Raw genomic sequence first — 57,671 nt, 5'->3', positions numbered from 1 at the left:
AGTACATCACAAAAGCTCACTATTCTACATGAGAGCGCAAGAATAGCGGCATTCCAGTTTGCCCTAATCCCGATAAATCAATGACTTAGCTTGAATGCCTTTAACATCTCAATGCTATTTAGGTTCCAAGCCCTAAAACTTATTGGCCCTATAGTGAATCATCTGTTGGGCTTTATGATGTCAAAATAGCGTTTTTCCAATATTTGAGCTTAAAGGTCACCCTATGAAAATGATTCAAGAATTCCGCGCTTTTGCTGTTCGAGGCAATGTGATTGACTTGGCGGTTGGCGTGATTATCGGTGGCGCTTTCGGAAAAATCGTTGATTCTGTGGTTGGCGATGTCTTTATGCCTATTGTGGCTTGGCTAATTGGTGGCAAATTAGACTTTTCAAACCTTTTTGTGGTTTTGGGCACGGTTCCTGAGAATGTGCCCCGCACGCTCGATGCTCTCAAAAAAGCAGGCGTCCCTCTTTTTGCTTATGGCAACTTTTTGACCATCACTTTGAACTTTGTGATTTTGGCTTTCATTATTTTTCAAATGGTCAAAATCATTAATCGCATTAAACTTCAGGATGAAGCTGACGCCGCTACTGAAATTCCTCCGGTGCCAGAAGATATTCAGTTACTCAGAGAAATTCGAGATAGTCTTAAAAAATAAGGAATCAAAATGATTACGACCCCATCAGGTTTGCAGTACGAAGATACAGTTGTTGGTTCTGGCGAAGAAGCTAAAAAAGGCAATTACGTTACAGTTCACTACACTGGCTGGCTCTATGAGAATGGTCAAGCTGGTCAAAAGTTTGATTCCAGTAAAGATCGCAATGATCCATTTGAGTTCCCATTAGGTGGCGGCATGGTCATTCGTGGTTGGGATGAAGGTGTTCAGGGTATGAAAATCGGCGGCACACGTCGTTTAGTAATCCCTGCTGAATTAGGCTACGGCGCATCAGGTGCTGGTGGCGTGATTCCACCAAATGCAACGCTTCTATTTGAAGTAGAACTTTTAGCGGTTTAATTGCTAATCAGTTAATGGCTTAGTAAGCTAAGTCAAAAAAAGCGCTCTAATTTAGAGCGCTTTTTTATTTGGTCCTTGGATCTAACTCTGATAGAGCATCACGATGGCTTGCACCGCAATACCCTCACCTCGTCCCAGGTGGCCTAAGCCCTCATTGGTTTTTGCTTTAACGTTCACTTGATGGGAGTCAATACCCAGATCTGCGGCGATGTGATTAATCATTGCTGGGATATGAGGTGCCATCTTGGGTGCCTGACAAATGATTGTGGCATCCACATTACCCACTTGATAACCGGCAGACTGAACCAGTTTCACCGTTGCTTGAAGTAAAACACGGCTATCAGCGCCTTTGTACTTTGGATCCGTATCCGGGAAATGACGACCAATATCACCCAAGGCAGCTGCACCCAATAGAGCGTCCGTGATGGCATGCAATAACGCATCAGCATCCGAGTGCCCCAACAAACCGTGAGTATGAGGGATTTTTACGCCACCAAGAATTAAGTCGCGGTTCTCGACTAAAGCATGAAGGTCGTAGCCTTGGCCAACGCGAAATGGAAATGAAGAAACGCTCATGATGTTTTTTTTAAACGAAGTAGATCGTTCATTAAAGACCAATCTTGGGGATATGTCACTTTTAAATTGCGCCACTCACCGGGAACCAATAAAGGCTCACAACCGGCTCGCTCCATGGCACTGGCCTCATCGGTCACTTCCGTTTTGCTAGTTAACGCTTCTTGCAATGCTTCGCTTAACGCTTGTAGTCGGAACATTTGCGGAGTTTGAGCCAACCACAACCCATCACGTGGCAAAGTTTTGCCAATGCATTGAGGATTAGCTTGAGAAATCATTTTTAGCGTATCAGCCATTGGCATGGCCAAGATGCCACCGGATACATAAACCTGCTCGGTGACTGCTTGGATCAATCGTCTTGCGGCTTCAATGCTCAGACCGGGCCTAGCAGCGTCATGCACCAAAACCCAGTCATCAGCAGAAATCCCTGCACCCAACATTGCCTGCAAGGTTTGCAGCACGGTCTGATGACGGCTCTCACCACCTGTTGGGCTAATTGTTAAACGTGAGTCATTGGATGTGATGAATTCGTGAGGGGCCTGCAGTTCAGAAGATACGCCAACCCAAATACTGGTTATTTCTGGCATATCGAGGAATGTTTGCACCGAATGCATCACCATCGGTTGACCAGCTAGCAATTGAAATTGCTTGGGGAGTGGCTGAGATGGCTGACCCATGCGACTGCCAGTTCCTGCACACGGAATGAGCACGTGCAAAGAATGGGGCTTGTCCGAAGATGTTTGAGCAGGATTCATCCCTCAATTCTATAATGCTTCGCTTATGCAGAAGTTATCGGCTGAATTAACAGCCTCCATGAATCAGGTGACATGGTCACCCCCCCTCCCGGGACCCCGGGGTGGGCAGCGCTTAACCGTTTCAAAGTTGATTGGTTCTGCAGATGCCGCTGTGATTGCCCAGCAAGCCCTTGCACATCGCTCCGCTTTCTCTGTCATGGTAGTTATTTGTGCGAATGCCTTGGATGCGGCGCGCCTTCAAGAGGAGATTCCGGTATTCGCTCCTAGCTTGGCGGTTCGTTTGCTGCCTGATTGGGAAATCTTGCCTTACGACGCATTTTCCCCCCACCAAGATTTGGTCTCGGAGCGTTTGGCAACCTTGCATGAACTTTTAGTTGGCGCCTGCGATATTGTTTTAATGCCGGTGACCACCGCCCTTCAGAAACTAGGCCCTCCTAGCTTTTTAGCGGCACATACCTTTTTCTTTAAAAAAGGTGACAAACTCGATGAAAAAGCTTTGCGCTTGCAGTTGCAGCAAGCTGGCTATGACCCTGTCAGCGCAGTAGTTCGCCCTGGTGAATACAGTCTTCGTGGTGGCTTGATTGATTTGTTTCCAATGGGATCAGCACTACCGTATCGCATCGATCTATTTGGTGATGAGATTGATCAAATCCGCTCCTTTGATCCCGATACGCAACGCAGCTTATTCCCCGTACAAGAAGTCCGACTCCTACCCGGTCATGAGTTTCCGATGGATGAAGAATCCAGAACAGCTTTTAGAGGTCGCTGGCGCGAAGTGTTTGATGGCGACCCATCACGATGCAGTATTTACAAAGATATTGGTCTAGGCATCCCTAGTGCAGGTATCGAGTCTTACTTGCCACTCTTCTTTGAAGGTGGCGCCACGGTCTTTGATTATTTACCTTTAGGCAAGGGTCCAGTTTGGCTAGGTATCCATGGTGATCTAGAAACCAATGTCCGAGGTTTTTGGCAAGACACACAGCAACGCTACAACTTCTTAAAACATGATTCAGCACGACCTGTTTTAGATCCTAAGCAACTGTATTTGCAAAACGATGAGTTATTTAGTTTATTAAAGCCGTTTGCAAGACTGCAATTACAAAACAATGCTTCAGAGAAAACGGCTGATGCAGCTTCGGAGTCTACATCCGATGAATTAGTTACGGATATCGCCTTCTTACCACTGCCAAATATCGCAGTGAATCGCAAAGAGGCTGATCCGATCGCCAAACTCAAGCATTTGGCCTCGACGACCACATCCAGAATATTGATCAGTACAGACAGTGCTGGCCGTCGGGAGACCGTGCGTCAACTCCTCGAAGAAAACGGCTTACGAGCACAACAAACGGATAGCTTGGCAGAGTTCCTCTTATCCGACAACCCTATCGGCATCACTCACAGCACCATCCACGATGGTTTTGTTTCAACTGCAGCTCAACTCATCATCGTTACCGAAACTGAATTGTTTGCTGCAAGTGCTAGAACCAGACGTAAAGGCAAAGATAAAGAAGCCAGTAACGTCGACACCCTTGTCCGCGATCTATCTGAACTCAAAGTGGGCGACCCCGTCGTTCACGCAGAGCATGGCATTGGTCGTTACCAAGGTTTGATTTTGTTAGACGTCGGTCATGGTGAAGAAGAATATTTACATCTGCTCTATGCGCATGCTGCCGCTCTGTATGTTCCCGTTCAGCAACTCCAATTAATTTCTAGATATGCCGGATCGGATCCTGATACAGCCCCTTTGCATCAATTGGGCTCCGGTCAATGGGAAAAAGCCAAGCGCAAAGCCGCTCAACAAATTCGAGATACCGCTGCCGAATTACTCAACCTCTATGCCGCGCGTGCATTGCGCAAGGGGCATGCTTTTGAGTTTTCAGCACATGACTACGAAGCCTTCGCCGACGGCTTTGGTTTTGAAGAAACCGCCGACCAAACTGCAGCGATTGCGGCAGTGATTCAAGATATGACCAGTGATAAACCCATGGATCGATTAGTCTGTGGTGACGTTGGCTTTGGTAAAACGGAAGTGGCTTTAAGGGCCAGTTTCTTGGCAGTGATGGGCGGCAAGCAAGTCGCAATCTTAGCTCCCACCACCCTGCTTGCTGAACAGCATGCTGAGACATGGAAAGATCGCTTTGCAGACTGGCCCGTGAAAATTGTGGAGCTATCCCGCTTTAAAACTACCAAAGAAGTGAACGCCGCACTGGATGCGATGGCCAGAGGTGAAGCCGATATCGTGATTGGCACACATAAGTTGTTTTCAGCAGACGTGAAGTTCCCAAGATTAGGCTTGGTCATCATTGATGAAGAGCACCGTTTTGGTGTGCGTCAAAAAGAAGCGCTAAAAACATTGCGGGCTGAAGTCGATATCTTGATGCTCACTGCCACACCGATTCCACGAACTTTGGGCATGGCTTTGGAAGGTTTGAGAGATTTCTCTGTGATTGCGACAGCACCTCAAAAACGTTTGGCGATTAAGACCTTTGTGCGTCGGGAGAGCGATGGCATCATTCGTGAAGCAGTCCTTCGAGAAATCAAGCGTGGTGGTCAGGTCTATTTCTTACATAATGAAGTCGATACGATTGAGAACCGCAAACAGTCCCTAGAAAAGCTTTTACCGGAGGCTCGCATTGTGGTGGCTCATGGCCAGATGCACGAGCGAGATCTTGAGCGTGTGATGCGAGACTTCGTGACGCAGCGCGCCAACATTTTGTTATGCACCACGATTATTGAAACCGGTATTGACGTTCCAACGGCCAACACCATCATCATGCACCGAGCCGATAAGTTTGGTTTGGCTCAGTTGCATCAGTTGCGTGGTCGCGTGGGACGATCGCACCACCAAGCCTATGCCTACTTAACGGTTCCAGATCCCGAAGCATTGACCAAGCAGGCCAAGTTGCGCTTGGATGCCATCCAAGCCATGGAAGAATTAGGTTCTGGTTTCTATTTGGCGATGCATGACTTAGAGATTCGTGGCGCAGGTGAAGTTTTGGGAGATAAACAATCCGGTGATATTTCGGAGATTGGTTTCCAGTTGTATACCGAGATGCTCAACAAAGCTGTGAAATCCCTAAAGAGTGGCAAAGAACCTGACTTGATGGCGCCTATGGAAATCATTACGGATATTTCATTGGGCGTGCCGGCACTTCTCACCAATGATTACTGTCCAGACGTTCATGAGCGCTTATCTTTGTATAAACGATTAGCCAGTGTGGAGACTCAAGAAAAGTTGATAGATATCCGTGAAGAATTGGTTGATCGTTTTGGAGAGTTACCAGAGCAAGCCTTGTCTTTATTTGAGACGCATCGCTTGCGCCTCAATATGGCGCGCTTGGGTATCAAGAAGATTGACGCTAACCCCGTTCAAATCTCCATCCAATTTATTCCCAATCCACCCATTGATCCGATCAAGATCATTCAATTGGTTCAAACGAATAAACGTGTACAGTTGAACGGACAAGATAAACTCAAGATTATTCCTGCTGATAAAGAAGCTTTTATTACCTTTGCTCAGCGATTAGAAGCCATTCGCCAACTCATGAAGCACTTAGGCGATACTGTTGTTAAAGATCCAAAATAAGAGTTCCTTATGCAAATAGCCCTATTCCACATGACCGCGATTGATCCAAAATTGATCCGCGAGATAGAGTCCGCTCACCAGGTTCAATCGGTAATTCCTAAAACAACTAAAACAACGGTTCTGCAATTAACAGACGTTCTAAGTCTTGAGCAAAGAACACACTTACGAAATCTGTGTACTTTGCATGCAACGGATATTGGATTTTTACCGAAGCATTTCGATCCAAGCCAAATCAAATTATTGGCCATGGACATGGATTCCACACTCATCAATATTGAATGCATTGATGAGATTGCCGATGCCGTGGGTAAAAAGAAAGAAGTATCAGATATTACTGAAGCTGCTATGCGTGGCGAGATCAAAGATTTCAGTGAAAGCTTGCGTCGTCGCGTGGCTCTTCTCAAAGGCGTACCAGCAGCAGCCCTGGAAGGTGTTTTTAACGAACGTTTACGTTTAAATCTTGGTGCAAGAGAGCTGATTGCTGGTGCTCACGCCAGAGGTATCCATACCTTATTGGTTTCTGGTGGCTTTACATTCTTTACGCAAAAGCTACAAGCTGAGTTACATCTTTCTGAAACCCATGCCAATCAACTAGAGATTATTGACGGTTTATTGACTGGTCAAGTTCTTGGCAACATCGTGGATGGTGCAGCTAAGGCTGCTTATGTGGAAGCGCGTTGTCTGAGTCTTGGATCAAATAAACATGCTGCGGTGACGATGGGTGATGGCTCCAATGATTTACCGATGATGCACGGTGCAGGCCTATCAATTGGTTATCGTGCGAAACCTATCGTTAAAGAAAAAGTAGATATGGCTTTTGATCATGTTGGATTGGATGCTTGGTTAGATCTTTTGTAAAAAATATTCTTGATGTAAACCTTTTAAACAATTAAACGTTAATTATCCAAAGCCCTCACTTCTATGAAGTGGGGGCTTTGTGCATTCAAGACTTAATAAATTAACAAAATTGATAAAAGGTGAATATTTGAAGCGTCTTAATATGCTTGACTATGGTAGTTCATTGAACTACCATAAACATTACGAATGGGATGAAGTTAAAAGCATTGAATGTCATAAGTTACGCGGGTTCGGATTTGAGGAAATAACTAACGTTTTTCTAGATCCACAAAAAATAGTTAAAACGGATAAAAAACATGATTACGGCGAAGACAGATATGAGATGTTAGCCATGTTTACGGAAACATTATTTGTTGTAGTCTTCACAATTAGAAGTGAAGCAATTAGGATAATTTCTGCGAGGAAAGCAAATGAAAGAGAAAAAAAGAGATATAAAAATAAAAAAAATAACAGTTAATCCGAATGACCCAACTTCATTTCCGAAATGGAACGTCAATCAGAAATTACTAGATGCAACTAATGAGAAAGAAATTGAAAAACAGAAGGCTGAAGATGATCTCGAAGCGAAAATGGATGCTGCTAGGTATGCAAAAAGCATAAGGGAAAAGCTAGGATTTACTCAAAAGCAATTATCCGAAAGAATTTTGGTCCCACTCGACACCATCAGAAATTGGGAGCAAGGAAAAAGATATCCAACCGGTCCAGCTAGACTATTACTAAAAATATTAGATAAGTCACCAAAATTAGTTTTAAGAGTAATTTAACTCAATAAAAAAGCCGCTCATGAGAGCGGCTTTTTTCTTTGCTGAAACCCTGATCAGAGACGTTCGAAGATCACTGCAATACCTTGACCACCACCAATACACATTGTTACTAGTGCGTATTTACCGCCTGTGCGATGGAGCTCGTAAATAGCCTTGGTTGCAATGAAAGCGCCTGAACAACCTACTGGGTGACCTAATGCAATGGCGCCACCGTTAGGATTGGTTTTAGCCATATCAAGACCCAAACCTTTTGAAACTGCAATGGCTTGTGCCGCAAATGCTTCATTGGATTCAACAACATCAATTTTGTCGATGGTTAAACCGGCACGTTGCAAGGCAATCTTAGACGCTGGAATTGGACCTTCACCCATGATGTCATTCGGCACACCTGCTAGCGCATAAGACACTAGACGCGCCATGGGTTTTTGACCAGCTTTTGCTGCTGCATCAGCCGATGCCAAAACAAAGAATGCCGCACCGTCATTAATACCAGACGCATTACCAGCCGTTACAGAACCATCCTTTTTGAAAGCTGGCTTCATCTTACCCAGGCTTTCCATGGTTGTAGAAGCTTTAACGTGCTCATCAGTATCAAACACCACATCACCCTTACGCGTTTGCATGGTGATCGGTGTGATTTGTGATTTGAAACGACCTTCAGCAATTGCTGCAGCAGCACGGCGATGAGACTCTACCGCGAGAGCATCTTGCTCTTCACGAGTGATGTTCCACTTCGTGGCTAAGTTTTCTGCTGTGATACCCATGTGACCAGCACCAAATGGATCGGTCAAAGTCGACACCATTAAGTCGATCATTTTGGTATCGCCCATACGAGCACCGGTTCGCATTGAAGGAGCACCGTAAATACCGCGTGACATCACCTCAACACCACCACCCACACCATACTCACAATCACCCAACATGATGGCTTGAGATGTTGTGACAATACCTTGTAAACCAGAACTACATAGGCGATTAACAGCCATAGCTACCGATTCCATCGGTAAACCCGCTTGAATAGCAGCAACACGAGCCACATATGGAAAGCGTGATTCTGTTGGAATACAGTTACCAACAGTCACATAATTAATTTGTTGAGGGTCAACACCAGAACGGCTAACAGCTTCTTTCATGACTGTACCTGCCAATTCAGCTGGCTCCATACTGCTTAATGAACCACCAAAACCACCAATAGCAGAACGAACTGCACTTAGAACAACCACTTCTCGAGCCATCTGAAACTCCCTTTAAAAACTTTTTATTAGAAAAAACTAGTCTGTAGGGCTAATCTTACGACTAACTGTCTAAAACAAGCAATTGGACAAAACTAGGGGTAATCACCCATGGGTTTATGAAAGCCTTAAATTAGAGCTGCGCAATCAGATCGTGGCCTTGAGTGCCAACCACAGTTGCTTTAACAAATTCGCCAGCTCTGTATTTTTTAGAGATCTTATCAGTTGGTAACAAATGCACCAAACCGTCAATTTCTGGGGCATCCGATTGGCTTCGGCCAACACCACGAGGACCATCCACAGCATCCACAATCACTCGAATACGTTTACCAACCTTCGCTTGCAAAAGCTTGGCTGAGACCTCTTCGGCAACGGCCATGAACTGGGCTTGACGCTCATTTCTGATGGCATCAGGAAGAGCACCTTCCAATTCATTGGCTTTAGCACCTTCTACAGGAGAGTAGGCAAAACAACCCGCACGATCAATCTTAGCTTCACGCATGAAATCCAATAAGTAATTGAACTCTTCTTCTGTTTCACCAGGGAATCCTGCGATAAAGGTACTACGAATTGTCAAATCAGGGCAAGCTGCACGCCATGCCTGAATACGATCAAGATTTTTTTCACCACTGGCTGGGCGCTTCATTCGCTTAAGAACATCGGGGTGAGCATGCTGCATTGGAATATCTAGATACGGTAAGACACCACTACCTTCATCAGCAAACTGTGCCATCAAGGGCAAGATCTCATCCACGTGAGGGTAAGGATAAACATAGTGCAAGCGCACCCATGCATCATGCTGTCGCGCTAATTTACCGAGGGCTTCGACCATGTCAAAGAGTTTTGCCTTGACGGGACGACCATCCCAAAAACCTGTTCTGTATTGGACGTCCACACCATAAGCACTGGTGTCTTGAGAAACTACCAATAACTCTTTAACTCCCGCTTCAAATAAATGTTGCGCTTCAAGCAAGACATCGCCAATCGGGCGAGAAACCAAATCACCGCGCAAACTAGGAATAATGCAAAAAGTACAACGATGGTTGCACCCTTCAGAAATCTTTAAATACGCATAGTGCTTCGGGGTTAACTTGATACCTGCTTTAGGCACCAAATCAGAAAATGGATCATGTTCTTTAGGGAGGTGCTGATGCACCACAGCCAGGACTTCATCGGCTGCATGAGGGCCGGTTACCGCCAGAACTTTGGGGTGAACCGATGTCACCACATCGGAACCATCAGCATTCTTTTTAGCACCCAAACAACCAGTCACAATTACTTTACCGTTCTCGGCTAATGCTTCACCAATGGCATCTAAACTCTCTTGCACCGCTGAATCGATGAAACCACAGGTATTGACCACCACTAGATCTGATCCAGCGTAGTCCTTAGCGATCTCATAACCCTCAGAGCGTAATTGCGTCACGATACGTTCAGCATCAACCAAAGCCTTAGGGCAACCTAAGGAAACAAAACCAATCTTGCCGCTCACTTATTTATCGCTCTTCGTCGGGGTCGTAAAAGGAAAGCCTGTAAACGCTTTGCTCGGGTCTTTCATGCTCTCTTGCATTTGGCCAAACAAGGCTTTGCTTTGCTCAATGTAATTACCCATCATGTCGGGCATCATGGGATTTTGAACGTTCATGAACTGAGCCCATGCCTCGGGTGTTGCTTTAGCACCGCCCTGCTGAGATTGTTCTGCAAACTTACTTTGCATATCGATGAACGATTGCATATTTTTCTCTAGCAAACCACCGACCATGCCTTGCATGGAATGACCGTAGAAGCGAATCATTTGAGACAACATCGGGGTTGTGAACAATGGCACACCACCCGCCTCTTCTTCCAAAATAATTTGAAGCAAGATCGCGCGCGTTAGATCTTCTTCCGTCTTCGCATCAACGACTTTAAATTCTTCATGACCTAAGACCAACACTTTAACGTCAGCTAATGTGACATAAGTGCTCGTTTGAGTGTCATAAAGACGACGATTCGGGTATTTCTTAATCGTTCGGATGCCAGCAGATTTTGCAGATTGTTTTTTAGTAACCATGATCATTCTTTAGAGGCTTGTGTCCCTCTATTGTAAGTGCAAATCTGACCTTTTATTGCTTAGCAGCAATGGGCTCATGGGTTACACCCCCAAAAGAGCCCATTAACCTACTTAACCCATGTGCAATCCACCGTTGAGTGAGAAGTCTGCTCCGGTTGAGAAGCCGCCATGATCGGAGGCCAACCAAGACACAATCGAAGCAATCTCATCTGGGGTTCCCAAGCGTTTAACAGGGATAGTGGCAATGATCTTTTCTAGAACATCTTCACGAATCGCAGTCACCATATCGGTCCCAATATAGCCCGGTGAAACTGTATTCACAGTCACACCTTTGGAAGCTGTTTCTTGAGCTAATGACATGGTGAAGCCATGAATACCTGCTTTGGCTGTGGCGTAGTTAGATTGACCAAATTGACCTTTTTGCCCGTTCACCGAGGAAATATTGATCACGCGCCCCCAACCACTGTCGACCATGCCATCGATCACTTGCTTCGTCACGTTGAACAAGGAGTTCAAGTTTGTATCGATCACTGCACGCCAGTCATCCGGAGTCATCTTGCGGAATACCGTATCGCGAGTGATACCTGCGTTATTCACCAAAACATCTACTTTGCCAAATTCTGCTTTTACCTTATTAAAGGCAGCAACAGTGCTATCCCAATCTCCCACATTGCCTTCGGAGGCAGAGAAGTCAAAACCAAGCGCTTTTTGCTCACCCAACCAACGATCTTTGCGGGGTGAATTAGGCCCGCAACCGGCAATTACTTTAAAACCATCTTTAGCTAAACGCTGACAAATAGCGGTGCCAATTCCACCCATACCGCCTGTTACATATGCAATCTTTTGACTCATGGTACTTCTCCTTGTTGAGCTATTAGCCTTAAAACTTCACTATAAAAATTCTGTTTCTTACTTTGCTGCTTGATCCATTACGTCATGTCGTAATTAATCTTTTGCCTTTTCTTTCACGTAAGAGCCTGGGGCCTTTTCAATCATCTTGTATTTGGTATTGCCATAGGTTTTGGGGGCTGCTTTAAGCTTGCCACCTAATGGTGCCAACCACTTAATCCAGTCAGGCCACCAACTGCCTGGAATTTCTTTGGCCCCCTCAAACCACGTGTCAGCTTTAGCTGCCAATTTAGGATTGGACCAATAGTTGCGTTTGTTTTTAGCAGGAGGATTGATCACGCCTGCAATGTGTCCCGAGGCCCCCAATACAAAATGTACTTTGGCGCCCTTAAGAAGTTTGGTGGATTCATAAGCAGACCACCACGGTACGATGTGATCTTCTCGAGAGGCATACAAGTAAACCGGGCATTTAATTTTGCCAAGGTCCACTTTCTCACCACAAATGGTTAATTTGTCAGGAACTTTGAGTTCATTCTGCAAATACAAGTGACGTAAATACCAGACATACATAGCGCCCGGTAAGTTAGTGGAGTCACCATTCCAATAGAGCAAGTCGAAAGGTGGCGGAGAGTTACCTTTTAAGTAACTATCTACCACGTAGTTCCATACCAAATCATTGGGACGTAAGAACGAGAAAGTATTGGCCAATTCAACGCCGCGCAACATACCGCACTGACCACCGTTCATGCCACCAATGGAGTTTTCTCGAAGCTGCACAAGTTGTTCATCTACAAACACATCCAAGATGCCTGTATCTGAGAAATCCAACAAGGTTGTTAAAAGGGTCAAACTGGCAGCTGGGTGTTTGTTGCGCGCAGCCAATACCGCTAGTGCAGTACTAGTAATCGTTCCACCGACACAGAAACCCAAGATATTGATTTGCTTTTGACCGCTGATCGCTTGCACTGTTTCAATGGCGTTGATGGCCCCATCACCGATGTAATCATCCCAAGTGGTGCCTGCCATGCTCGGATCAGGATTCTTCCATGAGACCAAGTAAACAGTATGCCCTTGTTCAACCAAGTACCTCACCAGAGAGTTCGCTGGCTGTAAATCCAGAATGTAGTATTTGTTGATGCACGGCGGAATCATCAAATAAGGTCGCTCGTAAACCTGAGCAGTCAACGGCTTGTACTGAATGAGCTGGAAGAGCTCTGTCTGGTAAACCACGGCGCCCTCGGTGGTCGCCATGTTCACCCCCACCTCAAAAGCTGTCTCATCGGTTTGAGAGACTTTGCCTTTACCTAAATCTTGGAGAGCGTTCAAGATACCTGTGCGCAGTGATTCACCTTGGGTATCAATCAAACGCTGATGCGCTTCTGGGTTGGTCGCTAAAAAATTAGATGGCGACATCGCATCAATCATTTGCTCGATGCTAAAACGAATCCGTTGACGTGCCTTAGCTTCTGCTTCAACTGCATCTGCCAAAGTTAATAAATGTTTTGAATTTAATAAATAGAAGTTAACCGTGGCTTGGCTCCATGGGTTTTTCCATGCATCCCCCAAGAATCGACGATCCTTGATCTCAGACCCAGTTGGGTTTGCCCATAAAGCGGCCAAGTCTTTGGCATATTGCTGTTCAATTTCCACCAACCTCTCTGGGGGTATCAAAGCCATATGCTGCGGAGCGAGGCTGGGGCCCTTACCTAAGCCTTGCGTCTTAACCATAAACTTCCTTAATAGAGAGACTTAACCATATGTCTAATAGCTCTATTTTGAGGTTTAATTGTTAAATTAGTTATAAGAATTAACCCTATCTATAACTTCGATCAAGCTTACGTGGTGGGGCTTTTGAGGCATGGTTTGAGTGACATCATTTAGTCAATCCGTTTAACTGTTAGATTTCCAAATCAAACTTGCCATCCGCCCCGTAATGCGATCACGTCGATAGGAGTAAAAGCGTTCATTTTGAAAGGTGCACTCACAGCCCCCCTCAATAGAGGTTACGCCCACGGCTTGAAGTCTTAATTTAGCTAATTGATAGATATCCGCCATAAATTTACCAGGCTCATCACAAGCCTTGAAGGCGGCATCACTGTGGTGATCATGCAGGACAAAAATAGCTCTGACCTCTTCACCGACCTGGAAGGCCATCGGCCCAATTGCTGGCCCCAAATAAGCTTGTATCTCTAAATCATCTTTGGCCACTTTGCGTCTCATGGCGCTCACCGTTGCTTCAAGAATGCCCGCACTCAGCCCACGCCAACCCGCATGGGCTGCACCGATTACCTGCCCATCCGTAGATGCCAGCAAAACAGGCAAACAGTCTGCCGTCATGATGCTGAGCACAAAGTTAGGTAAGGTAGCGATAGCCGCATCGGCTGCCGGGGGCTCGGTATATCCAGAAGGTCCATAAGGAACCCAGTGATCGGCATCAAAAACTGTGGTGCCATGTGTTTGATTGAGCCAGATAGGGTCAGATGGCAAAAAGGTGCCGAGTATCAGGCGATTGGCAGCAACCGATTCAGGGTCATCCCCCACATGTGCCCCCAAGTTTAGGCAGTCATAAGGCGGCTGACTCACACCCCCTTCGCGATGTGTGATCAAAATCTTAACAGCATCTTTCCCGGGCCACTCTGGCTGAATCCATGGCTTATTCGATCCATTAGACATTCAAGCTCTCCCAATCCGGCCACAGAGCGCCCTCAGGAACATTCAGTCTCAGAGCTAGCTCTTTCATATCTTCAGGCATCGGTGCTTGCCAAAGCAACTCTTCTTTGGTTTTAGGATGTTTGATCCCCAATACAGCGGCATGCAATGCCTGCCCACCTCGGCTGAACTCCAAAATAGAAGCATCAGCTGGGTTTTTCTTTTTATAAACAGGGTCGCCCACCAAGGCATTACCCAGTGACTCAAGGTGAACCCGAATTTGATGGGTACGCCCGGTCTCTAGGCGACAAGCGACTAAAGAGACTTTGGCTTTATTAAAGGCGCCCATTTCCAAAAGCTCAACGTGGGTGACGGCTGGTTTGCCAGCTGAGCCCGTGATCAATGCCATCTTGAGTCGATCTCTTGGATCTCTACCAATGGGCGAGTGAACTGTTTGAGAGCGTACTTGCCCCCACGCTAAAGCCAAATAGCGTCGAATCACTTGACGAGATTGAAGCTGTCGAACCAAATCAGTTTGGGCTTCTAAGGTTTTAGCCACCATCAGTAAACCGGAGGTGTCTTTATCAAGACGATGCACAATACCCGCTCTAGGCACGCTGGCAATCTGAGGATATCGATAGAGCAAACCGTTTAGTAAGGTACCCGACCAGTTGCCATTGGCAGGATGAACCACCATCCCTGCTGGCTTATGGATAACGAGAATTTCAGAATCCTCATAAACAATGTCTAAAGGAATGTCCTCTGGGACATAAGCTTGCTCTTCATCACTCGCTTGAGGAATCACCACAATATGATCGCCTGCTTGGGCGGCATATCGGATTTTAGGTACTTGACCCGCGATTGTGACAAAACCGTCTTCAATCCAAGTTTTGAGACGATTACGTGAATGTTGAGGCACTAATTGGGCTAAAACCTTATCCAAACGCTCCCCTGCCAAATGATCTGGCACAAATACAGCAATAATCTCTTCCTCATCGATATAATCGGAAGTATTGTTCTCAGGAGAATCTGGTAATGCCAAAATTGGGTGCCTTTCCATCTATCAACACCGCTAGTTTAAGTCGCATTTGCTCAGGCATGTTCGGGTCTTTCACTACTGTCTCATTCTTAGTCTCAGCAGCCTTACTCACTGGGTGTGCCGGAGGGCCTGAGGATGAAACTGCCGGCTGGTCTCAAAATAAACTTTATGTTGAAGCAAAAGATGCCATGGAAGGTGGTGATTTTGATAGATGCGTGAAGTACTTCGAAAAACTTGAAGCACGCTACCCCTTTGGTCCCTATGCCCAACAGTCGCAGATTAATGTGGCTTATTGCCATTGGAAAGGAAACGATCTAGCTCAAGCAGCCACAGCAGTTGATCGCTTTATTCAGCTGCATCCAGGTCATGCGATGGTTGACTATGCCTACTACTTAAAGGGCTTGATCACCTTCAATGACAATCTAGGCTTTTTAGGGAAAATCACTGGTCAAGATTTAAGCGAGCGAGACCCTAAGGCAGCACGTGATGCCTTTGAAGCATTTAAAATTTTGACCACTCGTTTTCCTGATAGCAAATACACGCCAGATGCTTTGGATCGTATGCGTTATATCGTGAACTCTCTAGCGGACAGCGACGTCAATACAGCGCGGTTCTACTACCGCCGCGGCGCATTTTTAGCAGCCATTAATAGAGCTCAAATTGCTATTACGGACTATGATCGAGCGCCAGCCATTGAAGAGGCTCTCTATATTTTGTACAAGTCCTATGATGCTATTGGGATGAAAGATCTAAGTAATGATGCGCTTCGTGTTTTAAAGCTCAATTACCCAAACAGTAAGATCGTAGAAACTGGCATTCGCAGCACCGCCGAGGATAAAACCCCTTCATGGTGGCAAATCTGGCGGAAGTAACATTGGATTCATGAGAGGAATGACTCATGACCAAGTTAAATAAAAAAGGAAGGATTTAATCCTTCCTTTTTTTATGGCGAGAATGCCTCAGGCTTAGCTTCTTTTAACTCTTGATGCAATCGCACAAAGGAGTTCATAGCCAATTGTGCCAGCCGCTTGAGCAACTCGATCAACCGGTAAGTAGTGTCCCCATAACTCCACCTCAGTACCCACCTCAGCGTGCGGCATATCGGTGATATCAACGGTGATCATATCCATCGAGACTTGACCCGCAATCGGACAAATTTTTCCATTGGACAAGCCACCTGGGCCCGCGATCCAAACTGGTGTGCCATCTGGGGCATGCCTTGGGTAGCCATCGGCATAACCACAAGCAATCACAGCAATCCGAATCGGCACATCCGTGCGGTAGCGAGAGCCATAACCAACACTCTCACCCGCCTCTAAATGCTGAATGCCGATGATTTTGGTTCTGAGAGACATGGCTGCTTGCAGCTGGGCATGCTCGATGTCTTCATACTTGCCAGATGGCGAAACGCCATAAAGCATAATTCCAGGTCTTACCCAATCACATTGAACCAAGTGGTGATGCCAAAGAATCGCTGCTGAGTTAGATAAAGACGTTTCACCCGATAAGCCCGCTATTGTTGATTGAAAGACTTCCAATTGCTGGTCTACCGTAGGCGTGCGATCCACATAGTCGGCATTGGCAAAATGGGTCATGTGCGCCACATTGAAGCCCACAGCGTGCAAGCGGTGGAATACCTCTCGATAACTAGCAGGTTTAAGACCTAAACGGTTCATACCCGTGTTCATTTTAAGAAATACGCGCAATGTCTCAGGATGAAGAGTTTGAGCAGATTGGCGCGCTTCCATGGCATTTTCCAGCCAATCTACTTGATTGAGCTCGTGCACCACACAATCGCACCCCAACTCAAGAGCCTCAAAAACATCCTCCTGAGTAAATAACCCTTCTAAAAGTAGGATAGGCCCCTGCCACCCCTGCTCACGTAATACCTTCGCTTCTGCCAGATCCAATAGAGCAAATCCGTCGGTACCTGACAGGCCCTCCAAGGCTTTAATCATACCGTGTCCGTAGGAATTAGCCTTCACCACCGCCCATACTTTTGTTCCAGGCATGAGGTGGCGAACACGCTCTAAGTTGTGTCGCAAGGCATTGGTATCGAGGTGAACTACGGTCGGTCTAGACAGAAAAGACTCACTTTCGTGTTTTAATGGAAGTTGATAACTGAATTGTACGAATGAAACCAGGTTTTTACACAATTATGGCGGCGCAATTTTTTTCGTCGCTCGCAGACAACGCGCTGTTAATCGCAGCGATTGCTTTGCTATATCAACTCCAAGCACCGGCTTGGATGACTCCGCTCCTGAAACTTTTCTTCGTTTTATCCTATGTTTTATTGGCTGCCTTTGTGGGAGCCTTTGCTGACTCACGCCCTAAAGGCAAAGTGATGTTCATGACCAATACGATCAAGATCGTGGGTTGTATGGCTATGTTGTTCAGTACCCACCCTTTGATGGCTTATGCGATCGTCGGCTTTGGTGCAGCAGCCTACTCTCCTGCCAAATATGGCATTTTGACTGAATTATTACCGCCAGAAAAACTAGTGGCTGCCAACGGTTGGATTGAAGGCTTAACCGTCGGTTCTATTATCTTGGGAACTGTTTTGGGTGGAATGTTAATTTCTAATAAGCTTTCCTTAATGCTATTAGGCTTTGATTTTCCTTTAATGGATACCGGGATTGATACTGCCCCTGAAGCGGCGATCTGTGTGATTGCCCTTGTTTACCTGATTGCCGCTGGATTCAATTTAAGAATTCCAGATACAGGAGCGGTTTACCCCAAGCAAGAAAGCAACCCGATTCGTTTGATCAAAGACTTCAAACATTGCTTTGATACGCTTTGGAAAGATCGCTTGGGCCAAATTTCGTTGGCTGTGACCACCTTATTCTGGGGTGCCGGAGCCACACTTCAGTTCATTGTTCTTAAGTGGGCTGAATCAGCTTTAGGGATGTCCCTGTCCCAAGGCGCTATTTTGCAAGCCGTAGTCGCATTTGGTGTAGCCGGTGGCGCTGTTTGGGCGGCAGCACGTGTTCCTCTGAAAAAAGCATTAACTGTCCTCAAGTATGGCGCGATGATGGGCGCTTTAGTCATGGTGATGGCTATTTACCGCAAAGATCTCATTGCAGACATTCAGATTGATTTAGGTTTATTCGAAATGCCTTTATACCTTTTAATCACCTATCTTTTCTTGATGGTCATTGGTTGGATGTCGGGTTACTTTGTTGTACCAATGAACGCCCTCTTACAGCACCGTGGTCACGTTTTACTTTCAGCAGGCCACTCCATTGCTGTGCAAAACTTCAATGAGAACTTATCTGTTTTAGGCATGCTCTGTCTTTATGCGCTTCTCATCTGGTTAGACTTGCCAATCTCATTTGTTATTTTGTTATTTGGCAGCTTTGTTTGTTTAGTGATGATTTTCATCATGCGCTGGCACAACAGAAACCAAGCTGAGTATGACTCCTTACATCTCATTGGTGAGCACAAGCACTAAGCTGCTGATTCCTTTTACATCAATGACCCATTGATTCATCAATTGAATGACTTCATCTTTAACCTACAAGGTATCCCATGCTCGAGTTTTTACTAGATCCTAATACTATTATTGCGTTCTTAACGCTGGCAGCATTAGAGATTGTTTTAGGTATCGACAACATTATTTTCATCAGCGTGCTTGCCAATCGATTGCCTGCTGAAATGCGCGATCAAGTGCGTCGCTTTGGTTTGATGTTTGCGCTCGTTACTCGCATCCTTTTACTCCTTAGCTTGTCATGGGTGATGGGTTTAACCGAACCAATTTTCAACGCCTTCAATCAAGAAATCAGCGGTCGCGACTTAATCCTTTTAGGTGGTGGCCTATTCCTTCTCTGGAAGGCTTCAAAAGAGATTTACCTTGAGGTGGAAGCAGAAGAAGAGGAACCCATTGTCCAAGAGGATATGCAAAAAGCTGCTAATAAAGCCAAGGGGAAGGTGTTTTGGGGTGCCGTGGTTCAGATTGGTATCTTGGATATTGTTTTCTCACTCGACAGTGTGATCACTGCGGTTGGTTTAGTCGATGAGATCTCCATCATGGTTTCAGCAGTTTTGGTGTCCGTTGCCGTGATGCTCTTTGCTGCTAAATCAATTGGTGACTTCGTTCACAGACACCCATCGATCAAAGTTTTAGCTTTGTCATTCTTAACGGTTGTTGGCATGGTTTTGATTGCAGAGAGTATGGATATCCATATCCCTAAAGGCTACGTTTACTTTGCCATGGCGTTTTCATTGTTCGTTGAATTTCTTAACATCCGCGCTAGAACTAAGAAAAGTAACTTAGGTTCTTGATCCCTTTTTGTCTGGCAGGATCACCTGATTTTTAAATCAGTGATCTTGCCAAGATAAGATCTTGCCAAGTTTTAGATTTATCCAAGGCACGCTTTAAAAGGTGCTCTGGGTGATACGTGAGAACAATTGGCCACTCCATATCCGCCGCTTCTAAAGAATGCACAGCGCCTCTGAGCTCTTCAAAAGGCTCTGACATCTGTAGTATTTTCTTGCCCATGTCTGACCCCATGGCGACAATCACCTGCCCTGTGGCTTGGCCTCCTAATACATCGGTACTGGTGAGTATCTGCACCTCTGTTCGAGAGAGCATCAAAGAAGCCAAAATTTTGTCAAACAATAAACTGGCATCACCGTTTAATTGATCAACCACAAAGGTCCAAGCTTGTGCGTAAGCAGGGTCCATCGCTAAAGGCTGAACAGGTGCTGTTTGAGGCGGTTTAACAGGTGCTGCTGGCGCCTTTGGTGCTGGGGGTGCTGCTTGGGGTGTTGCCGTCTCTTGTGAAGCCGTCAGAGGCTGCGGCATATCGGCTGCTTGGGCTTGTGGAGCTTCTGATGGTGATTGGTCGACGGCATCGTCCGCATCATTTAAAACCCAGGTACTGATACCCATAGCGGTTAAGTAATCTGTTTGACTCATGGTTTGACTAATTCTTTCATCATGACTAAGGCATCTTCACGCGGGGCTTCATGAACGGGATAATAAGCTTTTCGGATACCCACTTGCTGATAATGCATTTTTTGGTACAAGCCAATCGCTGGTGCATTACTGGCTCTCACCTCTAAAAATAGCTTGAGAAAATTTTTAGCGATGGCTTGGTCTTCCATCACTAAGAGCATTTTTTTAGCATACCCTTGACCTTGATAGGATGGATCCACGGCAATATTGAGAAGGCTGATGTCATCCACACCAGGCATCAACACACAGTACCCTAACAATGTATCAGGTGCATCATCCACTCCCAATGCTCGTAATACATACGCCCAGTTCCCAGCCGTCAAGGAGTCTGTTAACTGACCTTTTGTCCAAGGGGCAAGATGAGCACGCTGCTCAATGGCCAGCACCTCATCCAAATCACGCACGGCCATGGGCAACAATCTAAGTTCTGACATGAATTTAGGAGTTATTCAGGCTTAGCCTGAGTGCGCTCAGCAATTGTTTGAGCTACTTTATCTCGGATATAAATCGGCTGAAGATCTTGTGCGCTGACCTGCAAACCTTTTTCAAGTGCATCAAAGCCTAAACGCGCAATAGATCTTGCATGCGGTACTGCATCCGCATCTGTTTTTTGCGCTTTAGCGGCATGAGTCTGCATTTTTTCTGGATAAGCTGTCACAGCATTACCTACCAAGCAAAAAGCTTGCTCAGGAAGTGCTACACACTCCGGTGCCGACAAATGAATATCCCCTAAGCGCTCGGGTAAGCCATTAGCTAGAACTTGATACTCGGCCCAATAGACCTCACTCATGCGTGCATCAACTGCGACTACAAGACGGTCACCTGATTGAAGCTTTAATGAATCAATGCCTTCTAGAGCAATGGCATCCAAACAAACGATAGGCAAACAAGGTAGATCACCACCGAGTGCCATACCCTGCCCAATCCCCACCCCAATCCGAATCCCCGTAAAAGCACCAGGACCAATGCCAACAGCAATCGCTTCAAGATCCTTAAAGAAGATATTGGCTTCACCGAGTAAAGCTTCTACCCAGTCCAAAGCGTGCTGGCTAGACTCCGGCCCTAGGTTCTCATGGCGAACCAAAGAAAAAGGAGGCTGGGACGAGTCCCGACCTCCTTGGGCATTGACCAAAGCCACAGAACACCACTGTGTCGAGGTGTCGATGGCAAGAATCGTCAATTAGATTTCCTCGTACAAAGGCAAGGTTAAGAACTCTTCAAACTTCTCGCTCGTGCTCATCGTGTCAAAGATCTCAGCAGCACGATCCCAATGACCTGTTGCACCGCTCGCTTTAACTTTTGGCAACTCTTCAGCAATCAGTTTACGAACCAACTCTTCAGTTACTTTTGTACCATCTTCCAAAACACCTTTTGGTGAACGGATCCACTGCCATACTTGTGAACGGCTGATCTCTGCTGTAGCAGCATCTTCCATCAAGTTATGAATTGGTACACAACCGTTACCAGCCAACCAAGCGCCTAGGTAATGGATACCCACGTTGATGTTCATGCGCAAACCAGCTTCTGTAATTGGTGTTTCTGGTTGGAAATCCAATAGATCGGCAGCTGTCACATTGACTTCAGGTTTTTGCTTGTCAAATTGGTTTGGACGATCGCCTAATACGGCTTTGAACTCTGCCATAGAAGCTTCAACCAAACCTGGGTGAGCAACCCAACCACCATCGTAACCATCGGTTGCGTCACGCTTTTTGTCATTAATGATGCCTTGCATCGCAATCGCATTTTTTTCTGGATCGTTCTTAATAGGAATTAAAGCACTCATACCGCCCATCGCTGGTGCACCACGCTTGTGGCAAGTCTTCAATAGCAACAAAGCGTAAGCACGCATAAATGGTGCAGTCATTGTCACCTTGGCGCGATCGGCCAAGCAGAAATTTTTGTCTAGCTTGAATTTCTTGATGCAAGAGAAGATGTAATCCCAACGACCCGCATTCAAACCAGCACTATGCTCACGCAACTCGTAAAGAATCTCTTCCATTTCGAATGCAGCCAAAATTGTTTCGATCAATACAGTTGCTTTGATCGTGCCACGTGGGAAACCTAATTCATCTTGCGTCATGCAGAAAATATCATTCCACAAACGAGCTTCTAAATGGCTTTCCATTTTTGGCAAATAGAAATAAGGACCTGCGCCACGAGCCAATTGCTCTTTAGCGTTGTGGAAGAAGAACAAAGCAAAGTCAAAAATACCACCAGAAACACGTTGACCATCCACGGTTACATGCTTCTCATCCAAATGCCAACCACGTGGGCGCACTTGCAAGGTCGCAATCTTGTCGTTTAATTTGTAAACCTTACCATTTTGCTCTAAAGACAATTCACGACGAATTGCCTTTTTCATATTAATTTGACCTTGGATTTGATTCGTCCAGCTTGGGCTATTGGAATCTTCAAAGTCTGTCATGTAAGAGTCAGCGCCTGAGTTGAAAGCGTTGATCACCATCTTAGCTTCTACTGGGCCAGTGATTTCAACACGACGGCATTGCAATGCAGCAGGAATCGCTGCTACTTTCCAGTCACCTTCGCGAATCGCTTTTGTTTCAGGCAGGAAGTCAGGTCTTTCACCAGCATCTAAACGCTTGGTACGCTCAACACGTGCCTTTAACAATTCTTGGCGGCGTGGTTCAAAAGCGCGATGAAGTTTAGCGACAAGGGCGAGTGCCTCAGGCGTCAAAATAGTTGCAAACTCTGGGGTAATTTCGGCACTAATAGCCATGCCTTGAGGCAAATTCGACATAAAAAACTCCTGTAAAACAAATAGTTATGGTTATAGGTACGCAAAGCGTTTTATTGCAAAAGAGACATTATGCCTTTTGGAAGAAAAAAAGTCCTCAGTCGCTAATTCCAACCAAGAAGTATTTATCTGTCATTTTTACCATTGGTGTCAACCAAACTCATTTATCACGCGTTGAAGGTACAAGGACACTTTAAAAGGAGCCTTCGGTGAGATACGGTTTTAACCATTTATCAGATGACGAGTTTGTTAGTTTGTGTAAAGAGTTGAATAAAAACAAGGGCTTACTCTTGATTGGGGCTATTCGTGAATTGCCACCCAAGCTAGCCGCGTTCTCTGAATGGCGTAAGGGTCTGACCTACATGTCGGCCTATGCTTAAAACTTTTCGTGTGTAAGATTTCAATAGACAAACGCCACATCCAAGATGTGGCGTTTATTTTTTTAGCTACAGTTTGCTGGGTGTCTTAGCTTAAAGCTGCAATCACCTCTGCTGGAGCCTGAACCAATTCAATCAAAACTCCTTCGCCAGCTATCGGAAACTCCTCATTGGCTTTGGGGTGTAAAAAAGTAATGTCGTAGCCTGCGGCCCCCTTACGAATGCCACCGGGTGCAAATCGCACACCTTGAGCAGTTAACCACTCCACTGCTACCGGCAAATCATCCACCCATAGACCAATGTGATTCAAGGGTGTCGTGTGCACCGCTGGCTTTTTCTCAGGATCAATCGGTTGCATCAAATCCACTTCCACCTTGTAAGGACCTTTGCCCATAGAGCAAATGTCCTCATCCACGTTTTCGCGTTCCGATTGAAAAGTACCTGTGACTTCAAGACCCAACATCTCCACCCACAACTTCTGAAGTTTGGTTTTATCAGGTCCACCAATGGCTACTTGTTGGATCCCTAGGATCTTGAAAGGCTTCGTTACGGTTGAGTTCGTCATATCCGCCTTATTCAAATCGAAGAATTTGTTGATCAACAGCCAAACTCTCGCCCTTAGCGGCCATGATTTCAGCAATCACACCATCTTGCGTAGCTAATAAAACGTTTTCCATCTTCATTGCTTCGATTGCCGCCAAACGCTGACCAGCTTCGACTTTTTGGCCCACTGTCACCGCCACATCCACCAACAAACCAGGCATCGGTGACAAAAGGAATTTCGACATATCTGGTGGTTCTTTGAAAGGCATCAACTTTTGCATTTCAGCACCTTGTGGCGTCAAGACCAAACTATCAACACGCACACCATCAAACTGAATACGGTAGAACAAATCTGTTCGCTCTACTTGTGCAGCGATTTCTTGACCATTCACGGTAGCACTGTAAATGATTTGACCAGGATTCCAATCTGTCTCAATGTCATAGGTCTTATTGTTAACCGTGACGTGATAACCCTTAGCCGTTTCCTCAAGAGAAGCGTCGACATAATCCATCTTGCCCGGTTCACCAGATGCCACCACAAAGTGGCTAGGGATTTTGACCTCATGCCCCTCTAGCTGACCGTAAATACCAGCCGCACGCTCCAAGTAACGGCGATGAACTGCTGTTGCTAGAGCATCCATCAATCCTAAATCGGTTGGCTTGACATCACTGGCACGGAAACCGTGCGGAAACTGCTCTGCAATAAAACCTGTATTGAAATCACCCGAAATAAAACGTGGGTGCTGCATCAATGCTGCCTGGAAGGGAATGTTCGAGTGAATGCCACGAATCACAAATTTGTTTAAAGCAGCACGCATCTTGGTAATGGCATCCATACGATCTTTGCCATGCACAATCAATTTGGCAATCATCGAGTCGTAGTACATCGGGATCTCACCACCCTCATACACGCCGGTATCCACACGCACACCATCCACTTCTGCTGGCGGCTGGTATCTCACCAAGCGACCGGTAGAAGGCAAGAAACTACGGTATGGGTCATCCGCATTGATACGGCACTCCATTGACCAACCGTTGCGCTGAATATCGCCTTGACCAAAGGATAACTTTTCACCGGCAGCCACGCGAATCATTTGCTCGACCAAATCTAAACCGGTAATGGATTCCGTCACAGGATGCTCTACTTGTAAACGCGTGTTCATTTCCAAGAAGTAGAAAGACTGATCCTTACCGACGACAAACTCAACCGTACCGGCTGATTGGTACTTAACGGCTTTAGCAAGCGCTACCGCTTGCTCACCCATCGCTTTACGAGTGGCTTCACTAATGAACGGTGATGGTGCTTCTTCAATCACCTTTTGGTGACGACGCTGAATCGAACATTCACGCTCCCACAAGTAAACCGTGTTGCCATGTGCATCACCCAATATCTGGATTTCAATATGGCGTGGCTCTTCAACAAACTTCTCAATAAATACGCGATCATCACCAAAGCTATTTAAAGCTTCATTTTTACAAGCAGAAAAGCCTTCAAACGCTTCTTTATCATTGAATGCAACGCGCAAGCCTTTACCGCCACCACCTGCTGAAGCTTTGATCATGACAGGGTAACCAATGCCTTTAGCAATCTCTACCGCTGCCTCAGGTGTATCAATGGCGTCGTTATAACCTGGAATGGTATTAACTTTGGCTTCATTGGCTAATTTCTTCGAAGCGATCTTGTCACCCATCGCAGCGATCGAGTGATGCTTAGGACCGATGAATATAATGCCTTCTTCTTCGAGACGTTTTGCAAAGGCTTCGTTCTCAGACAAGAAACCATAACCCGGATGAACCGCCTCAGCGCCTGTATCTTTGCAAGCCTTGATGATGTTATCCATCACCAAGTAAGACTCGCGTGAAGGAGCTGGGCCAATACAAACAGCTTCGTCAGCCAACTCAACATGGCGCGCATCTTTATCTGCTTCGGAATAAACCGCTACCGTTTTAATACCCATCTTACGGGCTGTTTTAATTACGCGGCAAGCAATCTCACCACGGTTAGCAATTAGAATCTTTTTAAACATGTTCTTTTCCTAATCGATTAAAGGGGAATGTTGCCGTGTTTGCGCCATGGATTTTCTAGATCCTTGTCTTTGAGCATTGCCAAAGAACGCGCCACACGCTTACGAGTTTCATGAGGCATGATCACATCATCGATGTAACCACGACGACCTGCTACGAATGGATTAGCAAATTTAGATTTGTACTCTGCTTCACGCTCAGCTAACTTTGCAGGATCACCCTTCTCTTCACGGAAAATAATTTCCACCGCACCCTTCGGTCCCATTACGGCAATCTCAGCCGATGGCCAAGCAAAGTTAACGTCACCTCTTAAGTGCTTAGAAGCCATCACGTCATACGCACCACCGTACGCCTTACGTGTGATCACTGTGATTTTAGGAACCGTGCACTCCGCATAGGCATAAAGTAATTTAGCACCATGCTTGATGATGCCGCCGTACTCTTGAGCAGTACCTGGCATGAAGCCTGGCACGTCTACAAAAGTCACAACAGGAATATTGAATGCATCACAGAAACGCACAAAGCGTGCGGCTTTGATCGATGATTTGATATCCAAACAACCAGCAAGTACCAATGGCTGGTTGGCAACAATACCCACCGTTTGACCTTCGATACGCGCAAAACCAATAATGATGTTCTTAGCGTAATCCGGTTGCAACTCAAAGAAATCACCATCATCTACCGTCTTGGTAATGAGCTCGTGCATGTCATAAGGCTTGTTGGCATTATCTGGCACTAGCGTATCTAATGAGTAATCCAAACGCTCAGCCGCATCCGCACCTTTTCTAACTGGTGGTTTTTCTTTATTGGATAAAGGCAAATAGTTAAAGAAACGACGCAACATCATGATCGCTTCGACATCGTTATCAAATGAACGATCACAAACGCCAGATTTTGTTGAGTGCGTCATCGCGCCACCCAACTCTTCAGCCGTCACTTCTTCATGTGTCACAGTCTTAACCACTTCTGGACCAGTCACAAACATGTATGAACTATCTTTCACCATAAAGATGAAATCAGTCAAAGCAGGCGAATAAACTGCACCACCCGCTGATGGCCCCATGATGAGAGAGATCTGAGGAATCACACCAGAGGCTGACACGTTACGCTGGAAAATCTCTGCATAACCACCCAAAGATGCCACACCCTCTTGAATACGTGCACCACCTGAGTCATTCAAACCAATCACAGGTGCGCCAACTTTCATCGCTTGATCCATGACTTTACAAATCTTCTCAGCATGAGCTTCGGATAGAGAGCCACCAAATACTGTGAAGTCTTGTGAAAACACAAATACCAAACGGCCATTGATCATGCCGTAACCTGTTACCACACCATCACCTGGCACGGATTCATCCGCCATACCAAAATCAGTGCAACGATGTTCAACGAACATGTCCCACTCTTCAAATGAACCTTCATCGAGTAAAAGTTCGATACGCTCGCGTGCCGTTAACTTACCTTTGCCATGTTGGGCATTGATACGCTTTTGACCACCACCTAGGCGCGCCTGCTCTCGCTTGGCTTCTAGTTGCTTAATGATTTCATGCATGGAAAGTGCTCCCTTATTTCTAAAACTGAATCAATAACTTTTAAATTGCGTTTTATTTACTGCTTCTCTTTACTTCATTAAATCCAATAATTTTCGAGCTGCTACAGATGCTGCAACCTCCCCCGCATTAACAGCACGGGTTAGATCCGGCAATAGTTTCTGCACAGCTTGGTTGTTTTCAAATCCTTGTTTTAAGCCTGCTTCAATGCGCTCCCACATCCAAGCTTGCGCTTGGTGTTGGCGACGTTGTTTTAAATGCCCGTGTTGAGTTTGTATGCTTTGAAATTGCATGACCAAGTCCCAAAACTCGGTAATACCCTCTGACTTCAAGGCACTCATTTTCATCACTCGAGGATGCCAAAGTGTTTCATCATGGTGAGCATGATCAGGATTACCGTGCATGCTAAATAAACGCAAGGAACTCATCACCTGACCTTGGGCACGCATGGCAGCATCCGGGTCTAGATCAACCTTATTAATCACCACCAAATCGGCCAATTCCATCACACCTTTTTTAATGGCTTGAAGATCATCGCCCGCATTGGGAAGTTGCAATAGCACAAACATATCCGTCATATTGGCCACAGCTATTTCACTTTGACCCACACCCACGGTCTCGACAATAACCACATCATGACCAGCGGCTTCGGCAACCAACATCGCCTCACGGGTTTTTTCAGCCACACCACCCAAGTTGCCAGAGGATGGACTGGGACGAATAAATGCTTTTTCATGAACCGATAAAAACTCCATCCGGGTTTTATCACCCAAGATAGAACCGCCGTTCACGGTAGAGGATGGATCAATCGCCAAAACAGCAACGCGATGCCCTTTTTCAATCAAGTACAAACCCAGCGCTTCAATGAAGGTGGATTTTCCAACTCCAGGAACGCCAGAAATGCCCAATCTAAAAGAGTTACCACTCTTAGGCAAAACTGCATTGAGTAAATCATCCGCTCGCAAGCGATGATCAGGACGCGTCGACTCCAGCAACGTAATCGCCTTTGCCATCGAGCGACGTTGAGCAGCACCAGGCTGTGCGCCTGGGCCACAAATCGCATCCACGAGAGCTTGGTCTTGTGCGTCCACTCAGTTGGGTCTTTTCAGTTGAGTTTGATGATTTATTTCTTGAGCGCTAAACGAATTTGCTCAAGTACATCTTTGGCAGATGCCGGTATCGGTGTCCCTGGGCCATAAATGCCCTTCACACCCGCCTCATAGAGCTCTTCATAGTCTTGACGAGGAATCACGCCACCCACGAAAACAATGATGTCATCAGCGCCTTGCTTTTTAAGCTCCGCAATGATCGCTGGTACCAAGGTTTTGTGTCCTGCAGCTAGTGTTGAAATACCCACTGCATGTACGTCATTTTCAATCGCTTGGCGAGCACACTCTTCTGGCGTTTGGAACAAAGGCCCCATATCCACATCGAAGCCCAAGTCAGCAAATGCTGTCGCCACAACTTTAGCACCACGATCATGGCCGTCTTGACCGAGCTTGGCAATCATCACACGAGGATGACGACCCTCTTCTTTAGCAAAGTCAGCGATTTCTGTTTTTAATTTATCCCAACCTTCGGCTGAGTCATAAGCAGCTGCATACACACCAGTCACCTTTTGAGTATCGGCGCGATGGCGCCCAAAAACTTTCTCTAATGCATCGGATACTTCACCCACTGTCGCTCTTAGGCGAATCGCATCTATCGCTAAGCCTAATAAGTTACCTGTATTCGTTTCGGCAGCTTGCGTCAATGCATCTAATGCGGCTTGAACCTTCGCACTATCTCGCTTCGCTTTGACATCTTTCAAACGAACGATCTGTGAATCACGAACCTTGTTGTTATCAATCGCCAAAATATCAATGTTGTCTTCTTTGGCTAACTTGTATTTATTAACGCCAACAATCACATCTTTACCAGAATCGATGCAAGCTTGTTTTTCAGCAGCAGCAGCTTCAATTTTTAACTTAGCCCAGCCACTCTCTACAGCTTTGGTCATGCCACCCATGGCTTCCACTTCTTGAATGATTTCTAAAGCTTTATCCGCCATGTCATGCGTGAGCTTTTCCATCATGTAAGAACCCGCCCAAGGATCGATCACATTGGTGATGTGCGTCTCTTCTTGAATGATCAACTGGGTATTACGTGCAATCCGTGACGAGAATTCAGTTGGTAAAGCAATCGCTTCATCAAATGAATTGGTGTGCAACGATTGTGTTCCGCCAAAGACAGCCGCCATTGCTTCCACCGTGGTACGAACCACGTTGTTGTAGGGATCTTGCTCTGTCAGTGACCATCCGGATGTTTGGCAATGGGTGCGCAACATCAAGGATTTAGGGTTCTTTGGATTGAACTCTTTCATGATCTTCCACCACAACAAGCGAGCAGCGCGTAGCTTGGCCACTTCCAAGTAGAAGTTCATACCAATGGCAAAGAAGAATGACAAACGACCCGCGAAGTCATCCACATCTAAACCTTTGGTTAAAGCAGTTTTGACATATTCTTTACCATCGGCAATCGTGAAGGCCAATTCCAAAGCTTGGTTAGCACCTGCCTCTTGCATGTGATAACCCGAAATAGAAATGGAATTGAACTTCGGCATGTTCTGAGAGGTGTACTCAATGATGTCACCAATAATGCGCATGGATGGCTCTGGTGGGTAGATGTAGGTATTACGCACCATGAACTCTTTCAGAATGTCATTCTGAATCGTGCCCGACAACTGATCTTGCTTCACACCCTGCTCTTCAGCTGCTACAACATAACCAGCCAAGATAGGTAATACAGCGCCGTTCATGGTCATAGAAACAGAAACCTTATCCAATGGAATTTCATTGAACAGAATCTTCATGTCTTCTACTGTATCAATCGCCACACCAGCTTTACCCACATCACCTGTCACACGAGGATGATCAGAGTCGTAACCACGATGGGTTGCCAAGTCAAATGCCACGGATACCCCTTGACCACCAGCAGCTAGAGCTTTACGGTAGAAAGCATTCGACTCTTCTGCTGTTGAGAAACCAGCATATTGGCGAATCGTCCAAGGACGAACGGCATACATCGTTGCCTGTGGGCCACGAACAAATGGCTCAAATCCTGGTAAGGTGTTGGAGAAAGGTAAACCTTCGGTATCGGCAGCCGTATAAAGAGCCTTGAGCTTGATATCATCCGGTGTCTTCCAACCCAAAGCATCGACATCGCCATTAGGGGCTGACTTACCGGCTGCTTTTTCCCAAGCTTCCATACTTGGGTTTGTAAATGACGGCCACTTGTTATTACTTGAACTCATCTTTTCTCCACGACACATGAACTAATAAGCGTAATTTAACAGATTATTCTTGATAATTCCCTTGCATTTTTAATTTTTTGAATTCATAATTCATAATTCAAAATGACATTAAATCCAAGACCTCTCTACGAAGAAGTAGCTGAAAGATTGCGTACCAGCATCTTTTCGCACGAATTCGCCCCTGGCGACTGGATAGACGAACAAGCTCTCGCCATTCAGTATGGTATTAGTCGCACCCCCATGCGTGAAGCCATCAAGGTACTGGCTGCAGAAGGCTTGATCACCATGAAAATGCGTCGTGGCGCCTATGTGACCGAAGTTTCAAAGTCGGACTTAAGCCAAATCTTTACTGTATTAGCCCTCCTAGAAGGTCAAGCCTGTCGCGAAGTGACCCAAAAGGCGACTGAAAAGGAGTTGGAGGATTTGGATAGCATCCATTTAAAACTGGAGCGCTCAGCGGCAGATAGAGATTTAGATCAGTTTTTTGCAATCAATCAGCAGTTTCATGACAAGATTCAAGAGATTTGCGCTAACCCATGGATGCAACGTGTGATCCATGATTTAAGAAAAGTCCTCAAACTCCAACGACGTGACTCTCTCAGCAAACGAGGTCGATTAGAAAGCTCGCTGTTAGAGCACCGCAAAATACTGTCTGCCCTATTGGCTCGAGATGCAGAGTTATCTGAGAACCTCATGAAAGAGCATTTATTACAAGGTCAGTTGGCGGCTAGATAAGGCATGATCCTAATAAACGAAATTCAAAAAAGGTATTAAAAAAGCCGCTGAATCATAAGATTGAGCGGCTTTTTATTGGCTTAGGGATGGTTACTTCTTCATCACCATTGTGCCAGGCAAGCTAGAGATATAAGCTGCCATGTCTTTTAGATCCTGATTCGAAAACTGAGCCACTTGACCTGCCATGATCGCGTTATTACGACCAATGTTAGGGTTATTAGTCACTTTGTAGGCCTTGAGTGCATGGTACAAGTAATCAGCCGGTTGACCTGCTAACTTAGGATACTCTGCAACTACTGGGTTGTTAAGGTTTTCACCGTGGCAAGCAATACAAGCACCCTTAGCAACAAGTTCTTGACCCTTTTTTAGATCAGCAGCATTGGCTGACAATACGAAAGATGCTGTTACAGCAGCCATCAAAATGCGTTTCATATTAGGCTCCTACTTACTTCAATTTATTGATGGTGGTGGCAGATGTCTGAGCTGCATAGTACTCAGAGATATCAGCCATATCTTGATCCGTCAAAGATGCTGCAATACTGCGCATCGTTGGGTGTTTACGCTCACCTTTTTTGTAGGCTTGCAAAGCAGCAACGATATAAGCAGCGTTTTGACCGCCCAACAGAGGAACTGTGTAAATCTCAGGGTAGCTAGCACGGTACCCAGGGATAGCGTGACAACCAATACACATACCCACTTTAGATTCAGCGGCTTTAACGTCGCCCTTGATGGTTTGAGCTTGAACAGCACCCATCATTCCGAGGGTTGCAACAACAGTTAGTAGTTTTTTCATAGTAACCAAATATTGAGGTAGATCAAAAAAATAGTGTGGGAAGTATAGCGGATGCTCGGGGAAAATGGCTTGGAAAAAGCATTTTTTACAAATTTTTCAAGGTTTAAAGGCACCTAAAAGCCATTTACTCAAGCTTCATCAGGATTTTTGGATAAAACCGCTTTTTTATAAGCAAAAAGCTTCGCCTTACAATAGAAGTCATCTTGGAGAAAAAAATGTCAGCCATTGCACAACGTTTAAAAGAATTAAATATTACTTTGCCATCAGCGGGTGCACCTGCAGCAGCCTATGTGATGTCAGCACAAACCGGAAACACCCTCTTCCTATCAGGTCACATTGCCAAAGTAGATGGCAAACCTCTGGTTGGTAAATTGGGTCTGACTATGAGCACGGAAGAAGGTAAAGCGGCTGCCCGAAGCATTGCAATTGATTTGATGGCAACCATGCAAGCCCACTTGGGTAACTTAGATCGTGTGAAGCGCATCGTGAAAGTAATGAGTCTGGTTAATTCGACACAAGACTATACCGAGCACCATCTGGTCACCAATGGCTGCTCCGAATTATTGTTTGAAGTGTTTGGTGAAGCAGGCAAGCATGCTCGCAGTGCGTTTGGCGTGGCTCAGATCCCCTTGGGTGCTTGCGTTGAGATCGAGTTAATTGCTGAAGTTGAATGATTCAGCTCATGAAAAAACCTACTCTTCACATTGATGGTGCCGTTGCCACAATACAGCTGAACAACCCTGAAGCTGCGAATCGATTGTCGATTGATGATCTTGCATCTTTGCAAGAGCACATTGACACCATCAATCAAAATAAAACTATTTTGGTTTTAATGATTAAGTCGACTGGCAAATATTTCTGTTCAGGTTTTGATATTGGCAGCCTTGATCAATCAGCCCAAGAGAAATCACTTTTATTTGAAGAAGTTGTCAATGCCATAGAAGATTGTCGACCAGTTACGATCGCCTCGATTCAAGGAGGCGTGTATGGTGGCGCTACAGATTTAGCTTTAGCGTGTGACTTTAGAGTTGGTAGTGAAGCTTGTGAAATGGTGATGCCAGCAGCCAAGCTAGGCATTCACTTTTACAAGCGCGGTCTTGAGCGCTATGTATCGCGACTAGGCATCGATACAGCTAAAAAACTACTATTAACGGCTGAAAAGATTCAATTTGAAGAGATGAAAACCATTGGATTTTTAACTGAACTGGTTAAACCTAATGAATTAGATGATGCTGTTAATACTTTAACTAGCCAACTCACGAAAATGGCACCACTGGCACTTCTTGGCATGAAAAAGCATCTGAATACGATTGCTAGAGGTCAACTAAATCTTGACGCTCTGAACCAGGATATTGCTCAAGCTCAAAATTCAGAGGATCTACAAGAAGGTCGCAGCGCCTGGGCAGAAAAACGCACCCCTGTTTTCAAAGGGTGCTGATTTCATCTCATCAATCACATAGTGATGGGGATTAACTTTGCATCTTTCATCTTCGGCTCAAGTGCATGACCCTTACGAGCACGACTGACTGTAAATGATTTCAATGTTTTAGCATCCAACGCTGCTTCCGTTGGTTTGCCTGTGCGACCCAAACCAGCAATAGTGGCACCACCACTACCTACAGCAATCGCTGATTGCAACCTCTCACCTTTTTCAAGATCCATCAAGATCACGCCTTTACCACCTGTTGGTAATCGCTTTAAATCATCCAAAGCAAATACCAATAAGCGACCGTTTTCTGATAAACATGCCACCTGTTTCATACCATCTGAAACTTTAGCGGGTGGTAATGGTGCATCACCCGGTGCAAATTTGGCATCCACACCCACAAATGATTTACCAGCCTTGTTACGCGTTGTCATGTCAGTCACATTGGCTAAGAAGCCATTACCCGAGCGCATCGATAACAAAAGTAAGTCATCGTTATGGCCAGCGTAATAAGCCACCATCTGCGTACCCGCTGCTAGGTTCACAAAACCTGTCAACGGAGAACCATCGCCACGTGCACCAGGAAGATCGGAAACTGGAACGGTATAAACGCGGCCGTTACTACCAAAGCCTAAAACAACATCGGTGGTCCGGCATTCAAACGTGCCATACATGCCATCACCAGCTTTGAAGCTAAATTGTTGTGGATCATGTTCATGACCCTGACGCGCCCTCACCCAACCACGTTGAGAAATAATCACGGTAACAGGCTCATCAATCACCTTTGCTTCTGCAACCGCTTTTTTCTCTTCTTGAATCATGGTGCGACGCTCGTCACCAAAGGTCTTCATGTCGGCTTCAATTTCTTTCACAATGCGCTTGCGCATTTGTGTATCGCTACCAAGAAGGCTTTCTAAATCATCTTTTTCAGTTTTGAGTTCTTTAAGCTCTTGCTCAATCTTGATCGCTTCTAAACGAGCCAATTGACGCAAACGAATTTCAAGGATGTCATCGGCTTGACGCTCTGACAATTTGAACGCCGTCATCAAATCCGCTTTAGGCTCATCACTACCACGGATGATCTTGATCACTTTGTCGATATTAAGAAGGATGAGTTGACGACCTTCCAAGATGTGCATGCGGTCGTTAACTTTACCCAAGCGGTGCTCGGTTCTACGTGTCACTGTTGCAACACGGAACTCAATCCACTCACGCAGAATCTCACCCAAGCCTTTTTGACGTGGGCGACCATCGTTACCAATCATCACCAAGTTAATCGGCGCATTGGACTCAAGAGATGTATGCGCTAATAAGGTGGTCACAAACTCGTTGACATCAATGTTTTTGGTTTTCGGCTCGAACACCAAACGTACCGCAGCATCTTTACTGGATTCATCACGAACAGAATCAAGTAAAGACAAGATAGTTTGCTTGAGGTTATTTTGTTCAGGCGTTAATGTTTTCTTACCCACCTTCACTTTAGGGTTGGTGAGTTCTTCAATCTCTTGCAGAACTTTCTGAGTCGATGTGCCTGGTGGCATTTCATTAACCACCAACTTCCATTGACCTCGAGCCATATCTTCTATGACCCAGCGCGCACGAACTTTTAAACTACCACGACCAGTTTGATAGATCTGCGCAATTTCAGAGGAGGATGAAATGATCTGCGCACCGCCTGGGAAATCAGGACCCGGCACATAGCTCATGAGCTCATCATGACTGAGGTTGGGATTTTTCATGAGCGCAATGGTTGCACCCGCAATTTCTTTTAAGTTATGGGATGGTACTTCTGTGGCCATACCCACCGCAATACCAGATGCACCGTTCAAAAGAACAAATGGCAAACGTGCTGGCAAGAGTCTTGGTTCTTGCATCGAACCATCATAGTTAGGAATGAAATCAACTGTACCCTGATCAATCTCATCAAGTAACAAACTCGCAATTTTGGTTAGTCGTGCTTCGGTGTAACGCATCGCTGCCGCACCGTCACCATCTCGTGAACCAAAGTTACCTTGACCATCAATCAATGGGTAACGCAATGAAAAGTCCTGAGCCAAACGAACCAAGGCATCGTAAGCAGATTGGTCACCGTGCGGATGAAACTTACCCAACACATCACCGACCACACGCGCACTTTTCACGGGCTTCGCATCCGAGCGCAAGTTCATTTCATTCATCGCAAATAGGATGCGACGCTGAACAGGCTTCTGGCCATCCGCTACTTCAGGCAAGGCACGACCTTTGACCACGCTGATCGCGTAGTCCAAGTAAGCGCGTTCCGCATAAGTGGCTAAAGTGAGTGAATCCACATCCGGCGTATTGGGCACAATACGACGCGGCGGAGCAGCTTCTGGCTGGATCTCAGTCTCTTGAGTTTCAGACTCTTGAGAATCATCCATATCAGCAAACAGATCTGGTTCTTGATTCGGATTATTTTTCTTTTTTGTCATTTTTTTACTTTAAATATCTGCTTCAACTTCATTGCCACGCTCTTCCAACCAAGTCTTACGAGCGCCCGACTCTGATTTACCCATCAACATATCCATGGTCTTAATCGTTTCAGATTCACCAAACTCACCTTCTGTGACAGGAAGTAAACGACGCGTGTCCGGATTCAGCGTGGTATCCCAAAGCTGCTCGGCATTCATCTCACCCAAACCTTTAAAGCGGCTGATCTGCCAACTACCCTCGCGCAAACCTTCTTTACGAAGTTTGTCTTCAATCGAGCGCAGCTCTCCTTCATCCAAGGCGTAGAGCTTTTGTGCAGGTTTCTTACCGCGAGCCGGGGCATCCACACGGAACAATGGAGGACGTGCGATGTAAACGTGACCGCGCTCCATGAGTTTCGGGAAATGCTTGTAGAACAGCGTGAGCAACAATACCTGAATGTGTGCACCGTCCACGTCCGCATCGGACAAGATACAAACCTTGCCATAACGAAGATTGGTTAAATCAGGTTCATCGTGAGCACCGTGAGGATCGACACCAATGGCAACCGCAATATCGTGAACTTCATTATTAGCAAACAAGCGATCGCGCTCAGCTTCCCACGTGTTTAAAACTTTACCGCGCAAAGGCAAGATCGCTTGGTACTCTTTATTACGACCCATCTTCGCAGAACCACCTGCAGAATCACCTTCCACGAGAAAGATTTCATTCATGGCAATGTCTTCGCTTTCGCAATCGGTCAACTTACCAGGCAAGACAGCCACGCCAGATGATTTTTTCTTTTCCACTTTCTGACCAGCACGCGTTCTTGCTTGAGCTTGTTTGATCACTAACTCAGCTAATTTACGACCGTAATCCACGTGTTGATTAAGCCAAAGATCTAAAGCAGACTTCACAAAACCAGAGACCAACCGAACCGCATCACGAGAATTCAGGCGCTCTTTGATCTGTCCTTGGAATTGCGGATCCAATACTTTGGCGGATAAGACAAAGGACGCTCTTGCAAACACGTCTTCGGGCATGAGCTTGACGCCCTTCGGCTGCAATGCATGGATATCAATGAATGACTTCACAGCATTGAATAGACCATCACGCAAACCACTTTCGTGAGTTCCGCCTGCAGGAGTTGGAATCAAGTTCACATAGCTCTCACGAACCGGTGCTCCATCTTCTGTCCAAGCGACCACCCAACTCGCGCCTTCACCTTCAGCAAAAGAATCTTCACCAGGACGATTAGGGTCTGCAAAGTGTTCGCCATCAAATGCTGGAATGACCACTGGACTATGACCACCGTGGGCCATCGCCTCATCTAAGTACCCTTTAAGACCCTGTGCATACAACCAAGTTTGTGTCTCGCCACCTTTTTCTTGGATCAAAGTGACTTTAACGCCGGGTAATAAGACCGCCTTAGAGCGCAAGAGTCTTTGAAGTTCAGCGAGTGGGATGTTGCCACTATCAAAATATTTGTTATCTGGCCAAGCTCTCACACGAGTGCCGTTAGGACGGTCACCCATTGGGGCAATCTTGGTCTTCAAAGGCTCAACCACAAAGCCCGCTTCAAAGGTCAAGGTTGAGATTTGTTTATCACGCCAAACTGTGACTTCCATGCGCTTAGAAAGCGCATTGGTGACGGAAACACCTACACCGTGTAAACCACCCGAGAATGCATAGGCGCCGCCTGAGCCTTTTTCGAACTTACCACCCGCATGTAACTGGGTAAAAACGAGCTCCACCACCGGTCTTTTCTCTTCTGGGTGCATACCCACAGGGATGCCTCGACCATCATCCTCCACGCTCACACTACCGTCGGTATGCAAAGTGACCATGATGTGCTTACCGTAGCCACCTAGGGCTTCATCGGAAGCGTTATCGATCACCTCTTGAATCATATGCAAGGGGTTATCGGTCCGGGTATACATACCAGGACGCTGTTTGACAGGTTCAAGCCCCTTTAGGACTTTGATGGACGATTCGCTGTATTGATCTGATTTTTTTGTAGCCATGGCGGAGAATTGTATCCACATGCGAAAATGAGATCCATGGGAGCACTTAATCACCTTCGCGTTTTAGACCTCAGTCGAGTCCTTGCCGGACCCTGGTCTGGGCAGAACCTAGCTGACCTAGGAGCCGATGTAATCAAGGTTGAGCGGCCAATCACGGGGGATGATACCCGCCAATGGGGACCCCCTTTTTTGAAGGATTCTGAGGGTCAAGAAACTTCAGAATCTGCGTTTTATTTGGCGATTAATCGCAATAAAAGATCCATGACTTTGGATATTTCGACCAAAGAAGGTCAAGAAATCATCAAAAAAATGGTTTTAGACTGCGATATCGTCATTGAAAACTACAAAGTTGGCCAATTAAAAAAATATTCTCTTGATTATCAAAGTCTTAGCGCTATAAAACCGGATTTAATTTACTGCTCCATTACCGGTTTTGGCCAAACAGGCCCGTATGCTCACCGCGCTGGTTATGACTTCGTGGTGCAAGGAATGGGTGGCTTTATGAGCGTTACCGGTGAAAAAGACGATCTTCCAGGTGGCGGACCTCAAAAAGCCGGCGTTGCGATTGCAGACCTATTCACTGGTATGTATGCCACTTCTGCCATTCTTGCCGCCATCATCCACCGCGATAAAACCGGTGTGGGTCAATACATTGATTTAGCACTTTTAGATGTGCAGATCGCCACCATGGCCAATGTGGCCAGCAATTACCTCACCAGTGGAGTCGCACCTCATTCGTGGGGAAACGCGAGTCCAAATATTGTGCCCTACCAAACCTTTAAAGCAGCTGATGGCTGGATCATCGTTGCCGCTGGTAATGATGGTCAATTTAGACATTTTGTGGAAACAGGTGCTTGCCCTGAATTAGCAGACGATCCCAAGTTTGCAACCAATCCAGAACGGATTCGTCATCGGGATGAATTGATTCCGCTTCTACAGAAGATGACCTTAAAGAAGACCAAAAAAGAATGGATCGATGCCTTGGATCATGTGGGCGTTCCTTGCGGTCCGATCAATAACTTCCAAGAAGTTTTTGAGAACGAGCAAGTGATTGCCCGAGACATCAAAATGGAGATGACGCATCCAACAGCAGGCAAAGTTCCGTTAGTTAGAAGTCCAATGAGAATGAGTGCCACACCTGTTGTCGAGAATCGACCACCGCCTTTATTAGGTGAGCATACGGAGGAAATCCTCAAAGAACGTCTGCAACTGAGTGACGCAGAAATCCAAGGACTTCGGGATAAAGGTATCTTGTGAGCTCCTCACAACAGTTAAGCCTCACAAAAGTTTTAATTGCTGGCGGATTCCTTGTGACACTCTCCATGGGGATTCGTCATGGATTTGGCTTATTCAACCTGCCTGTGACACAGGCCAATGGCTGGGGAAGAGAAACGTTTGCTTTTGCACTAGCACTTCAAAACTTAGTCTGGGGACTGAGCCAACCTCTTTTCGGCGGCCTATCTGATCGCCTTGGTTCATTCAAAATTATGCTATTTGGTGGGTTGCTTTATGCCCTCGGATTAACAGGAATGTCTCAATCAGGCTCTCCAATTGGATTCATCATTTCTGCAGGAGTTCTAATTGGGGTTGCACAATCCTGTACAACTTATACGATCATTTATGGCACGATTGGCAGGAACTGCCCTAGCGAAAAAAGGGTTTGGGCAATGGGTATCGTGGCAGCGATGGGTTCATTTGGGCAATTTTTGATGATTCCTGTTGAGCAAACCTTAATCACCCAGTTTGGCTCATCAACGGCTCTCATCGCTTTGGCTGGCTTGGCTGTGATGATGCTGCCTTTGGCTTATATTTTGAAAGAACCCAAGGAAACCTTCGTTCAAAAGATCAATGACCAAACTGTTCGACAAGCTATCAAAGAAGCTTTCAAACAAAGAAGTTTCATTCTGATCCTATTGGGCTATTTTGTGTGCGGTTTCCAGGTGGTATTTATTGGTGTCCACTTTCCAGCGTATCTAAAAGATATGTCCAAACTATATCCCGGCATTGGTCACCCAGAACTTGGCACCATTGCGCTGGCCTTAATTGGTTTATTTAATGTATTCGGCACCTATTACGCTGGCGTATTAGGTACTAAAGTACCTAAACGATTAATTTTGGCTAGCATCTACGTCAGCCGATCAATAGCTATTATTTTATTTTTATACCTGCCAATATCCACTTATTCCATTTATCTATTTTCCGCAGTGATGGGCATACTCTGGTTATCCACCGTGCCAGTGACTAACGCGCTGATTGCTCAAATTTTTGGCGTTAAATATCTCGCCATGCTTTCTGGTTTTGCTTTTTTATCGCATCAGTTAGGCAGTTTTATGGGAGTCTACCTAGGCGGTTATTTTTATGATCTAACGGGATCTTATGATTGGGTCTGGTTAATAGCTATTGCGCTTGGAATCCTTGCTGGATTAGTCAATCTTCCCATCAAAGAGACAACATTAGTCAGGCCATCAAACGTCATTCCAACATAAAAAATGTCAAAAAAACTTTTATCTAATAAAGCCATTATTCAGTTATCAGTCTTCATTATTTTGGGACTAACTTTTTGGGCTTATTTGAGAACAGATTTTATTTTTGAAATCACAAATACCATCTTAACCATGTGTGGATGGTAAGCTAACGACCTCTTCATCATCCTCGCCATAGTACAGTGGATAGTACAACTGCCTCCTAAGCGGTAGACACAGGTTCGATTCCTGTTGGCGGGACCAATATATTTATATTAACCATATAAATCAAATACTTAATAGTATAAATAAAGACTAATTTAGATATTAATTAGATACTTAGAGGTATTTGTGGCAATATTAAGCATTGGGTCTACTAGGATTCTGGTGAAATATCTCGTCAATAACAATGGTCTACCGTACTATCAAAGAAAAGTTCCAGATGACTTAGTGAGTAGACTCGGGAAGAGGTTGCTCAAGTCCAAACTAGACCCCAAGAATGGAATGCCTGCCAAGCAAGTGGCTAATCTGGCAAGAGCTCATGACATGCTATTTGAGGCATATAGGGGCAATCCTGAGCTAATAATCCCAGAGAAAAAGCTAAGTGCCTTATTAACACTTCAAGGGTTTGGTCTCAATGACACACCGCACTCAGATAAGTTCTATGACTTGATGAATGAGTTGTCCACAGAGGCAGATAGATTAGTAATGCAGGCTCTGAAAAGTCCATTGCCGACATTCTTATCTGAAATATTAGACATATATTTTGACAATCATCCAGACGGTAAAGGAGATGACTCTCTATTTAGAGTAAAGGTCAAGCGAGATTGGGGTAGATTTGTTGAGTTGATCGGTGACTGCCCTGCTGAGCAATTAAACAACGACATGGCTCGCCAATATGTTGAATTTAGAGAATCCCAGGGTAAGAAGAGTGCCACCGTTCAAAGAGAACTCAATAACCTACGAGCTATTGTTGCTGTTGCTATCTTGGAGGGTGAAATTAAGGTAAGCAATCCTTTTGAGCGAATCAGCCCAACGAAGAAAGATGATGGTAAGAAAAGACTCTCTTACACCTATGATGAATTGGCTTTAATTAGGGCTAAGTGCTTAGCAATCAATGATGACATCCGACATCTCATATTGATTGAAATGTACACAGGGGCAAGAATTGGTGAGATTGTGGGTCTCAGGAAGCAAGACTGTACATTTGTTCAAAAAGTACCCTGTATCAGAATCACACCTTATAACCAACGAATACTCAAGACATCAAACTCCTCAAGAATTGTCCCTCTGATACCAGAAGCTCAAGAAGTTGTTGTGAGAGCCCTCAATCAGAGCGAGACAGATGCCCTATTTCCTAGATATAACAATTTAATTGATAAACCTAGAGCTGACTCTGCAAGTAGCTATGCATCTAAATGGTTAAAGGAACTAACTCAAACAGATAAGACAACTCATACATTTAGGCATACTCTAAGAGACATGTTTAGAAATGCAGACATCACAAAAGACCTTCAAGATGAAATCCATGGTGGGGCTAAACAAAACATAGCTAACATCTATGGTGAAGGTTCATCTGTTGATAGAAAACTAAAAGCTCTAAAAAAAGCTTGGAATCCATTCTTTAAGTTTATTGGTCAGCCCATTACAGAGAACAAAGCTGAGGAAGAATTTAAAAAGAAACAGTCTGGGTTTGATTTTTAAATCACTTACAGCACTTAGTCTTTCAGGGCTGTATTGGCAGAAGTAAAACACATGACCTTGATCATGAATAACGTATTGAGCGATTTCAATGAGTCACATGGAAAATAAACCAAGAAATAATCCACCCCACGTTCAATAAAATCCCACCATAGTTGCAGGCTACTGAATATAGAAGATTATTGTTTTACTTTTTTATAAGCATCACCGAACCCTGAAATATCAAGATTAATAAGAGTTGATTTGCCATTTATAGGCTGATATTTGATATTTAAAACTTTCGATTTAGATAACTCATCTAAGTAAGTATCATCAAGTCTCAATTGCGCAATGCAACCCGTTGAGTCACAAAAAAGAAAGTTTAATTTCTTAGGAGTTTTTGTGACTCCAACTTCGACTCCAACAGGAAGCAAAACTCCAAGCGGAAGAACTATTGACATGACTGGTGGCTCATTTGATGCTGTTCTAATGCCAAAGGTTAATAATTTTCTTGTGCTTGTTTTGTCCAAAAAGAGATGCCTCTCCAAAACACATATTTTTGATGCTGTTGCATTAGCAGCACTGCATGTACTGCCCCATGGACTCAGAAATGCATCCTGCTTTTGCTCGGAAGCAAAAGATTGGGGCGCGCTAAAAATTAAACAGCTGACAAAAAAGCTAACAAGTAATTTTTGCATTTACAAACCAATTGTATAAGTAAGCATCCCTGAAACTAAACTTGTCCCCTTAAATCTATCTTCTCTAAACGAAACGCCTAGACTCAAGGTTTCATTTTTATCAAGTAAGTAAGTTGTCCCAACATTGGCAAACATTCTCGATTCACGTTGATTAGATTGGCTGTTAAGGTTGAAGCTGCTTAATCCATAAATATTACTTGTGCCAGCATAGCTTGGGTTATTCGCATTAGTATCTTTTTCAAGCCCGCCAGAAACGTTATAAGTCAATTCTTTAGATAACTTTCCCTCAAGCTTTAGACCTGAAAATACCATTGAAGCTCTCTGGGAATACTTAGAGTAATTAACCGGCACTTGTACAGTAGCACTAGAAACTTCGCTATAAGCCCCAGTAGAACTATCGTAATTTCTCACACCAATAAATGGAGACAAAACAGATTCGGATATGACATCATCCAATCCGTAAGCAAGCTCAAATTGAGCTCCAAAACCTTTGAATTTAGTAGAACCCTGACCAGGCTCAGTATTAGCAAGTTGGTCTCTAGTTATTTCTACTTTTTTATCCACGTAAGACAAGGAAGCTTTAGCTTGTAATCCTGTGCTGTTACCGGACGGATAATAAACACCAAATAAGCCGATCATTGGATTTGAATTCGAGATTCGAATATTTTTATTTTGCGTATAAAGATCTTGGTCAATCCATGCTCCAATTCGAAGATCTTTATCTGCTCTATAGGCCCCTATTAGAAGAGCTGAGGCATTACTAGGTCTATTGTCATCCAACTTATCTGTCGAGCTACTTGTATAAGTTAAGCGACCACCGGTACTTAGACAAATATTATTTTCACCAAACAAATTACAGTCGTAGCTTAATCCTGATAACAAGCTTTCATTCTTGGCAGCAAAAATACTCTTTAGCTGATCATGAATTGCGGACAATCCCAGAGTTGTATTTACTGAATCTGGACCTAGAGTTAAATAAACGTTATTTGTATCGTAGCTTATAAAATATCCCAAGGATGTGTAGCTACTCAAGTCACTATTTAGCGTAGAAAAAGTACCAGCTCTACCACTGGATGTCAGTAGCGTATATCTTGTAGGAGAGTAAGTTCCAGAACTACCATTAACTGTTACCGATCCATCTAAATTGGCAGCGCCTACAACTGCTAGCTGATCATTAGTAGTCGGCGTCAAGTCCAAACTGAGATTGCCAGATGCGGCTTGAGTATAAGCGCCCCCAATATTGAGAACTGCCACAGAATTGTTACCAGGTGAAACTGTTCCGTTATTTATTAATGTCGTTGCTGAACTACCGACCGTACCATAACCTGCTAAGGTACCACTCGTACCAATAATGACAGTTCCCAACAATCTAGCTGTTGAATTATTTGCAGAACTACCAACTAGTAATGTACCGTCAGTTAGGTTTGTTGTACCTGAGAATGTGTTGACGCCATTAAGTGTCAGAGTACTTGTAGAGGATTTATTTAAAACTCCATCTCCACTCACAATTCCACTAAAAACTTGATTAGCCGTCGAGTTATAAGTCAACGTTCCTGAATTTGAGATGTTACCTGCGTAATCTCCCGCACCTAAAACACCAGCACTAGAAATTATGAGGGTTGCTCCACTATCAATTGTTGTAGAGCCTGTATACAGATTAACGCCTGTTAGAGTAACTGCGCCTCCAGATCCTGTATTAATAATTTGTAAGCTGCCAACATCAGAGGCGTTATCAGAAAATACTCCAGATAAAGTGACTGCATTACCATTTTGATCAATGAGAGCACCGTTCGAGGTGATTGAGAAATCTCCAGAGTAAGTCTGACCTGTTGTATCAATGGATAAAGTGCCGCCATCAAATACGTTGTAATAGTTCGGACTCGCTCCGTTGTTTTGTGTTGAAATTAAATTGACACCGCTACCACCGCTCACATTACCAGCCGCGACAATATTGGGAGTGGCACCAGGTTGACCAGATGTAATGGTAAGTCCAGCAGGAGCAACAGATCCAGCAAAGTCAAGATATACATAGCCCCAGTGACCACCATAAGGACAGTCTGCTGCTAACAAAGAAATCGTAAAGTCATTTCCTTGAGTCACATCGATGGCTTGAGCTTGCCATCCAGATACGTAGATACCACCACCCACATCTGTAAAAAATCCTGCAGTATTTGCAGAGCTATAGGAAATTGTTTGAACGTCCGTATTTGTTGTGTTGTCACGCACCTTAATAACAAAGTGATCTGAATCCGTAACATCGTGTGATCCCTCAAGCACGGCTAGCCAAGCAATATAAATTTTGTTACCGACGTATCCCGTTACAGTTTGGCTGATAACTGTAACGCTTGTATTGTTGTTATCGTCATTAATCCTAACTGCACTTGAACCATCAAATACTGGGGAAATTGTTGTGCTATTTAAGGAATTATATTGAGCGATATATGAATCTGGGGTGGATGTTGTCACTACCGCGCTAACACCCCCAACGCCCGTGTATGTGGCTGGATCTAATGGAGCTATCGGAGTTCCATTCCATGTGCCGCCAGTTACCGTCCAGCCTGATGTATCTCCAGCCTCAAACCCACCGTTAGTAAAGTCAGCTGCATGCACTGCTAGAGGCATATTTAGAGTTGATATCGCCAAAAAAATTGGGCTGAATTTGAAAATGGATCTTAATTTTTTATTTTTCATACTTTTCTCTATTTATTACAAGAAATTAGCCTTAGGGCTAATAATTAGCCACAGATTGTACGCTCTAAAGCTAATAAACTGTAACAAATTGTAATAAATATAAAAAATCAGAAAGTCGTAAAAATTAACATTAAATGATGTATTTTTAAATGAAGATAACCTCAATAAGCGACAAAAGCATTCGAATTATGAATTGAGGTAAAGATGAATAGAATAATGAAGCATTTCATTTGAATATAAGAACAATGAAGTAGCTCATATAACTTGGAAAAGTTGTTTCTCAGTCATTAGAGACTTAAAGGTTAGATTCTTATATCTAACTTGAGCACTAAACCATCGAGGGTGACGTCCAACACTGAAGGTTTATCTTGAAAGAATTACGAGCGGGACCAAATCAAGAATTGCTTATTGAGCTAGCTTTGCTCTCACCATATCGATGTACATTCTGAGCTCGTAAACATTCACAGCAAACTTTTTAGGTACACGCATCTTGAGCGCCTGCTCTTCAATCTGATCCAACTCTTTGTGCCAATCCAAAGTGCGATTTTGTCGTAACCGTTCCTCAAGTGACCTGAGACGTTTATAGATAGCTGATGTTTTTGATTCAACACGCATCTGTATCAAAACTGGTAGATAGTTGAACAAAGGTAACAAGATTACTAAGAGTGGCAGCCCAATCCGAATCGCGCGATCAATCCAAACCACACTCCAAAATGGGAGATGACGATGCAAGAAAGATGGGCCTGTTTTTAAGTAATGTTTGGCGTCTTCGTTGTGAGGCCAAGCAAAACCAGAAGCCGAAGGAAACTCCCCTTCTTTTTGTAATAAGCCTAGCTGAGTAATCGCTGCCTCAGCACTGCGCATCAAAGGCGTAATCAAAGCAGGATGAATCTCATCACTGACCACCAAGGCTGCTGGGGTCGCCAAAATCGTTAAGTCCTTGGATGGGATATCTTCTGCAAGATTGATAACACCTCGAGGAACGGTTACTCTTTTAAGGAAAGGTAATCGAATTGCATAGGCATCTGCTTGATCAAAGCTCATCACAGCCAAGTCCGGGCTTCTCAAATACTGCAAGATGATCGGTGCCTGAGGAGCACTCACCAAAATAGCCACATCGAGTTGATTGGCTTTGAGTGCTGTAAGGGTCTCTACGGCATTGAGATCTTTAAAAATAATGCCTTGGGTATTTCTATCAGGATCTATCCCGTTAAGACTGAGAAGCTGTTGACTCAATGCCCGCGTACCGCTGCCTTGAGGGCCTATCGAAACACGCTTTTGGCCCAGTGCTGTCAGTTGGGTAAGTGGCGTTTTGAAAGCAGCCTTTCTGTAAAAAACCCACACTTGCTCATCAAAGATAGAAGATAGAGCTGAGATATGAGGGTGCTCATCGGTTTTGCCGACGCCACCTTGTAACAAGGCTATGTGAGCGTTTGATGGAGAAGCTGATTTTGGATCTTTGATGGTGTCTTTAAGGCGCTCGATATTTTCAACACTACCCGCCGAGCTTAAAACCTCCAACTGAATGCCCTCTTTAGCTAACTCCTTTGATAGCTGCTGTCCAAATCGGTAATACAAACCTTGATCTATCCCTGTTGTAATCACCAATTTATTACTAGGACGAGGCACCAAAGACCAAAATAATAAACCCAATAAAAGTACCAAGATCAATGGCCAGATATATATCAGAGGTGGTTCAATCAAGCGAGATAAAAGGCGATTGAGGTAATTTTTAATCATGTAGTGAAAGCTTTATTGAAATTTATTTAACCAATGACACACCAAGAGCAATGCCCATGGTTTCCGCTTGAACCGCTTGAACATCACCGATTGAGAGGCGATCCGCCATATCCGGGTTTTTCTTCAAGAAAACCCTTCTCGCATTTTTAGCACGTTGGTCCGCTAATTGAGCGAGTTGTTGATCGGTGATGGTGTAACTTTGTATCAACTCATCTCTGAGCGTCGTCCATCGCTCTGGTGTATTCGGCAAGTTGATCAATTGGCGTGCTAGCTTGATACGCCCCACTTGCGAACCGTATGCAGACTTCAAACCACTCTGAATCCTTGGGTCTACCAAGCTAGTCACTGGTAAGGGCTCATCATCGGCCAACTTGAAACCAGCAGCCAATAAAATCGCGCGATCGGCTTGTGCTCGAGCGAGCTCAACACGATCCGCCTTAGCATCGTAGGTGCCAAAAAAAGTGAGCTTGGCTGTTGGTCTTTTAACGAGAAAAGCCGCTAGTTTTTCTAACTTCTCTCTCTCAGGAGGTGTCACAACACTCTCTCCCAAGAGAAAGTAAACGCCACTGATACTGCTCTCACCACCAAAAAGTGAGCCAAGGGCTTTAAAGGGTGCTGTTGCAATGTTGCCTAAAACCGTTGTGATCGCCTGCCATACCAAATGCCCCATACTGAATTCGGGTGAATCGACATTGCCAGATACAGGTATGTTGACATCAATTAAGCCATCCGAGTCTTCCAATAGGCTGATAGCCAACTGAATTGGAAGACGTCGCCCCTTAAAGTCTTCCAACTCTTTACCTAATTTAATTTGGTTGATGACGAAATGGTTTTGTCCGTGAAGGAGCCCCTCTTTGGTGGCGTATTTGAGATCCACATCAATACGCCCTGATTCGATTTCATGACCCGCAAAAGCAACTGAATAGGGATTCATACTGTGCATGGGTAAATTTCTAAAGGTCAGACTTAAATCATTGTTCCGTCTTGGATCTTCAAAAGCCAATTGGCCGCGGGCACGCATACTACCTCTGCGATCGACCTGACCATCCAAAGCTATCAAAGCATACTGGCCAGGAATATTGCTAACCCCTAATAAAGTGCCGTTTAACTGACGAACTCTTGTTGTAAATTGCGGTTTCAAGGAGAAATCACTGAAATACATACTTCCATCATTCACTTTGATCGCTTTGATATCCACTTGAACTTTGGACTTATCAGCCATAGGCTGTTGCGATTCGGCTGCTTCTGTTGAGGTTTCTTGACTGATTTTTTCCCGTGCAAACATGCGACGGAAATTGGAGCGCCCATCTTGCGCCACTTCAAAACGTATGCCCGGCTTGCTAATGGCAATTTCTTGAATACTGAAGCGGCGTTGCTGCTGATCTAAAAAGTTGAAATCGATTTTTTCAAAATGCGCCTTAGCCCAGGTGAGTAGCGCTTCCTTTTCACCCGGTTCATAAATAGCTAACTCACCAAAATCAACATCCCCAAGAATCGACCAGCCTTTTTTAGCCGTCTTTAGCTTGAGTTCTGCGCTAGCCGTTCCTTTTTGCGTCACCAGCACTTTATTCGAGGGTAATAAAGCGATGAATGGGGATAGTGGCAGATCTTTAAAACTAACCTCACCCTCTAACTTGGAACTTTTTATGTCCATTTGAAATTGGCTCTTAATCGCTGAGCCATTCATCAAAAGATTCATTTGAACTTGAAGCGCTTCTTTTTTAATAAACTCCAAATGACCACTTAAAGACAAGCCAGTTAGCTTTAAGCGATTAGCAGAACCGGGCACTGGCAAATCCAAGCTATCCAAATGAAGACTGTAGTCTGCCTGAGCACCCGCTTGACCGGTGTGATCATAATTAGCTAAATCAATGGCATTGAAATGGAGATTTGGAAAGTCGTATTTGGTGTTAGCCACCCGATCATCAATGATGACATGAGCATTTTTAAGCTCGAAGACCGAGACTTTTAATTGAAGTGTTGAGGGTTTGGGTTCATCTGTTTTTTTAGATTGAACCGCCTTGATGAAATCCAACCAATTCCATGAGCTTATAGCATAGTGAGAGGCTGCACGAGTGAGCCTGAACTGAAGACCATCGATCATAAGTTCTGATAACTGGACGCGACCTAGCAACAAAGGCATTAACTCAGCATTGACCCTGAGATGATCAGCTTTTAATAAGGATTGAGCAGTTGTGCCAGAGGCCTTGGAAAGTTCAAGCCCCTTCAGATCCACTCGTAATATCCACGGTGTCACCTGTATGTCTTGGTAACTGATCCGATAACCGATACTTTGACCGTAGTCTTCTAATTTATTCTTGATTAAGTTTGGCAAAAAAACAAACATCAATGCCCAAATGAGAATCAGAGCACCTGATAGCGGCAAAAGAACTCGATAGCTTATTTTTTTGATCGTCATAAGAGCAATGATAAGACTAATAGAGATACCAATAAAGCAAAAAAGCCATCATCTGATGGCTTTTAAGAGTGTCTTACTTTGAACTGGGTACTTATTTTGTGGGCGGTGGAGAGACTGTACTCCTTGGGGCTACTGTCAGCATGACGCCTGTTCCTCCAACAATTGAACCCTCTTCAATTTCAATGGTTGCTGTTCGATCTTTTTTGATAAATACTAAAATACTATTTCTCGTTTTCGTTGAAGAAACCAAGGTCCACCCAGCATTCTGGAATTGCTCTCTAAAGAATGTGAAAGTCTCTGTTGAGTTTTGAACAGCAGTAATGGCAACACGACCAGCCCACGTATCACCTGAACCCAAGATCAACGATTTGTCATGAATGATCTTTGCCCCACCCGGAATTGGCATATCGCCTAATAGCTTCGTCTGAATATCCTGAAATGTATCGCCATCAGCATTTGCTATGGGTGTTGTTGTACAAGCAATTACTGACAAAGACATGGTCAGAATAGTGAGTAATTTAACGAGATTGTTCATTGATTTTCATCCAGAGAATCGAAAGAGATAGCACTAGTGTAATCGCATTGGCTACCACGACTGGCCAAGCTTGAATCATGACGCCATAAATGAACCAAAAAAATACTCCTGCACTGAATAGCAAATACATCCAAAAAGAAATGGCATCTGTATTTTTTGTTCGATAAACACGAATAACCTGAGGCAAAAATGAGAGTGTGGTAAGCGTTGCCGCGAAATATCCCAGCGCTGTTTGGAAATCTAAATTAAAAATAAAATCAGGTGCCATAAAAAGTTTTATAAAGGGATGTCAATAGGAAAAAATAATTAATTTCTAAATAATTAAAAAATACTTATCCACAGAATGTGTGGACTACTTCACGTCAAAAATTCAAGAAACCTTATCTAGCAATGCTTGAGCTGGCTTGCCTAAAAAATAGGCAGCAACAAACTATATTTTTATTATCTATTTTTTACTTTCAGAAATTTAAAAATAAATATCTCAAACCGCTTGACACAGAAAAATCTGACCTTCTTTTTCTTCAATATCCAACTTGATTAATCTTGCACCACGAGGACAAGGTCCAGAAATGCACTCCCCTGTATCGGGTAAATATTGCGCATCATGGGAAGCACAAATGATGGCGGATTTATCCTGTGTCAAAAATTGACCTGGTTGCCAATCGAGTTCCATAGCTACATGAGCACATCGATTCAGATACGCATGAACTTGGCCATCATGGCGAATTAAAAATGCAGGCAAAGTAGCATCCACCCGATGATCAATACCATGGACTTGGGATGCTATATCGGAGCTTCTAACCATGAAACGAAAACCATCACCCAGATCCTCAACGCTACCGGAGGAGCAAATGACATGCCCCGCCTGAATCAAGGGCTCAAAGTCGTCAATTTCAGTATTCTGGGGCTCGTTAGACATGGTACAAACTCTCTAATGAATTTCAGCGATTAAGGATTGTTTAGAAGATAATCTAATAATATTAAAAAACAATACAAATATGTCACTTATTTCCGCTACAACTCGCGCTGCACTCGAAGAGCTTCTAGAAACGGCCCTTCGTCCTGCACCAGACCATTGGTTACAGATCCGCTTTGGAAGCGAGATTATTGGCCATATTCAGCCCAGCTATGTGCCCACCATAGATGCTTATATCGAGCAAGCAGAAACTCCTGCCTTGGCTCGTTTTGGCGATCATTTGCAATTAGAGAACCTTCCCCCATTTTTATTGAGCCAATTGCTCCAAGATTTAGCGGAGTTCTTGAAGAAAAATAACTTAGCCCCAGGCTGGCGCAATGAGCATTTTTCTTGGTTGGACACCTTGGGTCATGAGCGTTTTCGGATGGAAAGAGCCGTGTTCCGTTCGCTCGGCTTTCACAGTCGCGCCTGTCACGTTAATGGGTACACGTCTCAGCAAGAGATTTACTTGGGTCTGCGTAGCAATATCAAAGCAACTGATCCGAATATGCTCGACAACTTAGCAGCTGGCGGTATCAGTGCCGATGAAACGCTGCAGCAATCTGTTATTCGAGAGTTATGGGAAGAAGCCGGCGCGCCTTTGGAGATTGCTAGACTCGCTAACCCGGTAGGACATATCCACGTGCGCCGGATCGTCGAACCTAAAGGGCTTCATGATGAGAGCCTTTATACCTATGACTTACTGTTGCCAGAAGAGTTTGAGCCTCAGAATAAAGACGGTGAAGTATCCGAGTTTATAAAGGTTCCTTTCACGCAGGCCGCTAATTTGATCTTAGAAGGCGCACTCACACCGGACGCAGCTGCAGTCACCGCTGAATTCCTTTTAAGAAAAGCGTAATTAGCCTACTCACTCATGGAAATCGCAGCATTCTTTCTTGCCCTGGTTTGCGTGAGCTTGAATGCCAAAGGCCATGTTTTAACTTGGCCTTTTTCCATTGCCAGTTCTGCAACCTACGCCTGGGTGTTTTATGACAGCGGTTTATTTGGAGACGCTGCTCTACAGTTCATTTTTATCAGTTTGGCCATTTATGCTTGGTGGTGCTGGACAAGAAAAATGGATTCGGGCACTCTCGCCAAACAATTTGGGCATGCTCCTAAAAAAATGATCGCAGTGTGTTTGCTTGCTTGGTTGGTATTGTTTATCGCCATCAAGTTTGTACTGGTGAACTACACCAGCTCCGTTGTTCCAAACGCGGATGCCCTCCTTACAGCAGGCAGCATTATGGCAACCTTGATGAGTGCTCAAAAATGGATTGAGAATTGGTTACTATGGATGATTCTTAATCCTATTTACATTGCCTTGTATATCTATATGGATCTGTATCTAACAGCAGGACTTTATGGTCTTTTTGTTGTTTTATGCTTTTGGGGTTGGCGCCAATGGTCTCAGAAAATAATGGCGCAGGATCTGTTGCAATCGGATAAGCACTGATGCGACGCCTAGTTAAGATTGCCATCCTTGGTGCGGAGTGCACGGGTAAATCTACACTGGCGAAGGGCTTGGCAGAGCACTTCTCTCAGCACTACCCCAGTAACTGGGTGCCAGAGTACCTGAGGTCTTTTGTTGATCACCACCAAAGAACACCGCTGGCAGAAGAGCAAGTGCTGATTGCACGTGAGCAGAAAGCTCATGAAGCTCGCTTGAGTCACGCTTTGCTGCAGGATAACCATGATCCAATAAAACCATTGACCGGTCATGCTCCGCACGCCCTGCTGTTTTGTGACACAACGCCTCTGATAACCAGCATCTATAGCGAAGTTATTTTTGGGCAAGCTGATGCCCTAGTTGATCAAATCGCCGAGTTAAATGATTACGATTTAACCTTGTTGACTGAAATTGATTTGCCTTGGGTCAGTGATGGTGTGCAACGCGATGGCCCCGAAATTCAAGCTGCGGTTCATCAGCTCATCGAGAGTCGACTTCAAAAACTAGAAATACCTTACTTAAAGATCTCAGGATCCACCCGGGATCGCACCCAAAAAGCCCAAGAATTTGTCGGAAATTGGCTTAGTCAACAGCAATCCTAAAAAATACCTATAATCATCTCATCTAGTTGTTTTAGATATTAGCTCGGGGTCCTGCATCTGGTGGCATTAGATGTGGGTGAGAAATACCCGTTGAACCTGATCTCGATAATGCGAGCGCAGGGAAGCGTCAAAACCGCATCCCCAACTCGCCATCGTTCCTTTAAGGAGTTATACGATGGCTTATAGGCCAAAAAAGAACTACATCGCCAGCGCATGCGCTTGGTTATTCCTATTTTCTTCACAAAGCTCTGCCCAAACTGATACTCAACTAGCACCCGTGGTGGTCACCGGTGAAAAAGGCAGTGGTTATGCCGCCAAACGCGCCATGATTGGTGGGCCAGGCGGCACTGAGGAGGTGGAACTTAAAGATATCCCTGCCTCTATCACTGTGATTGCCAAAGATTTACTGGATGACCGCCAAGCGCGAGTCATGTCAGAGGCAGCTCGATTGGATGCATCCATTGGTGACTATTACGCGGCAATGGGTTACTACGAAAATCTCTACATCCGAGGCTTCCCCTTGGATGCCGCAACCAGCTATCGTATCAATGGGATGTCTGTGACTGGTGAGCAAAACATCGCATTTGAAAACAAAGAGCGCCTTGAAATCTTCAAGGGTGTGAGTGCCATGCAAGCGGGTGCCGCATCCCCTGGCGGCATCATCAACTACGTCACCAAACGACCGAAAGATGTTCAATCCTTTACCTTAGGGATCGGTGAAAGAGGTACGCAATATGTGGCGGCAGACTTTGGCACATTTTTAGGCGAAACAAAATCACTGGGTATCCGCATCAATGCGGCCAATGAAAATCTTCGCCCTTACATTAAAGATGCCAAAGGTGAACGGCAATTTTTTAGCTTGGCGGCTGATGCAAAGATCAGCTCCAAAACTTTAGTACAGTTTGATTTGGAGTACCAAGATAAAAGCCAAAAATCAGTTCCTGGTTTGATGCTTTTGGGTGGCACAACGCTACCCTCTGTTAAAACAGACATTAATTTATCCCACTACCCCTGGGTTTTACCCACCGAAATCAAGTCAAAGAATATCGGCCTACGCCTTGATCATGAAATCAATGATTCCTTAAAGTTATTTGCCAATGCCAATCGTAGTGAAGTGACAATCAACGATCGATTGGCCTACCCCTATGGTTGTAGCGTTGATAGCTCTGGTGCCAGCGGGTCATTTTGCTCGGGTGGTGAATTTGACGTTTATGACTTTAGAAGTGAAGGCGAAGTTAGGCGTAATGATCACGTTCAAACAGGTTTAACCGGTCAAGCAAACACTGGACAGATCAAGCATCAATGGACTCTCGGCGTATCAGAATTGAAGAGATCCGTTTACAAAGGTGCGTCTGTTTATGAATACCGTGGACAAGATGATATAGATAACCTCAATGCCAACATCAGTCCTAGTACCGCTTCAACAGGTGCGGTTTATAAAATCTTAGATCATCGTCAAACCAGTTTGTTTGTTCATGATCAAATCCAGTTAACTGAAAAAACCAAATTGTTTCTGGGGCATCGTTTCCTTCAGATGAAACAGGCTGCCTATGATGTTTATACCGGCGACCCATACTCATCAGTTAATAAGACATGGCATTTGCCACAGATTGGTGCGAGTCATGCTCTAACAAGCCAACTCACCAATTATGTCAGCTACAGCAAAGGTGTGGAACCAGGAACGATTGCATTGCCGGATAGCTTTAGAAATTCTCAAGTGATGGCTCCAAGAAGAACTGAACAAATGGAGCTTGGTAGCAAGTATGCAATCAACTCTGATTCCCTCTTGAGTTTTGCCATTTTCCAAAGTGAAAGACCCAATGAATACGCAACAGATTACCAATTTGATCCAGCAGTAGGCTACGGCAGATCGATATTGGTTCAAGAAGGCAAAGTAACCAATTCAGGTGCTGAAGCTACTTTAGCGTTTAAAGCCACCAATCGGTTGAACGTGCTATCGAGCGCAATGTATCTTGAAGCGAAGCAGTCGGGTGCATCAGAAACCTCCCAAAATGGCAAGCAGGCCATTGGCATCCCCCATTGGAAAGCAGTGGTATTCGCAGACTACTTGCTACCCCAGGTTGAAAATCTCAGCGTTCAAGGTGGCTGGACATATATCTCTAGCAAAGGTGTGACGCTAGACAATCGTATTAAAGCTCCTGGTTACCATAAGTTTGATGTAGGTCTTAAGTACATGGATCGATTGGGTGCGAGTCAAGCGACCTATCGCTTGAGCGTAGAGAATCTGTTTAATACGTTTTACTGGCGTGACGTAAGTCAGACGTATGGTTCTAATACGCTGTATCCCGGTGCGCCACGAATCGTCAGAGCCACCGCAACTTTTGATTTTTGATGGATTTAGATTTTTAAGTACATCTTTTGGTGAGGAATGTTGACCTCATCAAAGATGGCACCTTTAGAAATAAAGCCTTCTGAGGCATAAAAAGGAATGGCAGAGACTTGGGCGTGCAAGGTTAATACTTGAACGCCCTTTTCTTTTCCAGTGGCAATCAGTTTGCGCAAGATAGCCCGACCAATTCCTCGTGAGCGAAAGCTCTCTAAAACAGCCATACGCCCTATCTTGGCATGAGTCGGCTCTTCTTGATCGATGATGAGTCTGCCAGTGCCCACGGGAAGATCTTTTGAAAATGCCAAAGCATGGGTGGCTATAAGGTCACCGTCATCCCACTCTTCTGTCTCAGGTATTTGCTGCTCAATCACAAATACTTGATAACGAATGGGCTTAATCAAGGTGTGAGATAAGGACCAGCTGCCTATTTGAACCATCATGATCTGAATATGAAATAGATGGCACCCAGTAGACACAAGCCTGCCCAAATAAAATCTGTCTTAAATGCTTGCCCCATGTAAAACATCGAAAACGGCACAAAAACTGCCAAAGTAATGATCTCTTGTGTGATTTTGAGCTGAGCCAAGTCAAAATATTGAAAGCCAATTCTATTGGCAGGCACTTGAAGTGCATACTCAAAAAAGGCAATTCCCCAACTTAACAATGCAGCAATCCACCATGGATGGCCCGATAGGTTCTTAAGATGGGCGTACCAAGCAAAAGTCATGAAGATATTAGATAGGGTTAATAAACCCACAAAGCCCAAAGGACCTAGGTATGTATGGAGCATCAATAATGATTCCTTGATCTGAATTTCTTCTATTAGAACAAAGTCATAGGAAATTTGGCATCTTTAGAAAATCAGGCTATAATCTTCGTCTATTCCTCGATAGCTCAGTCGGTAGAGCGCCGGACTGTTAATCCGTAGGTCCCTGGTTCGAGCCCAGGTCGAGGAGCCAAATAAGTAAAAGCCTTTAGAGTTAATAGCTCTGAAGGCTTTTTCCTTTTAGGAATCTTGGACAACACATGGACAACATTACATGCTTACTCGAGCAAGCCATATGAAAATTCTTTACACAAAGTACATACGGGGGGCTACCTTACTCACCAATCAATAGAATGCGGAATCCTCTTAGCCACATAAAAAGTATTTTTGACTTTAGATAACTGTTATAGTTTTAATAAATTTAGGAAGACTGATATGTTAAAAAAATCCCTAACCGCAATCTCTGCATCTTTTTTATTAACTGCGTGTTTACCCGTCATGGTTGGCGGCTACTACTATAAAGGCTCTACAACAATAGAGGCTAAACAGAAATTCATACAAAACTTCAATGAAGTTAATATGAAGCGTGAAAAGGAAGGTTTGAAGCCCCTAGAGATTTGTCAGGAAAAAAGAAACTTTGACCCTGAGTGGGCTGATGAGGATAGCAAATGTAAAGTGTCTCAAGCTAAGACTTGATGTACCAAAATCAGATTTAATGCTGTTAACTTAATCTGTAATTTATTCTGATGATGTAAGAGGTTAAATATGAAAAAGCTTGTTTTGGTCTTTTTGATAATGAGTACAAACCTGTTTGCTGCTGACTACATGTTGCCAGGTGGTGGATTAATGCTTGATATGGGTAACGGTGACTACATGTTGCCAGGTGGTGGAATGATTATGGATATGGGCAATGGCGATAAAATGTTGCCAGGTGGTGGATTAATGCTTGATATGGGTAACGGTGACTACATGTTGCCAGGTGGTGGAATGATTATGGATATGGGCAATGGCGATAAAATGTTGCCAGGTGGTGGATTAATGCTTGATAT

The 57,671-nt window shown here is 44.7% G+C and carries 54 protein-coding genes, 2 tRNA genes and 1 riboswitch; of the genes, 24 read left to right on the top strand and 32 right to left on the bottom strand.

Annotated elements, in window-relative coordinates:
* The first annotated feature begins 223 nt into the window (after positions 1 to 223).
* Entirely contained in the window at positions 224 to 658 is a 435-nt protein-coding gene (mscL, locus tag ICN28_RS00890) for a large conductance mechanosensitive channel protein MscL (protein WP_216285517.1), read from the top strand.
* Between the two features lie 9 nt (positions 659 to 667).
* Complete coding sequence (locus tag ICN28_RS00885; protein ID WP_216285516.1) at positions 668 to 1,015, top strand: FKBP-type peptidyl-prolyl cis-trans isomerase; 348 nt, start codon at positions 668 to 670, stop codon at positions 1,013 to 1,015.
* Positions 1,016 to 1,096: 81 nt separating this feature from the next.
* Here the strand turns inward: ICN28_RS00885 and ispF are convergent, their stop codons facing one another.
* Positions 1,097 to 1,591 (bottom strand): 2-C-methyl-D-erythritol 2,4-cyclodiphosphate synthase, encoded by a 495-nt coding sequence (gene ispF / locus ICN28_RS00880; protein ID WP_216285515.1) that lies wholly within the window; start codon positions 1,589 to 1,591, stop codon positions 1,097 to 1,099.
* A complete protein-coding gene (ispD, locus tag ICN28_RS00875; protein WP_216285514.1) occupies positions 1,588 to 2,343 on the bottom strand; it encodes a 2-C-methyl-D-erythritol 4-phosphate cytidylyltransferase in 756 nt (251 codons plus the stop codon). Before ispD ends, ispF begins: the two co-directional genes overlap by 4 nt.
* 58 nt (positions 2,344 to 2,401) lie before the next feature.
* On the opposite strand from ispD, the gene mfd reads away from it, so the two are divergent.
* From mfd to ICN28_RS00855, 4 genes are all read left to right on the top strand, one after another.
* Entirely contained in the window at positions 2,402 to 5,929 is a 3,528-nt protein-coding gene (gene mfd / locus ICN28_RS00870) for a transcription-repair coupling factor (RefSeq protein WP_216286807.1), read from the top strand.
* A gap of 15 nt (positions 5,930 to 5,944) precedes the next feature.
* On the top strand, positions 5,945 to 6,787 hold the full coding sequence (gene serB / locus ICN28_RS00865) for a phosphoserine phosphatase SerB (RefSeq protein WP_370626450.1): 843 nt from the start codon (positions 5,945 to 5,947) through the stop codon (positions 6,785 to 6,787).
* A 127-nt stretch (positions 6,788 to 6,914) separates the two neighbouring features.
* Positions 6,915 to 7,244 (top strand): BrnT family toxin, encoded by a 330-nt coding sequence (locus tag ICN28_RS00860; protein WP_255536069.1) that lies wholly within the window; start codon positions 6,915 to 6,917, stop codon positions 7,242 to 7,244.
* Positions 7,198 to 7,551 carry a DNA-binding transcriptional regulator gene (locus ICN28_RS00855; RefSeq protein WP_216285513.1) on the top strand — a complete coding sequence of 118 codons (354 nt, stop codon included), beginning with the start codon at positions 7,198 to 7,200 and terminating at the stop codon, positions 7,549 to 7,551. The genes ICN28_RS00860 and ICN28_RS00855 overlap by 47 nt, the downstream gene beginning before the upstream one ends.
* A 53-nt stretch (positions 7,552 to 7,604) precedes the next feature.
* Here ICN28_RS00855 and ICN28_RS00850 read toward each other — a convergent pair whose 3' ends face one another.
* The 7 genes from ICN28_RS00850 to ICN28_RS00820 form a co-directional block, all read right to left on the bottom strand.
* Positions 7,605 to 8,786: an acetyl-CoA C-acyltransferase family protein gene (locus ICN28_RS00850; protein ID WP_216285512.1), complete on the bottom strand. Its 1,182-nt coding sequence runs from the start codon at positions 8,784 to 8,786 to the stop codon at positions 7,605 to 7,607.
* Positions 8,787 to 8,916: 130 nt separating this feature from the next.
* Positions 8,917 to 10,275: a 30S ribosomal protein S12 methylthiotransferase RimO gene (gene rimO, locus ICN28_RS00845; RefSeq protein ID WP_216285510.1), complete on the bottom strand. Its 1,359-nt coding sequence runs from the start codon at positions 10,273 to 10,275 to the stop codon at positions 8,917 to 8,919.
* A complete protein-coding gene (gene phaR, locus ICN28_RS00840) occupies positions 10,276 to 10,836 on the bottom strand; it encodes a polyhydroxyalkanoate synthesis repressor PhaR (protein ID WP_216285508.1) in 561 nt (186 codons plus the stop codon). It lies immediately after the preceding gene.
* Between the two features lie 111 nt (positions 10,837 to 10,947).
* Positions 10,948 to 11,688 carry a 3-ketoacyl-ACP reductase gene (locus ICN28_RS00835; protein WP_216285506.1) on the bottom strand — a complete coding sequence of 247 codons (741 nt, stop codon included), beginning with the start codon at positions 11,686 to 11,688 and terminating at the stop codon, positions 10,948 to 10,950.
* A 93-nt stretch (positions 11,689 to 11,781) separates the two neighbouring features.
* Positions 11,782 to 13,413, bottom strand: coding sequence for a class I poly(R)-hydroxyalkanoic acid synthase (gene phaC, locus ICN28_RS00830; RefSeq protein ID WP_216285504.1), 1,632 nt, complete (start codon positions 13,411 to 13,413; stop codon positions 11,782 to 11,784).
* A 162-nt stretch (positions 13,414 to 13,575) separates the two neighbouring features.
* The gene (pgeF, locus tag ICN28_RS00825) at positions 13,576 to 14,358 is read right to left on the bottom strand and encodes a peptidoglycan editing factor PgeF (protein WP_216285502.1); all 783 of its coding nucleotides are present in this window, start codon (positions 14,356 to 14,358) and stop codon (positions 13,576 to 13,578) included.
* Entirely contained in the window at positions 14,351 to 15,376 is a 1,026-nt protein-coding gene (locus tag ICN28_RS00820; protein WP_216285501.1) for an RluA family pseudouridine synthase, read from the bottom strand. Before ICN28_RS00820 ends, pgeF begins: the two co-directional genes overlap by 8 nt.
* A gap of 56 nt (positions 15,377 to 15,432) precedes the next feature.
* Between ICN28_RS00820 and ICN28_RS00815 the strand changes: the two genes are divergently transcribed.
* Positions 15,433 to 16,245, top strand: coding sequence for an outer membrane protein assembly factor BamD (locus tag ICN28_RS00815; protein WP_216286801.1), 813 nt, complete (start codon positions 15,433 to 15,435; stop codon positions 16,243 to 16,245).
* 93 nt (positions 16,246 to 16,338) lie between these two features.
* Here the strand turns inward: ICN28_RS00815 and alr are convergent, their stop codons facing one another.
* Positions 16,339 to 17,457, bottom strand: coding sequence for an alanine racemase (alr, locus tag ICN28_RS00810; protein WP_216286799.1), 1,119 nt, complete (start codon positions 17,455 to 17,457; stop codon positions 16,339 to 16,341).
* Between the two features lie 50 nt (positions 17,458 to 17,507).
* On the opposite strand from alr, the gene lplT reads away from it, so the two are divergent.
* Entirely contained in the window at positions 17,508 to 18,824 is a 1,317-nt protein-coding gene (gene lplT, locus ICN28_RS00805) for a lysophospholipid transporter LplT (protein WP_216285500.1), read from the top strand.
* Between the two features lie 77 nt (positions 18,825 to 18,901).
* Positions 18,902 to 19,654: a TerC family protein gene (locus ICN28_RS00800; protein WP_216285499.1), complete on the top strand. Its 753-nt coding sequence runs from the start codon at positions 18,902 to 18,904 to the stop codon at positions 19,652 to 19,654.
* Between the two features lie 31 nt (positions 19,655 to 19,685).
* Here ICN28_RS00800 and ICN28_RS00795 read toward each other — a convergent pair whose 3' ends face one another.
* Genes ICN28_RS00795 through aceB form a run of 4 tightly spaced genes read right to left on the bottom strand, consistent with a single transcriptional unit; the run spans position 19,686 to position 23,088 of the window.
* Positions 19,686 to 20,291 (bottom strand): hypothetical protein, encoded by a 606-nt coding sequence (locus ICN28_RS00795; protein ID WP_216285498.1) that lies wholly within the window; start codon positions 20,289 to 20,291, stop codon positions 19,686 to 19,688.
* Positions 20,288 to 20,764 carry a ribosomal protein S18-alanine N-acetyltransferase gene (gene rimI, locus ICN28_RS00790; protein WP_216285497.1) on the bottom strand — a complete coding sequence of 159 codons (477 nt, stop codon included), beginning with the start codon at positions 20,762 to 20,764 and terminating at the stop codon, positions 20,288 to 20,290. Before rimI ends, ICN28_RS00795 begins: the two co-directional genes overlap by 4 nt.
* Positions 20,765 to 20,775: 11 nt before the next feature.
* Positions 20,776 to 21,510: a tRNA (adenosine(37)-N6)-threonylcarbamoyltransferase complex dimerization subunit type 1 TsaB gene (gene tsaB / locus ICN28_RS00785; protein ID WP_216285496.1), complete on the bottom strand. Its 735-nt coding sequence runs from the start codon at positions 21,508 to 21,510 to the stop codon at positions 20,776 to 20,778.
* Positions 21,511 to 23,088 carry a malate synthase A gene (gene aceB / locus ICN28_RS00780; protein WP_216285495.1) on the bottom strand — a complete coding sequence of 526 codons (1,578 nt, stop codon included), beginning with the start codon at positions 23,086 to 23,088 and terminating at the stop codon, positions 21,511 to 21,513. It lies immediately after the preceding gene.
* Between the two features lie 206 nt (positions 23,089 to 23,294).
* On the opposite strand from aceB, the gene ICN28_RS00775 reads away from it, so the two are divergent.
* Positions 23,295 to 23,465, top strand: a complete 171-nt coding sequence (locus ICN28_RS00775) for a hypothetical protein (protein ID WP_216285493.1) — start codon at positions 23,295 to 23,297, stop codon at positions 23,463 to 23,465.
* An 85-nt stretch (positions 23,466 to 23,550) separates the two neighbouring features.
* On the opposite strand, the gene ICN28_RS00770 is transcribed toward ICN28_RS00775, so the two are convergent.
* The 5 genes from ICN28_RS00770 to scpA all read right to left on the bottom strand — a co-directional run bounded on the left by ICN28_RS00770 (position 23,551) and on the right by scpA (position 30,872).
* Positions 23,551 to 24,027: a VOC family protein gene (locus ICN28_RS00770; RefSeq protein WP_216285491.1), complete on the bottom strand. Its 477-nt coding sequence runs from the start codon at positions 24,025 to 24,027 to the stop codon at positions 23,551 to 23,553.
* 7 nt (positions 24,028 to 24,034) lie between these two features.
* Positions 24,035 to 26,032 (bottom strand): acetyl-CoA carboxylase biotin carboxylase subunit, encoded by a 1,998-nt coding sequence (gene accC / locus ICN28_RS00765; protein WP_216285488.1) that lies wholly within the window; start codon positions 26,030 to 26,032, stop codon positions 24,035 to 24,037.
* Positions 26,033 to 26,049: 17 nt separating this feature from the next.
* The gene (locus ICN28_RS00760; RefSeq protein WP_216285486.1) at positions 26,050 to 27,582 is read right to left on the bottom strand and encodes an acyl-CoA carboxylase subunit beta; all 1,533 of its coding nucleotides are present in this window, start codon (positions 27,580 to 27,582) and stop codon (positions 26,050 to 26,052) included.
* A gap of 69 nt (positions 27,583 to 27,651) precedes the next feature.
* Positions 27,652 to 28,671, bottom strand: a complete 1,020-nt coding sequence (meaB, locus tag ICN28_RS00755; RefSeq protein ID WP_370626426.1) for a methylmalonyl Co-A mutase-associated GTPase MeaB — start codon at positions 28,669 to 28,671, stop codon at positions 27,652 to 27,654.
* A 32-nt stretch (positions 28,672 to 28,703) separates the two neighbouring features.
* Complete coding sequence (gene scpA / locus ICN28_RS00750; RefSeq protein WP_216285484.1) at positions 28,704 to 30,872, bottom strand: methylmalonyl-CoA mutase; 2,169 nt, start codon at positions 30,870 to 30,872, stop codon at positions 28,704 to 28,706.
* A 102-nt stretch (positions 30,873 to 30,974) separates the two neighbouring features.
* On the opposite strand from scpA, the gene ICN28_RS00745 reads away from it, so the two are divergent.
* Complete coding sequence (locus ICN28_RS00745) at positions 30,975 to 31,607, top strand: GntR family transcriptional regulator (RefSeq protein ID WP_216285482.1); 633 nt, start codon at positions 30,975 to 30,977, stop codon at positions 31,605 to 31,607.
* A 90-nt stretch (positions 31,608 to 31,697) separates the two neighbouring features.
* Here the strand turns inward: ICN28_RS00745 and ICN28_RS00740 are convergent, their stop codons facing one another.
* Positions 31,698 to 32,039, bottom strand: a complete 342-nt coding sequence (locus ICN28_RS00740) for a cytochrome c (protein WP_216285480.1) — start codon at positions 32,037 to 32,039, stop codon at positions 31,698 to 31,700.
* A gap of 13 nt (positions 32,040 to 32,052) precedes the next feature.
* Positions 32,053 to 32,400: a cytochrome c gene (locus ICN28_RS00735; protein WP_216285478.1), complete on the bottom strand. Its 348-nt coding sequence runs from the start codon at positions 32,398 to 32,400 to the stop codon at positions 32,053 to 32,055.
* A gap of 215 nt (positions 32,401 to 32,615) precedes the next feature.
* Here ICN28_RS00735 and ICN28_RS00730 point away from each other — a divergent pair, with 215 nt between their 5' ends.
* Both ICN28_RS00730 and ICN28_RS00725 read left to right on the top strand, forming a co-directional pair.
* Entirely contained in the window at positions 32,616 to 33,074 is a 459-nt protein-coding gene (locus ICN28_RS00730) for a RidA family protein (RefSeq protein WP_216285476.1), read from the top strand.
* A gap of 8 nt (positions 33,075 to 33,082) precedes the next feature.
* Entirely contained in the window at positions 33,083 to 33,838 is a 756-nt protein-coding gene (locus tag ICN28_RS00725; protein WP_216285474.1) for an enoyl-CoA hydratase/isomerase family protein, read from the top strand.
* Positions 33,839 to 33,852: 14 nt separating this feature from the next.
* Here ICN28_RS00725 and parC read toward each other — a convergent pair whose 3' ends face one another.
* Together parC and ICN28_RS00715 are read right to left on the bottom strand one after the other, a co-directional pair.
* Entirely contained in the window at positions 33,853 to 36,225 is a 2,373-nt protein-coding gene (gene parC / locus ICN28_RS00720) for a DNA topoisomerase IV subunit A (protein ID WP_216286795.1), read from the bottom strand.
* A 60-nt stretch (positions 36,226 to 36,285) separates the two neighbouring features.
* On the bottom strand, positions 36,286 to 38,277 hold the full coding sequence (locus tag ICN28_RS00715; protein ID WP_216285472.1) for a DNA topoisomerase IV subunit B: 1,992 nt from the start codon (positions 38,275 to 38,277) through the stop codon (positions 36,286 to 36,288).
* Positions 38,278 to 38,313: 36 nt separating this feature from the next.
* Here ICN28_RS00715 and ICN28_RS00710 point away from each other — a divergent pair, with 36 nt between their 5' ends.
* The 4 genes from ICN28_RS00710 to ICN28_RS09610 all read left to right on the top strand — a co-directional run bounded on the left by ICN28_RS00710 (position 38,314) and on the right by ICN28_RS09610 (position 42,443).
* On the top strand, positions 38,314 to 39,534 hold the full coding sequence (locus ICN28_RS00710; protein ID WP_216285470.1) for a CaiB/BaiF CoA-transferase family protein: 1,221 nt from the start codon (positions 38,314 to 38,316) through the stop codon (positions 39,532 to 39,534).
* Positions 39,531 to 40,763: an MFS transporter gene (locus ICN28_RS00705; protein WP_370626425.1), complete on the top strand. Its 1,233-nt coding sequence runs from the start codon at positions 39,531 to 39,533 to the stop codon at positions 40,761 to 40,763. Before ICN28_RS00710 ends, ICN28_RS00705 begins: the two co-directional genes overlap by 4 nt.
* A 165-nt stretch (positions 40,764 to 40,928) precedes the next feature.
* Positions 40,929 to 41,003: transfer RNA gene (locus tag ICN28_RS00700), tRNA-Arg, on the top strand.
* An 87-nt stretch (positions 41,004 to 41,090) separates the two neighbouring features.
* A complete protein-coding gene (locus ICN28_RS09610; protein ID WP_216285468.1) occupies positions 41,091 to 42,443 on the top strand; it encodes a tyrosine-type recombinase/integrase in 1,353 nt (450 codons plus the stop codon).
* Positions 42,444 to 42,619: 176 nt separating this feature from the next.
* Here the strand turns inward: ICN28_RS09610 and ICN28_RS00690 are convergent, their stop codons facing one another.
* The 7 genes from ICN28_RS00690 to ICN28_RS00660 form a co-directional block, all read right to left on the bottom strand.
* Positions 42,620 to 43,117 (bottom strand): invasion associated locus B family protein, encoded by a 498-nt coding sequence (locus ICN28_RS00690; protein WP_216285466.1) that lies wholly within the window; start codon positions 43,115 to 43,117, stop codon positions 42,620 to 42,622.
* Positions 43,118 to 45,808: a hypothetical protein gene (locus ICN28_RS00685; protein WP_216285464.1), complete on the bottom strand. Its 2,691-nt coding sequence runs from the start codon at positions 45,806 to 45,808 to the stop codon at positions 43,118 to 43,120. It abuts the gene before it with no gap.
* Between the two features lie 405 nt (positions 45,809 to 46,213).
* On the bottom strand, positions 46,214 to 47,548 hold the full coding sequence (locus tag ICN28_RS00680; RefSeq protein ID WP_216285461.1) for a TAXI family TRAP transporter solute-binding subunit: 1,335 nt from the start codon (positions 47,546 to 47,548) through the stop codon (positions 46,214 to 46,216).
* Positions 47,549 to 47,570: 22 nt separating this feature from the next.
* Positions 47,571 to 49,967, bottom strand: coding sequence for a DUF748 domain-containing protein (locus ICN28_RS00675; RefSeq protein ID WP_216285459.1), 2,397 nt, complete (start codon positions 49,965 to 49,967; stop codon positions 47,571 to 47,573).
* 91 nt (positions 49,968 to 50,058) lie between these two features.
* On the bottom strand, positions 50,059 to 50,502 hold the full coding sequence (locus ICN28_RS00670; RefSeq protein WP_216285457.1) for a hypothetical protein: 444 nt from the start codon (positions 50,500 to 50,502) through the stop codon (positions 50,059 to 50,061).
* On the bottom strand, positions 50,486 to 50,770 hold the full coding sequence (locus tag ICN28_RS00665; RefSeq protein WP_216285455.1) for a SemiSWEET transporter: 285 nt from the start codon (positions 50,768 to 50,770) through the stop codon (positions 50,486 to 50,488). Before ICN28_RS00665 ends, ICN28_RS00670 begins: the two co-directional genes overlap by 17 nt.
* A gap of 213 nt (positions 50,771 to 50,983) precedes the next feature.
* Complete coding sequence (locus ICN28_RS00660) at positions 50,984 to 51,421, bottom strand: Rieske 2Fe-2S domain-containing protein (RefSeq protein ID WP_216285453.1); 438 nt, start codon at positions 51,419 to 51,421, stop codon at positions 50,984 to 50,986.
* A 79-nt stretch (positions 51,422 to 51,500) separates the two neighbouring features.
* Between ICN28_RS00660 and ICN28_RS00655 the strand changes: the two genes are divergently transcribed.
* The 4 genes from ICN28_RS00655 (at position 51,501) to ICN28_RS00640 (ending at position 55,859) form a co-directional block, all read left to right on the top strand.
* The gene (locus tag ICN28_RS00655) at positions 51,501 to 52,316 is read left to right on the top strand and encodes an NUDIX domain-containing protein (protein WP_216285451.1); all 816 of its coding nucleotides are present in this window, start codon (positions 51,501 to 51,503) and stop codon (positions 52,314 to 52,316) included.
* A gap of 15 nt (positions 52,317 to 52,331) precedes the next feature.
* Positions 52,332 to 52,910, top strand: coding sequence for a nicotinamide riboside transporter PnuC (gene pnuC / locus ICN28_RS00650; RefSeq protein WP_216285449.1), 579 nt, complete (start codon positions 52,332 to 52,334; stop codon positions 52,908 to 52,910).
* Positions 52,910 to 53,506, top strand: coding sequence for an AAA family ATPase (locus tag ICN28_RS00645; protein WP_216285446.1), 597 nt, complete (start codon positions 52,910 to 52,912; stop codon positions 53,504 to 53,506). The genes pnuC and ICN28_RS00645 overlap by 1 nt, the downstream gene beginning before the upstream one ends.
* A 34-nt stretch (positions 53,507 to 53,540) precedes the next feature.
* Positions 53,541 to 53,646: riboswitch (TPP riboswitch) on the top strand.
* Between the two features lie 35 nt (positions 53,647 to 53,681).
* Positions 53,682 to 55,859 (top strand): TonB-dependent siderophore receptor, encoded by a 2,178-nt coding sequence (locus ICN28_RS00640; RefSeq protein WP_216285444.1) that lies wholly within the window; start codon positions 53,682 to 53,684, stop codon positions 55,857 to 55,859.
* 5 nt (positions 55,860 to 55,864) lie between these two features.
* Here the strand turns inward: ICN28_RS00640 and ICN28_RS00635 are convergent, their stop codons facing one another.
* Positions 55,865 to 56,332, bottom strand: a complete 468-nt coding sequence (locus ICN28_RS00635) for a GNAT family N-acetyltransferase (RefSeq protein ID WP_216285442.1) — start codon at positions 56,330 to 56,332, stop codon at positions 55,865 to 55,867.
* The gene (locus ICN28_RS00630) at positions 56,293 to 56,646 is read right to left on the bottom strand and encodes a DMT family protein (RefSeq protein ID WP_216285440.1); all 354 of its coding nucleotides are present in this window, start codon (positions 56,644 to 56,646) and stop codon (positions 56,293 to 56,295) included. Before ICN28_RS00630 ends, ICN28_RS00635 begins: the two co-directional genes overlap by 40 nt.
* 93 nt (positions 56,647 to 56,739) lie before the next feature.
* On the opposite strand from ICN28_RS00630, the gene ICN28_RS00625 reads away from it, so the two are divergent.
* The 3 genes from ICN28_RS00625 to ICN28_RS00615 all read left to right on the top strand — a co-directional run.
* Positions 56,740 to 56,815: transfer RNA gene (locus tag ICN28_RS00625), tRNA-Asn, on the top strand.
* Between the two features lie 242 nt (positions 56,816 to 57,057).
* Positions 57,058 to 57,318, top strand: coding sequence for a hypothetical protein (locus tag ICN28_RS00620; protein WP_216285438.1), 261 nt, complete (start codon positions 57,058 to 57,060; stop codon positions 57,316 to 57,318).
* Between the two features lie 69 nt (positions 57,319 to 57,387).
* The coding region (locus ICN28_RS00615; RefSeq protein WP_216285436.1) for a hypothetical protein at positions 57,388 to 57,671 on the top strand (284 nt) is incomplete at its 3' end.

The organism is Polynucleobacter sp. 30F-ANTBAC (assembly GCF_018882385.1).
GTDB lineage: Bacteria > Pseudomonadota > Gammaproteobacteria > Burkholderiales > Burkholderiaceae > Polynucleobacter.
This window is presented reverse-complemented; position numbering and strand designations above follow the sequence as displayed.

What these genes read in the sequence shown, in the direction of transcription:
- mfd (WP_216286807.1), top strand. Translation starts at nt 2,402, where the DNA reads ATGAATCAGGTGACATGGTCACCCCCCCTCCCGGGACCCCGGGGTGGG.
- ICN28_RS00855 (WP_216285513.1), top strand. Translation starts at nt 7,198, where the DNA reads ATGAAAGAGAAAAAAAGAGATATAAAAATAAAAAAAATAACAGTTAAT.
- ispD (WP_216285514.1), bottom strand. Translation starts at nt 2,343, where the DNA reads ATGAATCCTGCTCAAACATCTTCGGACAAGCCCCATTCTTTGCACGTG.
- ICN28_RS00735 (WP_216285478.1), bottom strand. Translation starts at nt 32,400, where the DNA reads ATGAAAAAACTACTAACTGTTGTTGCAACCCTCGGAATGATGGGTGCT.
- ICN28_RS00645 (WP_216285446.1), top strand. Translation starts at nt 52,910, where the DNA reads ATGCGACGCCTAGTTAAGATTGCCATCCTTGGTGCGGAGTGCACGGGT.
- ICN28_RS00815 (WP_216286801.1), top strand. Translation starts at nt 15,433, where the DNA reads ATGTTCGGGTCTTTCACTACTGTCTCATTCTTAGTCTCAGCAGCCTTA.
- ICN28_RS00655 (WP_216285451.1), top strand. Translation starts at nt 51,501, where the DNA reads ATGTCACTTATTTCCGCTACAACTCGCGCTGCACTCGAAGAGCTTCTA.
- ICN28_RS00620 (WP_216285438.1), top strand. Translation starts at nt 57,058, where the DNA reads ATGTTAAAAAAATCCCTAACCGCAATCTCTGCATCTTTTTTATTAACT.
- phaR (WP_216285508.1), bottom strand. Translation starts at nt 10,836, where the DNA reads ATGGTTACTAAAAAACAATCTGCAAAATCTGCTGGCATCCGAACGATT.
- ICN28_RS00675 (WP_216285459.1), bottom strand. Translation starts at nt 49,967, where the DNA reads ATGACGATCAAAAAAATAAGCTATCGAGTTCTTTTGCCGCTATCAGGT.
- ICN28_RS00760 (WP_216285486.1), bottom strand. Translation starts at nt 27,582, where the DNA reads ATGCATGAAATCATTAAGCAACTAGAAGCCAAGCGAGAGCAGGCGCGC.
- pnuC (WP_216285449.1), top strand. Translation starts at nt 52,332, where the DNA reads ATGGAAATCGCAGCATTCTTTCTTGCCCTGGTTTGCGTGAGCTTGAAT.
- ICN28_RS00680 (WP_216285461.1), bottom strand. Translation starts at nt 47,548, where the DNA reads ATGATTAAAAATTACCTCAATCGCCTTTTATCTCGCTTGATTGAACCA.
- ICN28_RS00770 (WP_216285491.1), bottom strand. Translation starts at nt 24,027, where the DNA reads ATGACGAACTCAACCGTAACGAAGCCTTTCAAGATCCTAGGGATCCAA.
- ICN28_RS00640 (WP_216285444.1), top strand. Translation starts at nt 53,682, where the DNA reads ATGGCTTATAGGCCAAAAAAGAACTACATCGCCAGCGCATGCGCTTGG.
- ICN28_RS00800 (WP_216285499.1), top strand. Translation starts at nt 18,902, where the DNA reads ATGCTCGAGTTTTTACTAGATCCTAATACTATTATTGCGTTCTTAACG.
- ICN28_RS00715 (WP_216285472.1), bottom strand. Translation starts at nt 38,277, where the DNA reads ATGGCTACAAAAAAATCAGATCAATACAGCGAATCGTCCATCAAAGTC.
- parC (WP_216286795.1), bottom strand. Translation starts at nt 36,225, where the DNA reads ATGGATGATTCTCAAGAGTCTGAAACTCAAGAGACTGAGATCCAGCCA.
- phaC (WP_216285504.1), bottom strand. Translation starts at nt 13,413, where the DNA reads ATGGTTAAGACGCAAGGCTTAGGTAAGGGCCCCAGCCTCGCTCCGCAG.
- aceB (WP_216285495.1), bottom strand. Translation starts at nt 23,088, where the DNA reads ATGTCGAATTTGCCTCAAGGCATGGCTATTAGTGCCGAAATTACCCCA.
- scpA (WP_216285484.1), bottom strand. Translation starts at nt 30,872, where the DNA reads ATGAGTTCAAGTAATAACAAGTGGCCGTCATTTACAAACCCAAGTATG.
- pgeF (WP_216285502.1), bottom strand. Translation starts at nt 14,358, where the DNA reads ATGTCTAATGGATCGAATAAGCCATGGATTCAGCCAGAGTGGCCCGGG.
- ICN28_RS00660 (WP_216285453.1), bottom strand. Translation starts at nt 51,421, where the DNA reads ATGTCTAACGAGCCCCAGAATACTGAAATTGACGACTTTGAGCCCTTG.
- rimI (WP_216285497.1), bottom strand. Translation starts at nt 20,764, where the DNA reads ATGTCAGAACTTAGATTGTTGCCCATGGCCGTGCGTGATTTGGATGAG.
- ICN28_RS00740 (WP_216285480.1), bottom strand. Translation starts at nt 32,039, where the DNA reads ATGAAACGCATTTTGATGGCTGCTGTAACAGCATCTTTCGTATTGTCA.
- ICN28_RS00850 (WP_216285512.1), bottom strand. Translation starts at nt 8,786, where the DNA reads ATGGCTCGAGAAGTGGTTGTTCTAAGTGCAGTTCGTTCTGCTATTGGT.
- ICN28_RS00745 (WP_216285482.1), top strand. Translation starts at nt 30,975, where the DNA reads ATGACATTAAATCCAAGACCTCTCTACGAAGAAGTAGCTGAAAGATTG.
- ispF (WP_216285515.1), bottom strand. Translation starts at nt 1,591, where the DNA reads ATGAGCGTTTCTTCATTTCCATTTCGCGTTGGCCAAGGCTACGACCTT.
- ICN28_RS00730 (WP_216285476.1), top strand. Translation starts at nt 32,616, where the DNA reads ATGTCAGCCATTGCACAACGTTTAAAAGAATTAAATATTACTTTGCCA.
- ICN28_RS00885 (WP_216285516.1), top strand. Translation starts at nt 668, where the DNA reads ATGATTACGACCCCATCAGGTTTGCAGTACGAAGATACAGTTGTTGGT.
- lplT (WP_216285500.1), top strand. Translation starts at nt 17,508, where the DNA reads ATGAAACCAGGTTTTTACACAATTATGGCGGCGCAATTTTTTTCGTCG.
- ICN28_RS00795 (WP_216285498.1), bottom strand. Translation starts at nt 20,291, where the DNA reads ATGAGTCAAACAGATTACTTAACCGCTATGGGTATCAGTACCTGGGTT.
- ICN28_RS00725 (WP_216285474.1), top strand. Translation starts at nt 33,083, where the DNA reads ATGAAAAAACCTACTCTTCACATTGATGGTGCCGTTGCCACAATACAG.
- ICN28_RS00690 (WP_216285466.1), bottom strand. Translation starts at nt 43,117, where the DNA reads ATGCAAAAATTACTTGTTAGCTTTTTTGTCAGCTGTTTAATTTTTAGC.
- ICN28_RS00835 (WP_216285506.1), bottom strand. Translation starts at nt 11,688, where the DNA reads ATGAGTCAAAAGATTGCATATGTAACAGGCGGTATGGGTGGAATTGGC.
- ICN28_RS00685 (WP_216285464.1), bottom strand. Translation starts at nt 45,808, where the DNA reads ATGAAAAATAAAAAATTAAGATCCATTTTCAAATTCAGCCCAATTTTT.
- mscL (WP_216285517.1), top strand. Translation starts at nt 224, where the DNA reads ATGAAAATGATTCAAGAATTCCGCGCTTTTGCTGTTCGAGGCAATGTG.
- ICN28_RS00710 (WP_216285470.1), top strand. Translation starts at nt 38,314, where the DNA reads ATGGGAGCACTTAATCACCTTCGCGTTTTAGACCTCAGTCGAGTCCTT.
- ICN28_RS00670 (WP_216285457.1), bottom strand. Translation starts at nt 50,502, where the DNA reads ATGAACAATCTCGTTAAATTACTCACTATTCTGACCATGTCTTTGTCA.
- ICN28_RS00630 (WP_216285440.1), bottom strand. Translation starts at nt 56,646, where the DNA reads ATGCTCCATACATACCTAGGTCCTTTGGGCTTTGTGGGTTTATTAACC.
- ICN28_RS00665 (WP_216285455.1), bottom strand. Translation starts at nt 50,770, where the DNA reads ATGGCACCTGATTTTATTTTTAATTTAGATTTCCAAACAGCGCTGGGA.
- accC (WP_216285488.1), bottom strand. Translation starts at nt 26,032, where the DNA reads ATGTTTAAAAAGATTCTAATTGCTAACCGTGGTGAGATTGCTTGCCGC.